The sequence below is a fragment of the Nocardioides sp. Soil774 genome, from assembly GCF_001428125.1.
GTDB lineage: Bacteria > Actinomycetota > Actinomycetes > Propionibacteriales > Nocardioidaceae > Nocardioides.
This window is the reverse complement of sequence record NZ_LMSM01000010.1, coordinates 1-57,108: the sequence shown is the minus strand read 5'-3', so window position 1 is coordinate 57,108 and position 57,108 is coordinate 1. Positions and strand designations below refer to the sequence as shown.

Below are 57,108 nucleotides of genomic sequence, written 5' to 3'. Positions count from 1 at the left end.
CCCCGGACCCTCGATCTCCTGGCGGATGAGCGTCTCGCCCCAGGCGTCGGCACCGAAGAGCTCCTGCTCGAGCGCGGCGAGGGCCGGGAGGTCGGCCAGGACAGCGGGACGGATCACGAGACAGGCTTTCTGGGAGCGCCGGCGACCGCGTCGGGACGACGCAGGTAGAGGGGTTCGGGGTCGAGCAATCCTACGAGCTCCGCGCTCACGCCCGCGGCCAGCCAGGCCGCGCTCGGCCGCTCGGGCGCGACCGCGTGCGGGAAGTGCTCGGGGTAGAGCAGCGGACCCGCGCCGGCGACCGGGGCGTCGGTGGCGACCTCGGCCGGCTTGGTGACCACCGGGCCCTCGAGGCGGCGCCCGTCGGCGTCGTAGGAGGCGAGGTAGACCTCCTTGCGCCGGGCGTCGGTGGCGACGAGGAAGCCGCCGTCGACCGCGCCGGTGCCGACGACCTCGAGCGCGACGGCGTCGAGCGAGCACACGCCGTAGACGGGGAGCTCGAGCACCATGCCGAGGGTGCGCGCGGTGACGACGCCGACGCGCAGGCCGGTGAAGGGGCCCGGACCCACCCCCACCGCGATGGCGGTGAGGTCCTGCCGCACGATGCCGGCGTCCTTCAGGCACCGCGCGATCAGCGGGGCGAGGTGCTCGCCGTGCTTCATCGGCGCGTCGGAGGAGTGCTCGACCACCACCCGGTCACCGTCGTGGAGGGCGACGGTCACCAGCGGGGTGGCGGTGTCGAAGGCGAGGAGCACGGCGTCGAGGTTACTGTCCGACGACCCAGCGCAGGCAAACGCGGCGAGGATCGAGCTCGTCGTCGGCCGGGGCGTCGCCCACGGCCCGCTCGATGACCACCTCGAGCCGTGAGTCGGCGAGCGACTCAGCGAGTCCCGCGCCCCACTCGACGACGGTGACGGCGTCGTCCAGGGACGCGTCGAGGTCGAGGTCGTCGAGCTCGTCGAGACCCCCGAGCCGGTAGGCGTCGACGTGCACGAGGTCGGGCCCGCCGGTTAGGGAGGGGTGGACCCGGGCGATGACGAACGTCGGCGACGTGACGCCGCCGCGCACCTGCAGGCCGGTGCCGAGGCCCTGGGTGAAGGTGGTCTTGCCGGCGCCCAGCTCGCCGGTGAGGACGACGAGGTCGCCCGCGGCCAGGCTGCGCCCGACCCGCTCCCCCAGCGCGCGCATCGTCTCGGCGTCGGGGGCCTCGAAGTCGGTGTCGAGGGCGAGGGACAGCTCGACGTAGGGCGTGGAGCGTCCGGTCTCGACGAAGCCGTGGCGCTCCCAGAAGGCCACCGTCTCCGGCAGCTCCTCGCGGGCGACGACGACGAGCGCGGCACGACCGACGGCTGCCTGCTTCGCGGCGCCGACCAGGGCGGTGGCCACGCCCCGCCCCTGCGCCGACGGCACCACGCCGAAGCGGCGGAGCACCAGGCCGGCAGGCACCACGTCGAGGACCGCGCAGCCCACCGGGGCGTCGTCGATCGTCGCCAGCAGGCCGCCGCGCACGGCCAGCAGCCGGGCGATCGAGTCGACGTCCTCCCCCAGCGCGTCGGCCGGCGGGTCGAGGGGCGGGCGCGCACCGAAGGCCTCGCGCACCACGGCCAGGACGTCGGGGGCCGCCTCGGGACCGACACGGCGTACGACGACGCTCATGGCTGCTCCTCCCCGTGGGCCTGCGCGAGCGAGATGAGGTCGTCGAGCTCGGCGGTGACCTCCTTGTGGCGCTCGAGCAGCACCATGTGCCCGGCGCCCTCGACCTCGAGGAGGCTGGAGCCGGGGATCTTGCTGTGCAGCTTGCGGCTGTGGCCGACCGAGGTGATCTTGTCCTCGGTGCCGCAGATGATCGAGGTGGGCACTCGGCTGAGCGGCTCGAGGTGGTCGAAGTGGTCGAGGGTCGCGAAGGCGGGGTAGAAGTCGGCCACCACCGCGAAGGGGGTGGCGTTGAGCATCGAGTAGACGAACTCGACGTGGGAGGCCGGCACGTCGTCGCCGAAGGCGTAGCGGTCGGTCACCACGTCGGCGACCGCGTGGCCCCAGACCCGGGCCAGGTCGACGACCTTGTGCCCCCGGTCGAGGGTGCGCACCGCGCGGCCCACGAAGCGTCCGCCGAGCCCGAGCGGCAGCATCGGGAACAGGATGCGGCCCGGGTCGAGCCCGCCCGCCGTCGTCGAGATCAGTGCGGCACCCACCACGGTGTCGCCGAAGAGGTCGGGGTGCTGCTGGGCCAGGGAGATCACGCTCATGCCCCCCATCGAGTGGCCCACGACGACGCAACGCCCCGGCACCGTGTGCTCGATGACCCGGCGCAGGTCGTGGCCGAGCTGCTCGATCGTGCAGTGCTCCTCGCCGGAGCGCGCGGACCTGCCGTGGCTGCGCTGGTCGTAGAACACGGTGCGCACCTGGCCGCGGTAGGCCGCGCGCTGGAAGTGCCAGCTGTCGAGGTTGAGGGAGTAGCCGTGGACGAAGACCACGGTGAGGTCGTCGTCGGTGGCGGGTGCTCCTCCGAATTCCTCCGGCTCGTCGATCTCGACGTGCAGGTCGACCGCGTCGTCCGTGACGACGACGCGGCGCGCGCTGTGCAGAGCGCCGAACTCGACCTGCTCGCCGGCCGCGCGGTTGCCGATGACGCGGTTCTGCCGGGCGATCCCGACGGCACCCGCGGCGGCGGCGAGTCCCGCCGCGCCGACGACGGTGCCGAAGATGCGTCCCTTGATGCTCACCGGTCTCCTCCTGCGGTCTCGTCGGCGTCGACGAAGCGCCGCGACAGGCGTCCGCCCACGCGCGTCACGATCTCGTAGCTGATGGTGCCGACGGCGTCGGCCCAGTCCTGGGCGGTGGGCTCCCCGAGGTCACCGGGGCCGAAGAGCACCACCTCGGTGCCCGGGGGCGGCAGCTCGCCGTCGAGGTCGACGACGAGCTGGTCCATGCAGACCCGGCCGCGGATCGGGCGACGCGAGTCGCCGACCCACACCGAGGCGGTGTTGCCCGCCGCGCGCGGGATCCCCTCGCCGTAGCCGGCGGGCACGACGCCGACGGTGGTGTCCTCCGGGGCGTGCCAGGTGTGGCCGTAGGAGACGCCCTCGCCGGCGGCGACCTCCTTGCTCATCAGCAGGCGGGCACGCACGGTCATCGCCGGGCGCAGGCCCAGGCGCGGGCTGACCCCGGGCGCGGGGTCGAGACCGTAGGTCGCGATGCCGCACCGCACCAGGTCGAAGTGGGCCGAGGGCCGCAGGATCGCGGCCGCCGAGTTGGCGAGGTGGGCGACGTCGGGGTCGAGGCCGGCCGACGCGGCGAGCGACAGGGCGTCGCGGAAGGCCGCCTCCTGCGCGTCGTTGGCCGGGTGGGCGGGCTCGTCGCTCGCGGCGAGGTGCGACCAGATGCCGCTGACGGTGATCCGGCCCTCGCGCTCGAGGTCTCCGGCCACCGCGAAGAAGTCGTGCCACGCGGCGCGCGGCGCACCGCCCCGCGACAGCCCGGTGTCGACCTTGAGCTGCACGCGCGCCGGGCCGACGGCGGCGATCTCCTCGAGCTCCTCGACGGAGTACGCCGTCACCTCCACCCCGGCGGCGACCGCGGCGGCGAAGTCGTCGCCGGGAGCGCTCAGCCAGCACAGCAGCGGCCCCCGGTCACCCGCGGCGCGCAGCGCCAACGCCTCGTCGATGGTGGCGACGCCCAGCCAGTCGGCCCCGGCGTCGCGCGCGGCAGCGGCCACCTCGACCATGCCGTGGCCGTAGCCGTCGGCCTTCACCACGGCCATCAGCGCGACCGGGCCGTCGACGGAGACGAGGTCCTTGAGGATCCGCACGTTGTGGCGCACGGCAGCGAGGTCCACCACGATCTCGGCGCGCGCAGGCACGGGATCGCTCATGCCATCGATCATCCCAAACCTGCGAGCGTCTCGCGGACGACCTGCGGGATGTGGACCGCGACCCGGCCGGCCGTCAGCGGCCCGCCGGCGGACGCCCGCGTGGCCGCGGCACCATGCACCCACGAGCCCACCGACGCGGCGTCGTAGGGCTCCAGGCCGGCCGCGAGCAGCGCGCCCACCAGCCCCGCGAGCACGTCCCCGGCTCCGGCCGTGGCCAGCCACGGCACACCGGTGGTCGTCGCGCGCACCCGGCCGGCCGGGTCGGCGACGAGCGTGTGGTGGCCCTTGAGCAGCACCACGCAGTCCCAGCGGGCCGCGGCGTCACGGGCGAAGCCGAGCGGTGCGGCCTCGACCTCGGTGCGCTCGACGCCGAGCATCGCAGCGAGCTCGCCGGCGTGCGGGGTGAGCACGCTGCCGGGCAACGGGCCGTCGACGTGCTGCAGCGCGTCGGCGTCCACCACGAGCGGCACACCGTCGGCGCGGGCCTCGGCGAGCATCGTCGCCGCGTCGTCACCGCCGCCCGGACCGACGACCCACGCCTGCACCCGACCGGCGCCGACGACCTCGGGGTGGGCGCTGCGCACGGTGTGCGCGATCGCGTCGGGCCCGACGTAGCGGACCATGCCGACCAGGCCGGTGTCGGCACCGGCGACCGCGAGCAGCGCGGCGCCGGGATAGGTGCCCGAGCCGGCGCGCACGCCGACCACGCCGCGGGAGTACTTCTGGGCGAACGGGCCCGGTCGCGGCAGCAGACGTCGTACGTCGTCGGGCTGGAGCGCCGCCACCACGGCCTCACCGAGCGCCTCGTCGTCGAGGCCGAGGTCGACCAGGTGGAGCGCTCCGCACGCCGCGGAGGCGGGGTCGACGAGGTGGGCGACCTTGTGGGTGCCGAAGGTGACCGTGAGGTCGGCCCGGACGTGGGGCCCGTCGAGCCGGCCGGTGTCGACGTCGACGCCCGACGGCACGTCGACCGAGACCACGGGCACCCCGGCGAAGCGCTCCAGCGCCGCGACCGAGGCGGGGTCGAGCCCCGGGCGACCGCCGATGCCGACGATGCCGTCCACCACCACGTCGAGGGCGGGGTCCAGGGCGTCGAGGTCCCGGGTGGCGCGGCCGCCGGCGGAGCGCAGGGCTCGCAGCCCCGCCTCGTGGGCCCGCTCGGAGAGCAGGAGTGCCTCGACCCGCGCGCCCCGTCCCGCGAGCCTGGCCCCGGCCCAGAGCGCGTCACCGCCGTTGTCACCCGGTCCCACGAGCAGCAGGACGCGGCGCCCGTAGGCCCCGCCGAGCAGGTCGAGCACCGCGGCGGCCAGGCCGGCGGCGGCCCGCTGCATCAGGGCGCCGTCGGCCAGCGCGTCCATGGCGGCGCGCTCGGCACGGCGTACGTCGTCGACGGCATGCGCCCGGAGCACGGCCTAGCCCTCCAGCACGACGACCGCGGAGGCGATGCCGGCGTCGTGCGAGAGCGAGACGTGGACGTGCGCGACCCCCAGCGCATCGGCCTGCGCCGCGACGGTGCCGCGGATCTCGAGGCGAGGCCGACCGGTCTCCTCCGAGACGATCTCCGCGTCGTGCCAGGCCATGCCGACCGGTGCACCGAGCGCCTTGGCCATGGCCTCCTTGGCGGCGAACCTCGCCGCCAGCGAGGCGGGCGGACGCGTCGCCTCGGCGTCGGTGAAGAGCCGACCGCGCAGGGCCGGCGTGCGCTCGAGCGACTGCACGAACCGGTCGATGTCGACCACGTCGATGCCCACGCCGATGACGGGCACCGTCACTCCACCGTGACGGACTTGGCGAGGTTGCGCGGCTGGTCGACGTCGTGGCCGAGCTGGGTGGCCAGCTCGCACGCGAACAGCTGCAGCGGCACCACCGCGACGAGCGGCTGGAGCAGCACCGGCACCTGCGGCAGCGTGATCAGCACGTCGGCGTAGGGCGTGATCGTGGTGTCGCCCTCCTCGGCCAGGCACAGGGTGCGGGCGCCGCGCGCACGCACCTCCTGGATGCCGCTGAGCATCTTGTCGTGGAGCTGGTCGCGGCCGCGGGGCGGCACGACGCACAGGATCGGCAGGCCCTCCTCGACCAGCGCGATCGGACCGTGCTTGAGCTCGCCGGCGGCGAAGCCCTCGGCGTGGAGGTAGGCGATCTCCTTGAGCTTGAGCGCACCCTCGAGGGCCACGGGGTAGCCGGCGTGGCGGCCGAGGAAGAGCACCGAGCGGCTCCCGACGTGGTCCCGGGCGAGGGAGTAGACCTCCTCGGACTTCGCCAGCACCGTCTCGATGTGGGCCGGCATCTGCTCGAGCTGGTCCATCACCTGCGAGATCTCGTCGCCGTAGCGGGTGCCCTTGACCTGCGCGAGGTAGAGCGCGAGCAGGTAGCAGGCGACGAGCTGGGTGAGGAAGCCCTTGGTCGAGGCGACGCCGATCTCCGGGCCGGCGTGGGTGTAGATGACGCCGTCGGACTCGCGCGGGATCGTCGACCCGTTGGTGTTGCAGATCGAGAGCACCTTCGAGCGCTGCTCGCGCGCGTGGCGGATCGCCTGGAGCGTGTCGGCGGTCTCGCCCGACTGGCTGATCGCGACGACGAGGGTGTCGCTGGTGAGGATCGGGTCGCGGTAGCGGAACTCGCTGGCGAGCTCGACCTCGACCGGGATGCGGCACCAGTGCTCGATGGCGTACTTGGCCACCATGCCGGCGTAGAACGACGTGCCGGCCGCGATGATGATGATCTTGTCGACGTCGCGCAGGTCCTGGTCGGACAGGCGCATCTCGTCGAGCTGCAGCAGCCCGTCGGCGCCTCGGCGCCCGAGCAGCGAGTCGGCCACGGCGCGCGGCTGCTCGAAGATCTCCTTGCGCATGAACCAGTCGTGGCCGTCCTTCTCCGCAGCCGAGAGGTCCCAGTCGACGTGGTAGCGCCGGCCCTCGGCCGGGGTGCCGTCGAAGCCCGAGACGCTGACGCCGTCGCGGGTGATGGTCACGACCTGGTCCTGGTCGAGCTCCATGGCCTCGCGGGTGTGCTCGATGAAGGCCGCGACGTCGGAGCCGAGGAAGTTCTCCCCCTCCCCGATGCCGACGACCAGCGGCGAGTTGCGCCGGGCGGCGACGACGCGGTCGGGGTCGTGGGCGTCGACGGCGACGAGGGTGAAGGCACCGCGCAGCCCGCGGCACACCTGCTGCATGGCGACGGTGAGGTCGACGCCGGTCTCCAGCTGCTCCTCGAGCAGGTGGGCGGCGACCTCGGTGTCGGTGTCGGACGCCATCTCGACGCCCTCGGACTCGAGGCGGCCCCGCAGCTCGGCGAAGTTCTCGATGATCCCGTTGTGCACCAGCGCCACGCGACGCGCGCGCCCGAGGTGGGGGTGGGCGTTGCGATCGGTCGGCGGTCCGTGGGTGGCCCAGCGGGTGTGGCCGATGCCGGTGGTGACCTGCGGGAGCGGCGACTCGGCGATGGCCTTCTCGAGGTTGGCCAGCTTGCCGGCGCGCTTGTCGGAGACGATCGCCCCGTCCTGCACCAGGGCGATCCCGGCGGAGTCGTAGCCCCTGTACTCCAGGCGCCTGAGGCCCTCGATCACCACGGCCTCGGCCGGCTTGTCACCCACATATCCGACGATTCCGCACATGGCCGGGGAGTCTATCGGCAGGCCGCTGCACGCCTGCGGCCCGTCGCGGTGCCACAATCGCACCCATGTCCGAGGTCGCGTCGCCCTCCAACGGCGGGTCCAACGGCAATGAGGCCTCCCCCTACGTCGAGCTCGAGCGAGCCGCGTGGGCCCAGCTCGCCGGCACGGCCGAGACCGCGCTGACGCCCGAGGAGGTCGTGCGCCTGCGCGGGCTCGGCGACCAGCTCGACCTCCGCGAGATCGAGCAGGTCTACCTGCCGCTCTCGCGCCTGCTCAGCCTCTACGTCGCGGCCAACTCGCGCCTGCACCGCGAGCAGGAGGAGTTCCTGCACCGCGTCACCCCGCCGCGTACGCCGTTCGTCATCGGCCTCGCCGGGTCGGTGGCGGTCGGCAAGTCGACCACCGCGCGCGTGCTGCAGCAGATGCTCGCCCACTGGCCCGAGCACCCCAACGTCGCGCTGGTCACCACCGACGGCTTCCTGCTGCCCAACGCCGAGCTCGAGCGCCGCGGCCTGCTGCACCGCAAGGGCTTCCCGGAGTCCTACGACCGCCGGGCGCTGCTGAAGTTCGTCATCGACATCAAGTCCGGCCGCGACGAGGTCGAGGCACCGATCTACTCCCACCTCGTCTACGACGTCGTGCCCGAGGAGAAGGTCGTGGTGAAGCGGCCCGACATCGTGATCGTCGAGGGGCTCAACGTGCTGCAGCCCGCCCGGGTGCGCGAGGACGGCCGCACGGGGCTGGCGGTCAGCGACTTCTTCGACTTCTCCGTCTACGTCGACGCCGCCCTGGCCGACATCAAGCGGTGGTACGTCGACCGCTTCCTGCGGCTGCGCGAGACGGCCTTCCGCGACCCGGCGTCGTACTTCCGCAAGTACGCCGCACTGTCGCACGACGAGGCCGTCGACCAGGCCACCCGCATCTGGGACTCGATCAACGAGCCCAACCTCGTGCAGAACGTCGCCCCGACCCGCTCGCGCGCCAACCTCGTGCTGCGCAAGGACACCGACCACTCGGTGCGCTACGTGCGGCTGCGCAAGCTCTGAGTCGTAGGCACCTCTGCGCACGGGTCAGGAACCGGGCTCCCGGCCGAGCCCGGCCCGCCGCGCGCGGGCGATCGCCTCCGCACGGTCGGCGACCCCCAGCTTGCCGAGGAGCAGCGAGACCTGGTTGCGCACGGTCTTGTCGGACAGGTGGAGCTCGCGCGCGATGCGGCGGTTGTCGAGCCCGCGGGCGACGAGGTCGAGCACCTCCCGCTCGCGGTCGCTGAGCTGGGGGAACAGCTCGCGGCCAGGCTGGGCGGCCAGGCCGTCGAAGAACGAACCCAGCCGCGCCGCCACCGCGGGGCTGAAGACCGCCCCGCCGCCGGCGACCGTCGTGACCGCCTGCACGAGGTCGGCGCGTCCTGACCCCTTGACGACGTAGCCGCGCGCACCGGCCCGCATCGCCGCCACGATGGCGTCGTCGTCGGCCGACATGGTGATCACGAGCACGCGGGTCGTCGGCGCGGCGGCGAGGATCGCCCGGGTGGCGTCGATGCCCGAGCCGTCGGGGAGGTTGAGGTCCATCAGGACGACGTCGGGCCTGAGCGTCGCGACGGCGTCGAGCGCCTGCGCCACGTCGTGGGCCTCTCCCACCACCTCGAGGCCCGGCGTGCCGGACAACGCGGCCCGGACTCCGTCGATGAAGAGCGGGTGGTCGTCGACGATGAGCACCGACGTGGACGGGTCGCCCATCACAGGTCTCCTACGGAGTGGGGAAGCACGGCAGTCACGGTGGTGCCGCGCTCGGAGGAGAGGGCCTGGAATGAGCCGCCCACCTCCTCGGCACGGCGCTGCATGGAGGCCAGGCCCAGGCCTGAGCTGGAGGTGTCGGTTCGCGCGTCGAGCCCGATCCCGTCGTCGGACACCTCGAGCGTGATGCCGTGGGCGTCACTCACGCGGAGCACGACGTGCCGGGCACCGGAGTGCCGGGCGGCGTTGGCGAGCGCCTCGCCCGCGATCCGGTGCAGCGCGACCTCGACGGCGGGATCCGCCCGGACGTGCGGGGCGACGTCGACACGGACCTCGAGCCCCGGCACCCAGATGCGATCGGCGAGCGCGGCGAGCGCCCGCGGCAGGCCGAGCTCGTCGATGCCCGCCGGACGTAGGCCGTCGGTGACGGCGCGGACCTCGGCGACGGCCCCCGCCACACCGGCGCCGGCCGACTCGAGCAACCGGGACACGTCCTGGTCGTTCGTGAGGTCGGACGCGGTCTCCACCTGCAGCCGCAGGCCGGCGAGGGTCGCGCCCAGCCCGTCGTGGAGCTCGCGGCGCAACCGGAGTCGCTCGTCCTCGCGGGCCGCGACCAGCGCCTCACGACTGCGTTGGAGCTGCCGGTGCAGCTGGAGCGCCGCGATCGCGGGCGAGACCTGGTCCGCGATGCCGCGGACCACCGCGTCGTCGCGCTCGTCGAGGGTCCGCTCACCCGTGCGGCGCCACACCTCGAGCCGTCCCACGACCTCGCCGCGGTGGCGCAGCTCGAAGCCGGAGGCGGCATCGGCTGGCCCCGGGTCTCCCGCCACGGCCACGACCGGGGTGCTCCCCTCCATCACCAGCCGCACCTGCGCGGCGGGGAGTCGCAGCGACTCCACGACGGTGTCGCACACGACCTGCGGCACGACCGCCACGTCGAGACCGGTGCGGGTCAGCCGCGCCGCGAGCTCGGCCGTCACCGCGAAGGGATCTGCGCGGTCCCCGTAGAACAGGCGGTCGACGCCGGAGGTGAGGCGGCGGCCGAGCGGCTGGAGCACCACACCGGTGAGTCCGGCGGCGAGGGCGGCACTGAGTGCTGAGCGGTGCTGCGGAAGTGCCTGCAGCACAGTGAAGAGCGTGAGGTATGCCCCTGCCAGGCAGACCGCCAGGCTGGCCGCCACCAGGGCACGCGCCACGGCGGTGTCGAGGTCGTACAGACCGTGCCGGGTGACGGCGACGCCGATCGCCACCGCGACGAGGCCTGCGGCGACCGCCTGCGCCACCACGTCGAGTGGCGTGGGCAGCACGCCCTGGGCGGCCGTGACCGCGGCCAGCACGGCGGCGGCGACCAGCAGCACCACGACCTGCCGGCGACGCAGCCCTCGCGCCCGCACCAGCCGCACCACGGGCGAGGCGAGGGCGAGGACCCCGGCCGGGAGCAGGACCACCGCGCCGACGACGGTGAGGAGGCGAGAGGCGGGCAGGTGGACGACGGGCTTGGGCAGTGGCACCTGGCCCGGGAACGTCTCGGGGTAGAGGCCGATCCCGACGGTCAGCGCCAGCGTCCCGATCACCGAGGCCGCGGCTGCCCACCGCCAGGCCCGGCCGGGGAGCAGGCCGTCGGGGTAGAGCAGCGGCACGAGCGTCAGCAGGGGGACGAAGCCCGGTACCCAGATGGCGCCCTGAACCTGCACGGCGACCTGCACGACGAGATCGTCTGCGTGCGCGCGCGAACCGCTGGCGAGGCAGACAGCGGTGGTCAGGGCTGCGACGCCGGAGCAGGCGCCCGCCACGAGCAGCACCCGGGCCAGTGCGCGGGCGCCGCGTCCGAGGTTCGACGCGGTCAGCATGACCACTGCCATCACCGGGAACGCGATGCCCACCGTCGCGTCGACCGGCACCTGGGCGGCGGGCACCAGGCCCCACGACCCCGAGGCCGACACGAGGAGCAGCGCCGCGAACGCACCCACGACCCCCAGGGCAGCGACCGCGAGGGAGGGAACCGAGCCGCGCAGCGGGCGATCGGGACGCGCCCCGAGGACGGTGTCTTCGGGGCGCGGCGCGGTCAGCACGTTGCGGAGTGTAGGTCGGGTCGGCACCGGGCCGGGTCAGTTCCGCGACAGCGAACGGCGCCCGGCCAGGTCGGCGAGTCCGGTCACCGCGCCGAGGACGAGCAGACCGCCGTGGACCGGGGCGCCCTCGCCCAGCGCGAGTCCGGCACCGCCGAGGACGACCAGCGCCAGGGCGACCCAGCGCACCGAGCGCCGGGCCGCGGGCAGCAGCGCGGCCAGCAGGCCCATGGCAGCGAGCGTGAGCGCGATCCACGCCTGGTCGAAGAAGTGCGGGTTGGAGGAGTGGAACCCGGTCGTCGCCGCGTCCTGCAACGCCAGCTGGTCGATGGCGTACGCCACCAGCAGGGCACTGCCGACCAGGGCGAGCGGGGCGAGCAGCGGGTCGATCCGCAGCGGCAGCCGCAGCCGGGGGCGCGCGGGCAGGGCCGCCCAGAGCAGGGCGCCGGTGACCGTGACCACCGCGACGAGGAACGGGGCGCCGCCGCCGGGGGCGAGCGTGGCTGCGACGACTCCGGTCCCGATGAGCACGAGGTGGTGCAGACCGGTAGCGGCAGCGGGCCGACGACCGCGCCAGCCGGCGCGGAGCATCAGCACGATGGGGACCAGCCAGAGGGCGAAGAGGATCTCCCCCTGCCCGGTGAGCTGGTGGTAGCGGTGCTCGGACAGCTCGCCGGTGAGGAGCATCCGGGTGATGTTGAGGGTGAACACGGTGGGCAGCGCGCAGTTGAGCAGACCGACGAGCACGAGGACGGCTCGGCGGCTGCGGCTCGGGACCGGGAGGGCGGTGGTGGCGGACGGCGTGTGGGTGTCGATGAGTGTCATGCCCAGGAGCGTGCTGCTCCCGTCGTCCCGGGCGCAGCGGACCGATGTCCCGACCCTGTCCCGGGATGACGGGAGCCGTGGGCTCAGGCGGTGGCGGCGGAGAAGCGCTGGCGCCGGTGCTGCGGCTGCTCGATCTCGTCGACGAGCACGACCGCGTAGTCCTCGGCGCTGATGAAGTCACCGGCGGGGGTGTCGAGCGAGGTGGCGTAGGAGCCGGTGCGCTCGCCGGGCGCGATGACCGGCGCCGGGCTGACGAAGGTCCAGTCGAGGGAGTCGGGCGCGGCGCGGAAGAGGTCGAGGGCGGCGGCGCCCGAGGTGGCCTCGGCCTTGTACTCCTCGGGGAAGTCGTCGGTGTCGAGCAGCCGGGTGCCGTCCGGGGTGAGCAGCGAGCCCGCGCCTCCGACGAAGAGCACGCGTGCGTCGCCGGCGTTCGCGATCAGGGTGGCGACGGCGTCGAGCCACTCCTGGTGGGGCGCACCGGTGCGGCTGGGGCCCGTCGCGGAGACGATGACGTCGTGCGAGGCGGCCGCGTCGCGCACGGCAGCGGGGTCGGCGAGGTCGCCGCCGGTGGAGCGGCTGAGCCCGGTCACCTCGTGGCCGCGGGCCGTGGCCTCGGCGGCGAAGCGGGTGCCGACCATGCCGGTGGCGCCGAACAGTGCGATCTTCATGGGAGGTCCTTCATGGGTCGATGGGGGGAACGACTGCCACGGTAACCATTGGTAACCAAGCACTTCAACGTGCTATAAGTACCTCGTGGTAACCATAGAGCCCCAGGCGACCCGCGGCGACGCGTTCGACCCCGAGTGCCCCACCCGCGTCGTGCTCGACCGCATCGGCGACAAGTGGACCGTCCTGGTGATCGCCTCGCTCGAGGGGGGGAGCCTGCGCTTCAGCGAGCTGCGCGCCCGCATCGGCGGCGTCGCGCCGAAGGTGCTCACCCAGACGCTGCGCGCGATGGAGCGCGACGGGCTGCTGACCCGCACCGTGCACGCCCAGGTCCCGCCGCGCGTGGACTACGAGCTCACCCCGCTCGGGGCCTCGCTCACCGGACCGATCGCCACCCTCACCGACTGGGCGGAGACGCACCTCGCCGTGATCCTCGCCTCCCGCGAGGACTACGACACCGCGTTCGACGCGCGCTGACTCACAGCTTCTTCTGCAGCTCCAGCAGCGTCTCGATCGTGCGATAGCCCAGCGCCTCGTTGACGGCGTTCATGTGCGTGTTGACCTCGGCGTTGGACGTGTCGACGCGCTCCAGCGTGGGGTACGCCGCCAGCACCAGGTCGTGCGTGGCGAGCTTGAGCGCCAGCCCGAGCCGGCGCCCGCGGTGGGCGGGGTCGACGATCGTGATGCCGACCTGCGCGTGCTCGTGGTCGGTGTCGTCGACGCGTACGTCGGAGACACCCGCCACCGCGCCGTCCGCGGCGATCGCGAGCGCGGTGTGCACGTGGCGGCCGGTGGCGACCTGTCGCTGCTCGGCGGCCCGGATGCGCTCGGGCGTCCACTCCGAGGTCGTCAGGTCGAGCTCGCCCAGCGGCACCTCCGACATGAGCATCCCGAGCAGCCGTCCGAAGGAGTCGAGGTGCTCCTCGGGGCACACGGTGTCGAAGGTGACGACCCGGTAGCCGTCGGCGCGCACCGCGGCCGCGAGCGCGTCGCGACGGGCGAGGTAGTCCCCCGTGGCCAGCTCCTTGATCGACTCCCGGCTGGCGACGTCGTAGCCCATCGCCCGCGCGAACGCCTCGGGCACGCCCGCGCCGCCCGGTGGGAGGTAGGCCTCGCTCTGCAGCGTCGTACGCCCGTCGCCGGCCGCCACGACCTCGAGCTCGTCGGCGAGGCGGCGACCGGTGCCCTCGCGGGTGCGGTCGGGCCGCACGAACGCGAACGCCATCGCGGCGTGCAGGTTCTCGCGCAGCGTGCGGGTCAGCAGGCCCGCGCCCACCATCTCGCGGCCGTCGATCGCGCCGAGCAGCGTGATGCCCCGCTCGGGGTTGTCGGCGGGCAGGGCCACGCGGCTCTGCTCCCACAGCGGCCACGGCTTCCCGGGGCGGTACGCCGTGGCCGCGTGCCCGACCTCCCACCACGCCCGCAGGGCCGCCTCGTTGCGCGGGTTGATCTGCTCGATGTCGACCACGGCGGCGACCCTAGTGCGGCAGGTCGTGGACCGTCATGGGGATTGCGGGTGCGGACCCGCAGTCCTCATGACACAGAGGGCGGGGCAGCGACCTCAGAGCGCGAGCTGCTGCTTCACCACGTCGGCGAGGCGCGAGGCGACGCCCTGCGCCTCGTCATGGGTGGGTGCCTCGACCATCACGCGCACGATCGGCTCGGTGCCCGAGGGGCGCAGCAGGATCCGGCCCCGCTCCCCCAGCGCGGCCTCCTCCTCGGCGACCGCCGCGGCGAGCACCGCGTCCTCGTCGGCGCGCGACTTGTCGACGCCGGAGACGTTGAGCAGCACCTGCGGCAGGCGCGTCATCACCGAGGCCAGGTCGGCCAGCGAGCGGCCGGTCGTGGCCATCCGCTCCATCACGTGGAGCGTGGTGAGGATGCCGTCGCCGGTGGTGGCGTGGTCACTGAGGATGACGTGGCCCGACTGCTCGCCGCCGAGGGAGTAGCCGGAGACCTTCATCGCCTCGAGGACGTAGCGGTCGCCCACCTTCGTCTGGCGTACGCCGACGTCGTTGGCGCGCAGCGCCTGCACGAAGCCCAGGTTGCTCATCACCGTCGCGACGACGGTGTCCTTGGCCAGGCGTCCCTGGTCGCGCAGCGAGAGCGCGAGGATGGCGAGGATCTGGTCGCCGTCGACGACGTTGCCCTCGTGGTCGACCGCCAGGCACCGGTCGGCGTCGCCGTCGAGCGCGAAGCCGGCATCGGCGCCGTGCTCGAGCACCGCGGCCTGCAGCGACTCCACGTGGGTCGAGCCGCAGCTGTCGTTGATGTTGAGCCCGTCGGGGTCGGCGTGGATCGCGACGACCGTCGCGCCGGCGTCCTCGAGCGCCCGCGGGCCGGCGGCGTGCGCGGCACCCTCGGCGCAGTCGAGCACGACCTTGAGCCCCACCAGCGGGTGGGTGATCGTGCCTTCGAGGTGGGCGGCGTACTCCTCGACGGCCGTGTCGTAGACCGTCACGCGGCCCACGTCGCCACCGGTGGGCCGCTCCCACGGCTCGCCCATGCGTCGCTCGATCGCGATCTCGATCGCGTCGTCGAGCTTGTGCCCGCCGCGGGCGAGGAACTTGATGCCGTTGTCGGGCATCGGGTTGTGCGAGGCCGACAGCATCACGCCGAGGTCGGCGCCGAGGCGCTCGGTCATGTAGGCCACGCCCGGGGTCGGCAGCACCCCCAGGAGCAGTACGTCGACGCCCGCGGACGCCAGGCCCGCGACGACCGCGGCCTCGAGGAACTGCCCGGAGATGCGCGTGTCACGCCCGACCACGGCGACGGGGCGGTGGCCCTCGAACTCGCCCCGGTCGGCCAGGACGTGCGCGGCGCAGACCGACAGGTCCAGGGCCAGCTCGGCGGTCAACGTGTCGTTGGCCAGGCCCCGGACGCCGTCCGTGCCGAAGAGTCGCGTCATGGCCCGGGAGCCTACGTGGCCCCCGGGCCATGACGCTTCCCCCATCCCCCGTCTACTTGAGCGCGAAGTCCGCCGAGGTCGACGACCCGTCGGCGGTCGTCAGGGTGACGCGGTAGCACGAGGCCTTGCCGCTCGACGGAGTCGCCCAGTTCTGCACCCACTGCGCGCCCGAGGCGTCGTAGCGGAGGCTGGTGCTGCCGGTGGTGCCGAACTCGTCGACCGCGGCAGCGAGGTCCGAGCCGTCACAGCCCACCTTCTTCGCCACGAAGGTCGCGCCGATCCCCGACGTCATCGCCGTGGTGCCCTTGAAGACGTTGAACTTCAGCGGCACGGTCGAGCCGGCCTTGACGGTGTTGACCACCGTCGCCCCCATCGTCACCGGCTTGTAGAAGCCGTCGGAGCGCCACGCGGCGACCGTGTAGCTCCGTGTGTCGGTGGCGACGTTGCCGGCCTTGTCGGTGGCAGTGGCGACCTGGGCGCCGGAACCGACGGCGGTGGGGCCGGCGGTGACGGCGCAGGGGCCGACCAGGCCCGACGTGGGATCGCTCGCCACGCAGGTGGCCGCCGCCGGCACGTCGCCGAAGTTGTAGGTCGCCTGGTGGACCGGGCCGCCCGTCAGCGTCAGCACCGGCGGCGTCGCGTCGCGCTTCACCGTGGTGCTCACGCTGTCGGTGTTGCCGGCATCGTCCGTGGCCGAGCAGGTGTACGTCGTCCCGGTGCTGTCCTCGCCCAGGGTGACCTTGTCGCAACCGGCGCTGCTCGTGACCCCGGAGGTCGGGTCCACGACGGCCCACGTGACGTCGACGTCGCCGGTGAACCACGCGGTTCCCTTGGTCCGGCCCGTTGCGGTCGGCGTGATGCTCGGTGCGGTGGCGTCAAGGTCGACGAGCGCCGAGGCCTGCGCCACGTTGCCTGCCGCGTCCGTCGCGGTGCAGGGGAAGGTGTGGCGCCCGTCGGCCGTGACCGTGCGGTCCGCGCACCCCACGACGGTTCCCAGCCCCGAGAAGCCGTCGGAGACCGTCCAGTCCAGCACCACCGGGCCCCGGTACCAGCCGTTGTCACCCTCGAGGCCGGCGCGCGTGAAGGAGACGTCGGGCGCAGAGGCGTCGCGCTTCAGGTCCACCGTCTCACTGGTGCCGTTGCCCGCGCGGTCGGTCGCCGTGCAGGTGTACGTCGTCCCCGCGCTGTCCTCGTCGAGCGTGGTGGCACCGCAACCGGTGGTGCTCGCGAGGTCCGAGGTCGCGTCCGAGACGGTCCAGGTGACCTCGACGTCGCTGGTGTACCAGCCGCCGCCGCCGAGCGTGCCGCCCACGTGGGAGACGACGAGCGGGTCGGTGGCGTCGCGCTTGACCGTGGCCGACGCCGTGGCGGTGTTGCCGGCGAGGTCCTTGACGGTGCAGCTGAACGTGCGTGAGGCAACGTCCTCGGTGAGGGTGGATGCGCCACAGACGGTGGCGAGGTCGACGCCCGAGGTGTCGTCGCCCGCCTTCCAGGAGACGGTGACGGCACCGGTGTACCACCCGTTCTGTCCCAGGTCACCGACGACGACCGGCTCGAGCGTGGGCGGGGTCGCGTCACGCTTCACGGTGACACTCACCGGGCCGGCAGTGCCGCCGGTGCTCGTGGCGGAGCACGAGGAGGTCAACGAGCCGTCGGTGGTCAACGCTGTGTCGGCGCAGCCCTGCGCGGTGAACGCGGACTCGGGGTCCGACACGGTCCAGTCGATCCCCACGTCGGTGCGGTACCACCCGTTGGCGCCGTCGGGCTGCGCAGGGGTGAGGACCTTGGTGATCACCGGCGCCGTGGTGTCGGCGGGGGTGCAGTCGACGACGTTCCAGCTGAAGGTCACCGATGCGTCGTTCGAGGTGGTCGTCACCGACGCGCCCTGTCCGCTCGCGGTGTAGGTGACGCCGACCGTCCGCACTCCTGTCGCGGCGTTGGCCGGGACCGTGAGCGAGACCGACGCGTCCCCGGCGTCGATGAGCGTGGCCGGGTTCAGCGTGGTCCAGTTGAACGGTGTCGTCACGGACGTGCTGCCCAGCGTCATGCCTGAAGGTTGGGAGGTCGGGGTGACCGTGACGTTGGCCGTATTGCCCCAGACCTGGCCGTTCGTGGCGCTGCCGGTGCGCTTCAACGCGAAGCCGACCGATCCGGTGGCCGTCGCGCCGCGGCAGACGTTGCCGAGCGAGGCGACACCACTGACGAGGGTGTCAGCCGCGACGGTGTCGGCGTGCGCGGCCGGCGCCAGGCCGGCGGCCACGAGGGCGGCGAAGGCGAGGCCGGCGGCCCCCCGGTGTAGAAGTGTCATGAAGATCCCCCTGGGTGCGTGGTGCACCCCCACGGCGCACGTTCGCGACGCTAGGCAGGAACCGAGAGGCGTGTGACCGGCTTCACACCACCTTGACGAGACCTGTGGTGATGCTGGCGGTTTGACGGTTGGACCTCACCCCCAGGGGTGGGCCCCGGGACGGCACAGGGCCCGCACCGCCTGACGGCAGTGCGGGCCCTGGGGGCAGGTCGCCATGCGACCCGGTGGATCAGCGCTTGCTGAACTGCGAGGCCTTGCGGGCCTTCTTGAGACCGGCCTTCTTGCGCTCCACGACGCGGGCGTCGCGGGTCAGCAGACCGGCCTTCTTCAGCGCCGGGCGGTTGGCCTCGACGTCGATGGCGTTGAGCGAGCGGGCCACGCCGAGGCGCAGGGCGCCGGCCTGGCCGGCGATGCCGCCGCCGTGGATGCGGGCGATCACGTCGAAGCGACCCTCGAGCTGCAGCTCGACGAACGGCTCGTTCGCGATCTGCTGGTGCAGCTTGTTGGGGAAGTAGCTGTCGAGCGTGCGGCCGTTGATGGTCCACTCGCCGGTGCCCGGGACGATGCGCACGCGGGCGACGGCCTCCTTGCGACGGCCGGTGGCCGCGCCGGGGGCGATGGTCGCCGGGCGGGCCGGGGTGTCCGCGGAGGCGTCGCTCTCGGACGTGTAGGCGACGCCCTCGGCGTCGGTCTCGAAGGTCTCCTCGACCTCGGTGGTGTTCTCAGTCATCTGTGAGTCCTCAGTCGTCACTGGGAGATCTGGGAGATCTCGAAGGGAGTGGCCTGCTGGGCCAGGTGCGGGTGGTCGGGGCCGGCGTAGACCTTGAGCTTCTTCAGCATCTGGCGACCGAGCTTGTTCTTCGGGAGCATGCCCCACACAGCCTTCTCGATGGCCTTGCGGGCGTCCTTCTCGAGGAGCTCACCGAACGGGGTGGCCGAGAGGCCGCCCGGGTAGCCGGAGTGGCGGTAGGCCATCTTGGTGGTCTTCTTGGTCCCCGACAGCGACACCTTGGAGGCGTTCACGATGATGACGAAGTCGCCCATGTCCATGTGAGGAGCAAAGGTCGGCTTGTGCTTGCCGCGGAGGAGGTTCGCGGTCTGGACGGCGAGGCGGCCCAGGACCACGTCGGTGGCGTCGATGACGAGCCACTCACGCTGGATGTCAGCGGGCTTGGGGCTGTACGTGCGCACGGCGGTATCCCGTTCTGGTTCGTTGGTCCCGGCCCTCGGACGAGGGCCGATCGTGGTGCAGCGGCTTCTGACGAACACGGCCCGGATCGCTCCCCCCTCAGGAAGGATGACGTCCGGATCTGCACCCGCACCCAGAAGGAGCGGACGCGGCAGGAGTCGCGACCAGCAAGGTTACGGCGCGCCGAGCGTGGGGGTCAAAACGGCGGGGCAGCACAATGACCGCGTGCGCAACGGTGGCGTCTCCTTCTGGTGGCAACAGGTCGGGCTGCCCGTCCCGACGGACCGGCTGGACGGCGACGCGCGCTGCGACGTGGCGATCGTCGGCGGCGGGCTCACGGGCCTCTGGACGGCCTTCTACCTGCACGAGGCCGACCCCACCCTCGACATCCGCGTCGTCGAGGCCGAGTTCGCGGGCTTCGGCGCCTCGGGGCGCAACGGCGGCTGGCTCTCGAGCGAGCTGGCCGGCAGCGCGACGACGTACGCCGCCGTGGCGGGCGAGGACGGCGTCGCGCGGCTGCGCGCGGCGCTGCGCGGCACCGTCGACGAGGTCATCGACGTCGCGGCGCGCGAGGGCGTCGAGGCCGACATCGTGCGCAGCGGCGTCCTCTACGTCGCGCGGTCGCGCGCGCAGGCCCAGCGCCTGGGTGGCGAGCTCGACGCGGAACAGGTGGCGCAGCGGATCCGGGTCGCCGGCGCGGTCTCGGGGCGGTTCGACCCCGACTGCGCACGGGTGCAGCCGGCCAGGCTGGTGTCGGGCGTGGCGCGGGTCGTGCGGGAGCGGGGCGTGCGCATCCACGAGGACACCCGGGCCGTACGCGTCGAGCCGGGGGTGGTCGTCACCGAGCGCGGCACGCTGCGCGCCCCGGTCGTGCTGCGCTGCCTGGAGGGCTTCACCGCCGGGCTGGCCGGCCACCGCCGCGACTGGCTGCCGATGAACTCCGCGATCGTGGTCACCGAGCCCCTCACGCCCGGCCAGTGGGACGCGATCGGCTGGGCCGGCGAGGAGCTTCTCGGCGACGAGGCGCACGCCTACTGCTACGCCCAGCGCACCGCCGACGGCCGCATCGCGCTGGGCGGGCGCGGCGTGCCCTACCGCTTCGGCTCGCGCACCGACATCCAGGGGCGCACGCAGGACTGGACGGTCGAGTCGCTGCGCTCGACGCTGACCACCCTCTTCCCGTCGCTGCGCGGCATCGCCCTCGACCACGCCTGGTGCGGCGTGCTCGGGGTGCCGCGCGACTGGAGCGCCAGCGTGGCGTACGACCCCGCGACCGGGCTGGGGCACGCCGGTGGCTACGTCGGGTCGGGGCTCACCGCGACCAACCTGGCCGGGCGCACCCTGCGCGACCTCGTGCTCGGCCACGACACCGACCTCACCCGGCTGCCGTGGACCGGCCACCGGGTGCGCCGCTGGGAGCCGGAGCCGCTGCGGTGGCTGGGCGTGCACGCCCTCTACCGCCTCTACCGCGCCGCCGACCGCCGCGAGGACGCCGGCCTGGCGCGCACGAGCCGCGTCGCGCGGGTGGCCGACCGGGTGGCCGGGCGCTGAGGTGGCGCAGCCCACAGGGGGCGGGACGGGCATGGACACCGGTTCGCGCTCGCGCGCGTACCGCGGCTAGGTTGGACGGACCCAAGACGTACAAAGACGTATGAACAGGAGCCCTCGTGACCGACGTAGCGGCCAAGGATTCACTGACTGTCACCGACAACAGGACCGGTCAGCAGTACGACATCGCGATCACCGACAACACGATCGCCGCCAAGGACCTCGGGCAGATCCGTCTCACCGACGACGAGCCCGGCCTGGCCACCTATGACCCCGGCTTCGTGAACACCGCCTCGTGCCGCTCGGCCGTGACGTTCATCGATGGCGACAAGGGCATCCTGGAGTACCGCGGCTACCCGATCGAGCAGCTGGCGGAGAAGTCCAACTTCCTCGAGGTGGCCTACCTCCTCATCCACGGCGAGCTGCCCACCAAGGAGCAGTACGACGCCTGGGTGCACGAGATCACCTACCACACGTTCGTGCACGAGAACGTGAAGTCGTTCATGCACGGCTTCCGCTACGACGCGCACCCGATGGGCATGCTGATGGCCTCCGTCGGCGCGCTGTCGACGTTCTACCCCGACGCCCGCAACATCAGCGACGCCGACAACCGCCACATGCAGATCGTGCGCATGATCGCGAAGATGCCGACCCTCGGCGCCTGGTCGTTCCGCCACGCGCAGGGCAAGCCGTTCGTCTACCCCGACAACGACCTCGGCTACACCGCCAACTTCCTCTCGATGCTGTTCAAGATGAGCGAGCAGAAGTTCGAGGCCGACCCGCGCCTGGTCAAGGCCCTCGACGTGCTGTTCATCCTGCACGCCGACCACGAGCAGAACTGCTCGACCAACGCGGTGCGCTCCGTCGGCTCCTCGCAGGTCGACCCCTACTCGGCCGTCGCGGCCGGTGTCGGCGCGCTCTACGGCCCGCTGCACGGCGGCGCCAACGAGGCGGTCCTGCGGATGCTCAAGCGCATCGGGTCGAAGGAGAACATCCCCGCCTTCATCGAGGGCGTGAAGAACGGCAACGAGCGCCTGATGGGCTTCGGCCACCGGGTCTACAAGAACTTCGACCCGCGCGCCACGATCATCAAGAAGGCCTGCGACGACGTCTTCGAGGTCACCGGGGTCAACCCGCTCCTCGAGATCGCCAAGGAGCTGGAGAAGATCGCGCTCGAGGACGAGTACTTCGTCAAGCGCAAGCTCTACCCCAACGTGGACTTCTACTCCGGCCTGATCTACGAGGCCTTCCAGTTCCCGCCGGAGATGTTCACCGTGCTCTTCGCCATCGGCCGTACGCCGGGCTGGCTGGCGCAGTGGGCCGAGCTGGTGCAGGACAAGGACCAGAAGATCGCGCGCCCCAAGCAGATCTACACCGGTGACCGCGAGCTCACCTTCGTCCCCGCCTCGGAGCGCTGGGCGTAGTCACGCACGCACGACGAACGCCCCCGGCCACAGCGGCCGGGGGCGTTCGTGCGTGCGGGGGTCAGCGCTGGAAGACCGCCGTCGTGCGTGCCGGCACCGTGACCGCGTCGGCGGCGACGGTGCTGCCCCTGACGACCGGGTCGGTGCCGGATGCCTGCACGTCGTGCAGCGTCCAGCCGGCTCCCGTGCCGGTGACGGTCTGCGCCTGCGGCGAGGCGTTGAAGACCACCAGCACGCCATCACGGTCGGGGTCGGCGTCGGCGCCGACGGTGTCGTCGACGAGCATCGCGATCACGCCGGGCTCGGCGTCGAGGAAGGACACCTTGGCCTGCACCTGCTCGAGGCTGCCGAGGCGGAACAGTCGCGACGACGTACGGATCCGCAGCAGGTCCTGGGCCCGCGCGTGGGCGGCGTCCATCGCCTCGGGGCCGGGGTCGAGCGCCGGGTCGGCCAGCAGCGGGCGCATGAAGCCCCACTTGGCCTCGTTGTCGGCGCGCAGCGGCAGGCCCGAGCCGAAGGTGTTGTCGCGGCGCTGCCAGTCGACCCGGTTGAACCAGTCGCCGGAGTCGTAGGAGTTGCGGTCCAGGCTCTTGGAGCGGAGCAGGTCGGTGCCGGCGTGCCAGAACACCACGCCCTGCGAGAGCGCGACCGTCGACAGCGAGAGCGTGTTCATCCGCACCCGGTCGGCCATCGACGTACCAGCGGGGAGCTTGAGCGCCAGCGAGTCGTAGAGCGTCTCGTTGTCGTGGGCGTCGACGTAGGTGACCGTCTCGGCCGGGTCCGCGGCATAACCGGCCGGCTGCCCGTTGTAGTCGACCTCCGAGCCCGCGACCTCCTCGCCGGTCTCGGAGGACCGGAAGCGGAAGTCGGCCAGGTTGCCGGCGAGCCCGAGCTTGACGAGGTCCTCGAGGTGGAGGAGGTCCTCGCGCTGCTCGTCGGCGGTGCCGTTGACGGCCGCGCCGTTGGGGTCGGTGAACAGCCCGGAGCCGAAGCCCTGCACGCGCGGGTCCTCGTCGAACGGCCCTCCCCCGCGCACGGCGTCACGCAGCCGGTCGCTGAAGGAGCCGATGCCCGAGCCCGCGAGGTTGCGCTGGGTGGCCTGGGTGAAGCGGGCGTCGTCGGCGACCTCGCCGAAGTTCCAGCCCTCGCCGTAGAGGTAGATCGCCTTGCCGTCGACGCCGTCCCGCTCGACCGTGAGGTCGTCGAGCGCGGCGCGCAGGTGGGTCATGTTCGCCAGCGAGTGGTGGCCCATGAGGTCGAAGCGGAAGCCGTTGACGTGGTAGTCCCGGGCCCAGGTGAGCACCGAGTCGATCATCAGCTTCTCCATCATCCGGTGCTCGGTGGCGGTGTTGGAGCAGCAGGTGGAGGTCTCCACGGCGCCCTTGGCGTCGAGGCGGTGGTAGTAGCCAGGGACGATCCGGTCGAGGACGGACTTCGGGTCCTGGCCGCTCGCGGCGGTGTGGTTGTAGACCACGTCCATCACGACCTGGAGGCCGGCGCCGTTGAGGCCCTGCACCATCCGGCGGAACTCGACGGTGCGGCGGGGGCCCTCCGGGTCAGTGCTGTAGGAGCCCTCCGGCGTCGTGTAGTGCAGCGGGTCGTAGCCCCAGTTGAATCCGTCGGTCGGGCGCACCGCCTCGACGCACTCCTGCTGCCGCTCGGAGTCGCGCGGCAGCGAGGCCAGGTCGCAGGAGGGCACGGCCTGCTCGCCGCGACGCTCCTCGATCGTGGCGATGTCGAAGACGGGCAGCAGGTGCACGGTGTTGAGGCCGGCGTCGGCGAGCCGGCGCAGGTGACGCATGCCGGCGGTGTCGTCGTGGGTGAAGGCGAGGTAGGTGCCGCGCTCGGCGGCGGGCACGGTCTCGTCGCCGATGGAGAAGTCGCGCACGTGCAGCTCGTAGACGTTGCGGTCCTCCGGCTGTGCGATGACCGGCGCCTTCGTGCGCGCCCACCCGGCCGGGGCCAGCGCCGGGTCGGCGAGGTCGACGAGCACGGACTCCTGCGAGTTGGTGGTCAGCGCCAGCGAGTAGGGGTCGGTCACCCGGTTGGTGACCACCGCCTGCACGGACGGCGACCACACCTTCACCTCGAAGGTGTAGCGCGCGCCCTTCCACGACGCGGGGCCCGAGACCGTCCAGGTGCCGTCACGCCGGCGCTCCATGGGCACCCGACGTCCGGCCACCACGGCCGCCACGTCCTGCGCGGTCGGCGCCCACAGCGCGAGGGTGGGCCGGCGCCCCGACCACGTGGGCCCGAGGTCGGCGTCGGCGGCGTCGGCGTACACGTCGTCGAGCACGCCGGGCACCTGCACGCCGGTGGCGTCGTGCAGCGCGCCGCCCTGGTCGTACGACGCCACCGCCAGCTGGCCGGTGAGCATCTCCGGCACCTGCTTGAGCGCGCTGCGGTCGAGGCGGAACGCCTCGTAGCCGGCCAGGTGCGGGAAGTCCGCGAGGACGTCGGCGGGCAGGCCGGCCGGGTCGTAGGTCAGCGGCACGCTCGAGCCGCCGGTGACGGCCTCGGCGTCGACCGCGAGGTCGCCGGCGCCCGACCAGTGCAGCCGGTAGCGGCGCGACGCGGGGTCCGACACGTCCCAGGCGAGGAGGTCGCGGCGCAGCCACTGGGCGCGCGCCTTGCCCAGGTCGGGGGTCGACCCGGCGGAGCGGGTCGAGACCTGCAGCCGGTGCGTGGCCACGTCATAGCTGAACACCACCTGGACTCCTCCCGAGCCGACGTCGAAACCGATGTTGGCGCCGTCACGCACCCCGTCGGCACCGTAGTTCTCCGCCCACGACAGGCCGTGGGCGACCTTGGTCTCGTAGCTGCCGGCGGGCAGGGTCGCGGCGAGCGTGTAGGTGCCGTCGCCGTCGAGGTCCTTGAGCCAGCCGCGCATGCAGGCCGGGTCCCAGTCGCCGGGGCAGCCGAGCTCGGACTGCATGCTGCCGGCCAGGGTCAGGATGGGGCCGTTGGCGTCGCTGGTGACCCAGTGCGAGGCGTGGTCGTAGTAGAAGCTCACCGCGCGCGTCGCGTCGACCCGCACCGGGATGTCGGCGCCGCCGGGGACACCGCCGGCGCCGTAGTTCTCCGTCCAGGCGCCGTCGATGGCGGCCTTGTAGGCGTAGTCACCGGCCGGCAGCGTGACCGTCCGCTTCCACACCAGGTCGGCGGGGTCGAGCGACATCTGCGCCTCGGCGCAGTCGGGCTGCCAGTCGCCCGGGCAGCCCATCTCCGAGTTCAGGCTGCCCGGCACCGACACCGCACCGGGCTGGGTGACGGGGCCGCCCTCACCGCCGCCGTCGGGCGTCGGCTCGGCCTCGGGGTCGCCGACCGTGGCCCACGACGAGGCGACCGACAGGTTGCCGCTGCTGTCGCGCAGGACCGCGCGGTACTCCAGCAGCGAGCCCTTCGGCATCGCGGTGACGTCGTGGAAGACGCGGTAGGGAGCGTTGTCGTCGGTGCCGAGCGCGGTCCAGCCGTCGGCGCCGGCGGGACGCCACGCGACCGTGACCTCGTTGAAGCCGCCATCGGGGACACCGACGGTGATCGGCGCCCGGCCGCCGACGACGCCGCCGGCCGACGGCTTCTCGAGGTGGATCGCCGGCGCGGCCTCGCGCTCGGGCAGGGTGCCCGCGGCGCGCCACACCACCGCCGACAGCGGCGGCACCGTGATCGACGTACGCCCCTCGGCGTCGGTGCGCAGCGACTGCTTCGTGGCCGGCCAGACCTGCTTGAAGGTGCCGCGCCGCATCTCGGTGCCGATGGTCACCGTCTTGGCGGTGGTGGCGTTGTTGAGCGCGACGACGAACTCACGCTTCTCGTCGGCGTCGATGCGGCTGAAGGCGTAGACGCCCGCGCCGTTGGAGGCGTAGCGGTGCAGCTGTGCGCCGTCGGCGAGCGCGGGATAGGTCCGGCGCAGCCGCGCCAGGTCGCGGATCGTGGTGTAGAGCGGGTGGCTGGTGTCGTAGTTGTCGACCACCGTCGTGGCGTCGGTGCCGATGAGGTCGTTGTCGTTGTAGGAGTCGACACGGCTGGCGAACATGTCCTCGCGGGCGTCCTTGTCGCCGCCGTCGCCGACGAAGCCCTGCTCGTCGCCGTAGTAGACGACCGGCTGGCCGCGGGTGAGGAACATCAGCGAGTGGGCCAGGCGGTCGCGCTGGAGCACGTCGCCGCTGTCCTTGAGGAACGTGCCGATCCGGCCCATGTCGTGGTTGCCCAGGAAGGTCGGCGAGGCGTACGCGTTGGAGTCGGTGTCGGTGTAGAGGTCGTCGGCGGCGTAGAAGTCGCGCAGCCGCGTCGTGGCAGCGCCCTTGGCGAAGCCGGTGCCGACGTCCTGGAAGCCGAAGTCGAGGGTGGCGTCGAGCCGGCCGGTGGTGCTGAAGCGCGAGAGCTGGGCCGGGTCGGCGTCGTAGACCTCGCCGAAGGCGAAGAAGTCGTCGTTGCCGATCGCTGCGGCGTGGTCGCGGATCGCGGGGGCGAACTGCTGCCAGAACTCCATGTTGACGTGCTTGGCGGTGTCGATGCGGAAGCCGTCGATGCCGAGGTCGACCCACGCCTCGTAGACGTCGGTCATCCCGTCGACGACGTCGGGCTGCTCGGTGAACAGGTCGTCGAGGCCGACGAAGTCGCCGTACGTCGACGACTCGCCGGCGAAGGTCGAGTCACCGCGGTTGTGGTAGTTCGTCGGGTCGTTGAGCCAGGCCGGCGCCTTCACCGTGCGGTCGGCCTCGGAGCGGAACACGGGCGTGTAGGGGAACGACGTCTCTGCGTCGAGCTCGGGGAAGTCGTCGCCGCCGGCGTAGTCGCGGTCGTCGAAGGGGTTGCCGGCCGCGTCGCGGTAGGGCTCGGCGTCCTTGCCGACGTAGCCGTAGCGCTGCTCGGAGTAGTCGATGACGTCGGCCGTGTGGTTGGTGATGATGTCGAAGAAGACCTTGATGCCGCGCTGGTGCGCCTGGTCGATGAAGGCCTCGAGCTCGGCGTTGGTGCCGAAGTGCGGGTCGATGCGGGTGAAGTCGGTGACCCAGTAGCCGTGGTAGCCCGCGCTCGCCTGGTCACCGGTGCCCTGCACCGGCCGGTTCTTGAAGCTCGGGGTGAGCCAGATCGCGGTCGTGCCGAGGCCGGAGATGTAGTCGAGCCGGTCCGACAGCCCCGCGATGTCGCCGCCGTGGAAGAAGCCCTTGTCGGTCGGGTCGAGCCCGGTGCTCATCCGGTCGCCGGACAGACCGCCCGCGTCGTTGGTCGGGTCGCCGTTGGCGAACCGGTCGGCCATCACGAAGTAGAAGTTCTCCCGGGTCAGCGGGCTGCGCAGCGAGGTGCCGGCGAGCTGCCGGTCGGCGTCGGTGGGGGTGGCCGAGGGTCGCTCGGCGGGCGCGAACGCGATGCGGTGGCTGGCGTCGTCGTAGGTGAACTGCAGGCGGGCGGTGTGCTCGAGCACGAGCGGGAGGTTGGCCCCTCCCGCCTCGCCGCCGGCGCCGTAGTTCTCCTCCCACGACCCGTTGATCGCGACCTTGAGCTCGTAGGACCCGGCCGGGACGTCGGCGGTGAGCGCCCAGGTGCCGTCGTCGGTCAGCGAGAGCCCCGACGCGGCGCAGCCGGGCGCCCAGTCCTGCTCGCAGCCGAGCTCGTCCTGCAGGCTGCCCACGAGGGTGACGGTCGTGGGCGGCTCGGCGCGGTGGTCGGCCTGCGCGGGGGCGGGCAGCGCCACCAGCGAGGCGAGCACGGTGGCGAGGCCCGCCAGGGCAGCAGGGACGGAGGATCGACGCACAGGGACTCCCGAGAGGTGGTGGCCGCCCCGGGCGGCCGAGCAGCGTGGCGGCCGTCACACTAGGCGGAACCTGGCAGGTCTTGCAACGCCTGCAAGATCTTTCATCGGCGCCCCGCGTGCGGAGGCCCCGATCTTGCAGCCGCGTCGGCGCTGCCTCGCGGCGCCACGAGGTTTCTGGACTTCCCAGCACGTTCTCAGCGCATCCACAGGGTCGCGACGCATCGTCGAAGACATGAGCGACGGACCCTTCCACCAGCACCAGCCCGCAGGGCCGGACCCCCGGCCCGAGTCCCCCTTCCAGCAGCCGCACCAGTGGTCGAGCGGACCGGGGGGACCGGGTGGGCCGGGTGGGCCGCTCGCCCCCCAGCCCGAGCCCCGGCGCCGGCGCTCGGGCCTGGCCGCCGCGGTCGTCGCGACCTCCCTCCTCGTGGGCGGCGGCGCCGGCCTCGGCGGCGCGGCGGTGTGGGACGCCACCCACGACGAGCCGGTGAGCGCGGCGGGTGCCGCCGCGACCACGACCTCGACCGTGTCGAGCCGGACGCAGGCGCCGGCCGCCGACGGGTCGGTGGAGTCGGTGGCGCAGAAGGTGCTGCCCAGCGTGGTCAAGATCGACGTCAGCGGCCAGCAGGGCGAGGCGTCGGGCTCCGGCATCATCCTGACCTCCGACGGCACCATCCTCACCAACAACCACGTCGTGGAGATGGCCCAGGGCGGGGGCTCGCTGAAGGTGTCCTTCGACGACGGCAGCAGCGCGGACGCCGAGATCCTCGGCACCGACCCGCTCACCGACACCGCCGTCATCAAGGCCACCGACGTCTCCGGCCTCACCGCCGCCACCATCGGCAAGTCGGCCAACCTCGGCGTGGGCGAGGGGGTCGTGGCGATCGGCTCCCCCTTCGGCCTCGACGCCACCGTCACCAGCGGCATCGTCAGCGCCCTCGACCGCCCGGTCAACGTCGGCTCCGACGACCAGGGCAACTCCACGACCTACCCCGCCATCCAGACCGACGCCGCGATCAACCCCGGCAACTCCGGTGGCCCGCTCGCCGACATGACGGGCGCCGTGGTGGGCATCAACTCCTCCATCCGCACCGCCGCGTCGCAGTCGCCGTACGGCTCGTCGGGTCAGTCGGGCTCCATCGGCCTCGGCTTCGCGATCCCGATCGACGAGGTGATGCCGATCGTCGACCAGATGGCCAAGGGCGAGACGCCTACGCACGCACGCCTCGGCATCCGGATCACCGACGACGCCGCGGGCGCCAAGATCGCCGAGGTCACCGCCGGCTCCACGGCCGCCGAGGCCGGCGACGTGATCACCTCCGTCGACGACCACCGGATCACGGGCGCGGACTCGCTCGTCGCGACGATCCGCTCCTACCGCCCGGGCGACCAGGTCACCGTCACTTGGAACCGGGACGGCAAGACGCAGGACGCCACCGTGACCCTCGACAGCGACGCCACCGCGAGCTGACGCCTCGCCTCGTCAGGCCGGCCGCGCCATGATGGTGCGGCCGGCCTCGTCGTACGTCGGACCGGTCATCGGACAAGCCCCGGAACAAGGGAGTCGCATGCAGCTCGAGCTCAGCCCCGCCGACGCGGAGTTCCGCACCCGGATGCGGGACTTCTTCACCACGAAGGTGCCGCAGGAGATCCGCGACGCCGTGCTCGAGGGTCGTCACCTGACCCGCGACCAGATCGTGGAGAGCCAGCGCGCCCTCAACGCCGAGGGGCTCGCGGTGCCGCACTGGCCCACCGAGTGGGGCGGCCAGGACTGGACCGACCTCCAGCGCCACCTGTGGCACGAGGAGATGCAGCGCGCCGGGGTGCCGATCCCCCTGGCCTTCAACGCCTCGATGATCGGGCCGGTGCTCGCGCAGTTCGGCAGCCAGGAGCAGAAGGAGCGCTTCCTGCCGGCGACAGCCAACCTCGACATCTGGTGGTCGCAGGGCTTCTCCGAGCCCGACGCCGGCTCCGACCTGGCCAGCCTGCGCACCACCGCGGTGCGCGACGGCGACGACTGGGTCGTCAACGGGCAGAAGACCTGGACCACGCTGGGCCAGCACGGCGACTGGATCTTCACCCTCGTGCGCACCGACCCGGAGGTGAAGAAGCAGGCCGGCATCTCGATGCTGCTCATCGACATGACCAGCCCCGGCGTCGAGGTGCGACCGATCGAGCTCATCGACGGCGGCCACGAGGTCAACGAGGTCTGGTTCTCCGACGTGCGCGTGCCGGGCGACCTGCTGGTCGGCGAGCCCGGCCAGGGCTGGACGATCGCGAAGTTCCTGCTCGGCAACGAGCGCGTCGGCGTCGCCCCGGTGGGCGCCACCAAGCGGGCGCTGGCCACCCTGAAGAAGACGGCCGCCGCCCAGATGGACGACCCGCTCGTGCGCGCCCGCGTGGCCGAGCTGGAGAACGAGCTGCTGGCCCTCGAGCTCACCGCCCTGCGCGTGGTGGCCCACTCCGCCGGCGGGGAGCCGCACCCCGCCTCGTCGGTCCTCAAGCTCAAGGGCACCGAGCTGCAGCAGGCCGTGAGCGAGCTCGCGCTCGACCTCGCGGGGCCCGCGTCGCTCGCCGCGCGTGCCGACGACGACTCGCCGCAGGAGGGCTGGGCCCGCCGCTCCGCCCCGACCTACCTCAACCTCCGCAAGGCCTCGATCTACGGCGGGTCCAACGAGATCCAGCGCCAGATCATCAGCCGCACGATCCTGGGACTCTGAGGGGCCCGGAGAGGACTGACATGGACTTCACCTACGACGACGAGCAGCAGGCGCTGCGCGAGTCCGTGCGCGGCCTGCTCGCGACGGCGTACGCCGACCACGACGCGCGGCGCCGCGCGGTGGCCGAGGACCCCGGCTTCGACCGCACCCTGTGGGGCCGGCTGGCCGAGATGGGCGTGCTGGGCCTGCCCTTCAGCGAGGACCACGGCGGTGTCGGCGCCGGCCCGGTCGAGATCGGCATCGTGTGCCGCGAGCTCGGCCGCGTGCTCGCGCCGGAGCCCTACCTCGCGAGCGTGGTCCACGCCGGCGGCCTGGTCGCGGCGGTCGGCACGCCGGAGCAGAAGGCCGACCTGCTGGGTCGCCTGAGCGCCGGCGAGATCGTGCTCGCCGCGGCCGACACGTCACCGGGTGGTCGCTGGGCCGCGCAGGCGGACGGCGTACGGGCGAGCGAGTCGGGCGACGGGTGGACGCTGTCGGGCGTGGCCGACCCCGTCGTCGGCGGCGCCTTCGCCGACCACCTCGTCGTGACCGCCGCGCTGCCGGACGGCGGCACCGGCGCCTTCGTGGTCGACGCCTCCGCCGCGACGGTCACCGGCTACGCCGCGGCCGACCTGACCCGCGCGGCGAGCGTGCGCTTCGACGACAGCGCCGCGACGCCGCTGGGCCAGCCGGGACGCGACCTGACCGCGAGCATCGCCACCATCAGCGACCTGACCCGGATCCTGGGCGCCAACCAGGCGCTGGGCGTGATGGAGAGCCAGGTCCGCGCCACCACCGACTACCTCAAGACCCGCAAGCAGTTCGGGGTCACGCTCAACACCTTCCAGGCCCTCACCTTCCGCGCCGCGGACATGTACGTCTCGCTCGAGCTGGCCACCAGCGTCGTCGACTGGGCGACCATGACGATCGCGGGCGGCGACCGCGACGCGGTGGCCGACGCCGCCGACCGCGTCGGCCTGCAGGTGAGCCGGGCCGGGCGCCACATCGGGCAGGAGGCCATCCAGCTCCACGGCGGCATCGGCATGACCGCGGAGTACGCCGTCGGCGTCGGCACCGCGCACCTCGAGGTGCTCGACCAGTGGCTGGGCAACGGTCCCCACCACCTCCGGCGGCTCTCCGAACGGGTCACCGACCACGACCTCGTGGAAGCACTGTCGTGAAGGGGCTGGGCTGATGGACCTCTCACTCTCCGAGGAGCAGCAGGCCTTCCGCGACCTCGCACGCGACTTCCTCGAGCGCGAGGCGGTGCCGCACCGGATGCGGTGGGACCACGACGAGTCGGTCGACCTCGCGATCGTGCCGAAGATGGCCGAGCTCGGCTTCTTCGGCCTCACCATCCCGGAGGAGTACGGCGGCGTCGGCGGCGACTACATGACTTACTCCCTCGCGATGGAGGAGCTCGGCCGCGCCGACTCCGCACTGCGCGGCATCGTGTCGGTGAGCAGCGGCCTGGTCGGCAAGTCGATCCTGTTCCACGGCAGCGAGGAGCAGAAGCAGGAGTGGCTCCCCCAGCTCGCGGCCGCGACGAAGCTCGGCTGCTTCGGCCTCACCGAGCCCGGCACCGGCTCGGACGCCGGCAACCTCACCTCGCGTGCCACCCGCGACGGCTCGGACTGGGTGATCGACGGCCAGAAGCTCTTCATCACCAACGGCACCTGGGCCGACGTGGCGCTGGTCTTCGCCCGCACCAGCGACGACGGCCCGCGCGGCGTGACGGCGTTCCTCGTGCCGACCGACTCCCCGGGTTTCACCGCACGCACGATCACCGGCAAGCTCGGGCTGCGCGGCCAGGCCACGGCCGAGCTGTTCCTCGACGGCGTACGGGTGCCGGACGCGGCGCGCCTCGGCGAGGTCGGACAGGGCTTCAAGATCGCGATGGGCACGCTCGACAAGGGCCGCCTCGCCGTCGCGTCGGGGTGCGTCGGCATCGTGCAGGGCTGCCTGGAGGCCTCGGTGGCCTACGCCACCCAGCGCACGCAGTTCGGGAAGCCGATCGGCTCCTTCCAGCTCGTGCAGGACCTCATCGCCGACATCTCCCTCGACGCCGATGCGGCGCGGCTGCTCGCCTGGCGGTGCGCCGACCTCATCGACCGCGGTGAGCCCTACGGCGTGGCCGCGTCCAAGGCCAAGCTCTATGCCTCCGAGGCCGCGGTGCGGGCCGCCAACAACGCCGTGCAGGTGCACGGCGGGGCCGGCTACGTCGACGACTTCCCGGTCGCGAAGTACCTCCGCGACGCCCGCGTGATGACGCTCTACGAGGGCACCTCGCAGATCCAGAAGCTCATCATCGGGCGGGCCGAGACGGGGATCAGCGCCTTCGGCTGACCGGCGCCGCGGCTCAGTGGTCGCGCCAGCGGTAGCGCCGCTCGGGGCGGCCCGACCCGCCGTAGCGGTGCTCGACCACCGCGGCCCCGGTCTCGACCAGGTGCTCGAGGTAGCGCCGGGCGCTGACGCGGGCGAGTCCGACCCGCTCACCGCACTCGGTGGCACTGATGCTGCCACCGCGCGGACCGGACGCCTCGCGGAGCGCGCCCACCACCAGTCGCAGGGTCGGACCGGCCAGGCCCTTGGGGAGCGGCTGCTCGCGCGTCGGGCCACCGGATCGGCCGAACAGCTCGTCGACCGCGACCTGGGCGACCGTGCCGTCGGCTCGCACGGCGCCGTCGAGCGACTCGCGCCGACGCCGGTAGTCGGCAAGCCGGGCGACGAGGTCGTCGCGGCCGAACGGCTTGATGAGGTACTGCACGGCGCCGCCCTGGAACGCGGCGCGCACGGTCGAGAGGTCGTTGGCGGCACTCAGCACCATGACGTCGCAGCCCAGCCCGGGGGCGAGCATGGCGTCGAGGAGGTCCTCGACCGTGCTGTCGGGCAGGTAGAGGTCGAGCAGCACCAGGTCTGGCGCGAGGTCGGCGACCGCCTGCACGGCCTGGGCGGCCGTGGCGGCCACGCCGACGACGGTGAAGCCCGGCGCCGAGCTGACGTAGCCGCGGTGCACCTTGGCCACCATGAAGTCGTCGTCGACGACCAGCACCCGGATCTCGTCGGTCACGCCGTCGTCCTCCCTTCCTTCGCGCCCGTGGGCAGGAGCGCCACGAACCTCGTCCGTCCGTGCTCCGTCCGCACCCGGATGGTGCCGCCGCGCTGCTCGCAGGCCATCCTGCACAGCGCGAGGCCCCAGCCCCGCGCCCGCTCGGCCTCGCCCTTGGTGCTGAAGCCCGTGTCGAAGATCCGGGCCGCTGCACCGGGCGCCAGACCGGGGCCGTCGTCCTCGACCTCGACGCGGACGCGACCGGCCTCCTCGACCACCAGCAGCCGCACCAGTCCCTCCGGGGGCTCGACGGCGTCGAAGGCGTTGTCGAGCAGGTTGCCGACCACGGTCAGCAGGTCCTCGGTGAGGTCTGCGGCCAGGGTGCCGGCGCGACTGTCGTGCTCGAGCTCGAGGCGTACGCCCTTCTCCGCGGCCTGGCTCCCCTTGGCCACCAGGAGCGCCGCGAGGGGCCGGTCGTCGATGCAGCGGAGCACGCGGTCGGTCCAACCCTGCCGGGCCGCGCGCTGGCTGGTCAGGAAGCCGGCGAGGTCGTCGTACTCTCCGAGCTCCACCAGCCCGGCGACGGTGTGCATCCGGTTGCTGAACTCGTGGGCCTGCGCGCGCAGGACGTCCGTGGTGTCGCGCCAGGCGGCGACCTGGCGGACGAGCTCGACCTGCTCGCTGCGGTCCCGCACGGTGGTGACCCAGCCGAGCTGCTCGCCGGCATGGACGGCCGGCATCTGGTTGAGCACCAGCATGCGACCCGACCGGGCGACGGGCAGGTCCCCCGCCGGGTGCTCGCCGCGCAGCACCTGGCCGACCAGCGGGTCGAGGTCGAGGTCGTCGGTCGAGCGGCCGACGGCGTCGTCGGGCAGGGAGAGCAGGCGGGAGGCCTCGTCGTTGACGACGGTGATGCGGCCGTGCATGTCGACGCCCACCACTCCCTCGCGCAGTCCGTGGAGCATCGCCTCGCGCTGCTCCACCAGGCCGCGGATCTCGCGAGGCTCGAGCCCGAAGGTGACCTGCTTGATGCGCCGTGAGATCAGCAGGCTGCCGACGAGGCCGACGGCCGCGCCGACGAGGACGTAGGTGAGCAGCGCTGGTGCGGTCGCACCCAGGCGCCGCCACCACGGCGGGTAGGGGCGGGCGATCGTGATGGTGCCGACGCGGTCGCCGATCGCGATGCCGTCCGACGCGGTGGCGGCCAGCACAGGCACCGAGGCCGTGATCAGTCGCGGGCCGTCCTCGTCGACACCGGTCACGGTGCCCTCGCCCTGCGGGCCGGGGAGGGTGCGCGCGGGGTCGGAGGCATACCTCACGCGACCGGCGGCGTCGCGCACCACCACCGCTGCGGCGCCCGACACGCTGCGGATCCGCTCGGCCTCACCCGCGATCCCGGCGTCGGCCCCACGCGCGAGGGAGAGCTGGAGCACCGAGGTGCCGGCGACGGTCTCGGCCGTGCTGAGCGCCCGCCTGGTCTCGACCTCGCGATAGGCCGCGTCGTCGTAGACCGCGAGGACGGGGGTCACCCCGAGCACGGCCAGGAGCACGGCGGCGGCCTGGAGGGCCAGCATCTGGCCGGCCACGCTCGCGCTGCGCCGCATCACCGCTCCTCACCAGCCCGGGACGTCGCCCGCGCGACCGTCGCGTCCCGATCCCTCGACGACCGGGCGCGGTACTAGATTGTCATGGTGCTGACCCGCCGGACCCTGCTCGGCACCGGGCTCGCCCTGCCACTCGCCGCCGCGGGGCTCTCGGGATGCTCCCGCAGCACCCCCGACCCGCTCCGGCTGATGGTGCCCAACGCCCCCGGTGGCGGCTACGACACGACGGCCCGGGTGCTGGCCGGCGCCATCAACCAGGGGCGCGAGGACGCCGCGGCCGAGGTCTTCAACCTGGCCGGCGGCGGTGGTCTCGTCGGGCTCTCGCGCCTGGAGACCGAGCGGGGCAACCCCGACCTCATGATGATGATGGGCCTCGGGGTGGTCGGCGCGGCGCTGGCCGCGACGCCCCGCCGCACGCTGTCCCGGACCACGCCGCTGGCGCGCCTGATCGGCGAGTCCGAGATCCTGCTGGTGCGCAGCGAGTCGCCGTACGACACCTTCGGCGAGCTCGCGGCCGCCTGGACGCAGCACCCGGCGCGCGTGCGGGTCGGCGGCGGGTCGCTGCCCGGCGGGCCCGACCACCTCGCGACGTACGCGCTCGCCGCGGCCATCGACGTGCCGGCGAGCCGGGTGCGCTACAGCAGCCACGACGGCGGCGGTCCGCTGCTGACCGCGCTGCTGCGCCGTGACGTCGACCTCGCCGTCACCGGCGTGCTGGAGACGATCGACCAGCTGCGCAGCGGCTCGGTGCGAGCGCTCGCGGTGACGAGCTCGCGGCGGGTGATCGACGGCGTGCCGACGCTGATGGAGCAGGGCGTCGACGTGGAGTTCGAGAACTGGCGCGGCGTGCTCGCGGCGCCGGGCCTGGACGCGGGGGCCGCCGACCGGCTGGTCGACCTGCTCCGCGCGGGCGTCCGGTCCCAGGCATGGGAGGCGGCGGCGCGGCGCAACGGCTGGACCTCGCGCTGGCTGGCCGGGGAGGAGTTCGGCGACTTCCTGGTCGAGGAGGAGCGGCGGACCGCCGTCCTCCTCGCCGGGGCCGGCCGGGAGGACGCGACCGGCTGAACCGTGGTCGTGTCCTCCCACGCCGACTCAGTCCTCGTCACCGAAGGCCAGGCGCTTCCCGGGGCGTCGACCCCGCGCGAGCGCGACGATGCGCGGCAGCTGGGGCAGCGCGAACGCAGCCAGCGCGAGCAGCAGGATCACCAGGGTGACCGGACGGGTCCAGAACACCGAGAGGTCGCCGTGCGAGCTCACCATCGCGCGCCGGAACTGCCGCTCCATCTCCGTGGCGAGGATGGCACCGAGGATGGTCGGTGCGATCGGGAAGTCGAGCTTGCGCATGACGAACCCGAGCACGCCGATGGCGATCGCGATCGTCACCTGGGTGGAGTTGCCCGAGGAGGCGTAGATGCCGAGCGAGGCGAACACCAGGATGCCGCTGTAGAGCACCGGGGTCGGCACGCTGAGGACCTTCACCCACAGGTTGATCAGGGGCAGGTTGAGCACCAGGAGCAGCACGTTGCCGACGAACAGGCTGGCGATCAGCGCCCACACCAGGTCGCCGGAGGTGGCGAACAGCTGCGGTCCGGGCTGGATGTTGAACTGCTTGAACGCGGCGATCATCACCGCTGCCGTCGCCGACGTCGGGATGCCGAGGGTCAGCAGCGGCACGAGGACACCGGTGAACGAGGCGTTGTTGGCCGCCTCCGGCCCGGCGACGCCCTCGATGGCGCCCTCGCCGAACTCCGCGCGCCCCTTGGACCGGTTCTTCTCCCAGGAGTACGACAAGAACGTCGGCAGCTCGGCGCCACCCGACGGCATCGCGCCGAAGGGGAAGCCGAAGGCAGCGCCGCGAAGCCACGGTCCCCACGAGCGTCGCCACTGGGCGGGCGTCAGCCACAGGAAGCCCTTGGGCCGGTCACCGAGGCCGATGACCGCGTCGTGGCCGTCGCGCGGACGGTTGCTCAGGACGTACAGCACCTCGCCGACGGCGAAGAGGCCGATGACGATGAGCACGTCCTCGATCCCGCCGAAGAGCTCGGAGGACCCGAAGGTGAACCGGGTCTGGCCGGACTGCGGGTCGAGCCCGACCAGCGCGAACATCATGCCGAGCATCAGCGAGACCAGGCCCCGCACGACCGAGTGGCCGACGAGCGCGGTCACGGTGGCCAGCGACAGGATCATGATCGCGACGTAGGACGTGGCCTGGATCGACACGGCGGCATCCGCGGCCGGCTTGGCGACCAGGGCCAGCAGCACCGTGGAGATGATCGCGGCCACGAACGACCCGATCGCGGACGTCGCCAGCGCGGCACGTGCCTCGCCGCGCCTGGCCATCAGGTTGCCCTCGATGGCCGTGGCCACCGAGGCCGACTCCCCCGGCGTGTTGAGCAGGATCGAGGTCGTCGACCCGCCGTACATCGCGCCGTAGTAGATGCCGGCGAACATGATGAACGCCGGGATCGGGTCGTCGAACTGGGTCGCGACCGGCAGCAGCAGCGCGATCGTCACGGCCGGCCCGATGCCGGGCATGACCCCGACGAGCGTGCCGAGCGTGACGCCGACGGCCGCGAACAGCAGCGCTGACGGCGACAGGACGGTCGCGAAGCCGTCCATCAGGGCGCCGATGTCACCCAAGGGGGATCACCCCCTGCGGGAGGCGCACGGCGAGCAGCTGCGTGAAGAGCACGAAGATGCCGAGCGAGAGCCCGACGCCGACGACGAGGTCGCGCTTCCAGGCCCGCGAGCCCAGGAGCCACGACCCGACGACGAACAGCACGAACGTGGACAGGATGTAGCCCACTGGCTCGAGCACGAAGCCGTACGCCAGGAGCAGCCCGATCATGCCCGCGACCCGGGGCAGGTCGCCGAACGCCTCGCCGTCGCGGACCCGACCGCCGAGCAGGTGCCCGACCTGCTGGGCGAGGTAGACCGCCGCGAGCGCGGTGAACGTGATCGTGATGACGGCGGGGAACAGCCGTGGACCGCGGACCAGGTCGCGCCCGACCTCCACCGTGAACGCCTCGCGCACCATCACCAGGCCCAGGACCACGAGGAGGACCCCGGCCACGACCGGCGCGACGGCGCCGCGGTGCGGCTCCTCCGCGGTCAGGTCGGGCGCCGCGGCGGGGTCGCCGGTGGTGCCACCGGCGACCCCGTGCGTGGCGCGAGGCTCGTGGGTCACAGCCCGAGCTCGTCGTAGATGCCGGCGACCCGGTCGGACTCGGACTCGAAGTAGGAGGTCGCCTCGTCGCCGGTCTTGTAGAAGTCGGCCCAGCCGTTCTCCTCCAGCGCGTCCTTCCACGCCTGCGAGTCGTGCATCTCGTCGAGCAGGTCGGTGATCGCCTGGGCGTCCTCGTCGCTCACGTCGGGCGCCGCGACGACACCACGCCAGTTGGCGAAGTCCACGTCGTAGCCGGCGTCCTGGAGCGTGGGCGCCTCCTCGCCGGCGACGTCCTGGGTCTGGGCGGTGCTGATCGCCAGCAGGCGCAGGTCACCCGAGGCGATCTGCTCCTCGAACTCGCTGACGCCGGAGACGCCGACCTCGACGTCGCCGTTGAGCAGGCCGGCGATGGCCTCGCCGCCGCCGTCGTAGGGCACGTAGCTCATCGCACCGGCGTCGCCGCCGGCCTTCGACATCAGCTCGCCGACGACCATCTGGTCAGAGCCACCGGCGGAGCCGCCACCGAACGTCACCGAGTCAGGGTCACCGGTGTAGGCCTCGACGACGTCCTGGATCGACTGGTAGTCGGAGTCGGCGGGGACCACGAACGCCTCGGCCTCGCTGGTGAGGGTGGCGATCGGGGTGCTGTCCTCGAGGGTCACGTCGGAGCTGGCCTGCTCGAGAGCGCCGTACATGACCAGGCCGGTCATCATCCAGGAGTACGGGTCGCCCTTGTCGCCCTGGAGCTTCGCGAGGCCGGTGGCACCGCCGCCGCCCTCGACGTTGGAGACCTGCACGGAGTCGTCGACGAGCTCGTCGCCCTCGAGCACCTTGGCCATCGTGCGGGCGGTGGTGTCCCAGCCGCCACCGGCGCCGGAGGGGACCATGAACTGGATGCTCTCGCTGGGGAAGCCTGCTGAGCCACCGCCGTCGGAGCTGCTGCAGCCGGCGCTGGCGAGCACCAGCACGGCGACGGACGAGAGCGCCGCGAGGCGGCCGGCGGGACGGGTGGGAAGGGACACGGTTCCTCCTGAAGGGATGTGGTGTGACGGGCGTCACCGTAGGAACGCCGTCCTCCCCGTGTCTGCGTTGCGGTCACCGAGGGCGTTGTGGTCTTTGCGGTCACGCTCCCGTGCGCGTCGACAGCAGCTCGGCCAGCGACGTCGAGATCCCGTCGGCGAGCACCTGGAGGTCAGGCGCGGTGTCGTAGTCGCCGGTGATCCCGAAGGTCAGGGTGTCGCGGTAGGAGAACATCGCCACCCCGATCCGCACCCGGTCGGCGATCGGCACGTAGGGCAGCATCGCGACCGCCTCGCGGCCCAGGGCGTACAACGTGGTGCGCGGCCCGGGGACGTTGGTGGTGACCGTGGCGACGTGCCGCTGTGGCAGCCGCAGCCCGAGCCGGATCCCCCACGAGACCGGTGCGAACGGCGCCAGCCCCGCGGCCGCGGTCATGCTGCCACCCGCCTCCGGCTCGTGGCCCGCGCGCAGCTCGCGGATGCGGTCGCGGACCGCCAGCAGCCGCTCCACCGGGTCGGCGACCTCGACCGGGAGCCAGGGCAGCATCAGCGAGACGCGGTTGTCGACGATCGACTCCGCGCCGGGCGCGCGCGTCGAGACCGGGACCAGCGAGCGCAGCGCGTGGGCGACCGGCTCCTCCCCGCGCGACATCAGCAGCTGCCGGAAGCCGCCGCTCACCGCGGCCAGGGCGACGTCGTTCACCGTGACGCCGTGGCGCTGCCGAACCGTGCGCACGTCGTCGAGCGAGACGTCGGTCCAGGCGTAGCGCCGGCTGCCTTCCAACGGGCCCATCAAGGAGGTGCGGTCGACCGGGCGCAGCGCCGGGAGCATCGTCAGCAGGCCGCGGGCGGTGTCGCGGGAGGTGCGCGCGAGCCGACGGGGGTGGGCGAGCGAGCCGAGCGCGGCGCGGGCGATCGTCAACGGCGCGGTCGTGAGGCGCCACGCCGCACCGGCCGCCGCGGACGACGTCGACGGCGGGCCTGCGGGTGCCCAGTCGTCCGCGACGGGCGGACGCGGCGTCGGGGTGGGGTCGAGCACCAGCTGGTAGAGGTCGGTGCCGGAGACGCCGTCGGCGACGCTGTGGTGCAGCTTGGAGAGCAGGCCCCAGCGCCCGTCGGCGAGGCCCTCGCAGAACCAGTACTCCCACAGCGGCCGGTCGCGGTCCATGCGCCGCGACATCACCCGGCTCATCAGTCGGCCGATCTCGTCAGGCCCACCAGGTGCCGGCAGCGCGGTGTTGCGCACGTGCCACCGCAGGTCGAAGCCCGGGTCGTCCACCCACGCCGGCGCAGCGAGGCCGAGGGGCGCGGTCGCGAGCTTCTGGCGGTAGCGCGGGATCAGCGGGAGCCGTCCGGCGATGTGGTCGACGAACTCGTCGAAGGACGGCGCCGGGCCCTCGAAGACGGCCATCGACCCGATCGCCAGCGAGGCACGGGGGTCGACGTCCTCCGCGTCGAGGAAGGCGGTCGCCAGCGGGGTCAGGCGTTCCATCGCAGACCTCCTCGCGTGCCGGCTCCGCTCCCCAGTCTCGGGGCGCGCGGGTGTGCCCACCAGCGCCCTTCGGCCCGCCCGGCCGGGGCCGATGGACCTGAGGCCGGGCATCCGGATCAGGGACCGCCGGCGATGGTGCGGCGTACGTCGTCGAGGTCGAGGTCGAAGGGCCCGATGCGGGTGAGCACCCACGACGCGCCCCGGTCGACCCAGGGGGCGGGGTCCTGGTCGGGCTGCAGGTCCACCACCACGTCGAAGCCGGGCGCGGGCTCGTGCGCGGCGAGCAACTCGCTCACGGTGTCGAGGTCACCGGGCCCGTCGAGGCCGATCACGAAGAACCCGTCGTAGGCCGCCGCGCGTCGCAGCGGCGCCCGGTTGCCGAAGCGTCCCGCGAGCCAGATGGGCACGCGGGGCGCGGGGCGGAAGCGCACGTCGCGCGCGACGTGGTGCTCCCCGTCGTGGTCGACGGCCTCGCCGGACAGGAGGCCGGTGAGCACCGCCAGCCCGTCGTCGAGCATCCGTCCGCGCACCTTGGGGTCGGCCTCGTCGCCGAACGCGCTGAACTCCCCCACCCAGTCGTCGCCCAGCCCGAGGCCAAGCACGAACCGCTCGCCCGACAGCACCGCGAGGCTGGACGCCTGCCGGGCCAGGACCTGCGGCCGGCGCCGCGGCAACGGGGTCACCATCGGCCCGAAGACCATCCGCTCGGTGCGCATCGCGATCGCCGCGCAGCAGGTCCACGGGTCGGCGATGTCGGTGACGCGCTCGCCGTAGAGCAGGTGGTCCCAGACGAAGAAGCCGTCCCAGCCCGCCGCCTCCGCCTCGGCAGCCAGGTCGCCGATCAGGCGCGGGTCGGCGAGGGCGTCGAACGGGGCGACGAAGAGGCCGCGGCGGGTGGTCACGGGGTCATTGCAGCACGTCTCAGCCCAGACGCTTCTGGAAGTCGCCCAGCCACGCCACCGGGCGGAAGCCGAGCGCCTCGTTGACGCCGATCATGTGGGTGTTGACCTCGGCGTTGTAGGTGGTCAGCCGCACGATGTCGGGCCGCTCGCGCTGGAGCAGGCGCAGGTTGGCGACCTTCACGGCGACGCCGAGCCGGTGGCCGCGGTCGGCGCGGCGCACCAGCGTGCCCCATTGGTAGGCGCGTCCGGGCTCGTGGACGGTCGTGGCGAGGTCGGTGTAGGCGACCACCTCGCCCGACTCCGACAGCGCGACGGTGTTGTACTTCGCGCGCCCCTGCCGCGCGATGCCTGCCTCGCGCTCGCGCACGACGTCGACGCTGACCACCTCCGGCTCGAGGTCGAGCTCACCGGTCGGCGCCTCGGTCGCGAGGCTGGAGGTGAGCTCGGCCCAGCCCTCGACCAGGTCGTCGGGCACCGGGCCTGACCAGGAGTGCAGGGTGTACGTCGGGTGCGCGCGCGCCGCGTCGTCGGCGAGGGACGCCAGCACCTCGTCGTCGACCGGCAGCCGCAGCTCGCGCTGCACGTCGGTGAGCGCCAGGTCGTAGCCGTGCGCCCGCGCGAAGGAGGGACCCGATGCGCCCTCGCCGGTGGGACCCACGGTCGAGGGCCACCCGACCAGCCCGGTGGTGGTCCGGCGCCCACGCCGGCGCGCGGCCGCCTCCACGACCTCGAGCATGGCCGATCCCAGCCCGCGACGGCGGTGGCCGGGCAGGACGTGCACGGCGAGCTCGGCCAGCTGGGTGTTGTCGAGCAGGGGCGTGCGCATCCACCCCGCGGCGACCACCTCTCCGTCGAGCCGCCCCGTCCAGCCGCCCGACCAGGCGTGGGAAGCGGTGCGCTGGACCATCACGCGCAGCTCCTCGACCTGCCACACGGACGCCGCCGCGTCGAGGTCGTGCCGCTCGGCGGTGGCGTAGACGTGGTGCCACGCCTCGAACGTGTCGTCGTCGAAGGGGTCGAGCTCCTCGACCACCAGGGCCTCGGTCGTGCTCATCGCGCGCGGGCCACCCGTCCCTCGTGCCACACCGGCCCGTCGGACTCGTAGACCTCGCCGTCGGCGCCGTAGACCAGGAACCGGTCGAAGCCGCGGGCGAACCACCGGTCGTGGGTCACCGCCAGCACGGTGCCCTCGAAGGCCTCGAGCCCGGCCTCGAGCGCCTCAGCCGACTGCACGTCGAGGTTGTCGGTGGGCTCGTCTAGCAGGAGCAGCGTCGCCCCGGACAGCTCGAGCAGCAGGATCTGGAAGCGCGCCTGCTGGCCGCCGCTGAGCGACTCGAACCGCTGCTCGCCGGCGTGGGCGAGCTCGTAGCGGTCGAGCACCCGGCTGGCGGCCTCGCGGCCCATGCCCGCGCGGCCGTCGGGCGTGCCGTCGCCGCGGTGCAGGATCTCCAGCAGCGTGCGCCCGAGCAGCTCGGGGTGCTCGTGGGTCTGCACGAACCAGCCCGGGCGCACGCGGGCGCCGAGCCGGGCCGAGCCCGTGTGCGGCACGGGCGCCGGAGGGTCCCCGACGGGACGGTGCTCGACGTCGGGGTCGCTGCCCCCCGCGGCGAGGAGCCGGAGGAAGTGCGACTTGCCCGACCCGTTGGAGCCGAGGACGGCCACGCGCTCGCCGTACCAGACCTCGAGGTCGAAGGGTCGCATGAGGCCGGTGAGCTCGAGGTCGGTGCAGACCACGGCCCGCTTGCCCGTGCGGCCGCCCTTGAGGCGCATCGTCACCTGCTGCTCACGCGGCTGCTCGACCGGCGGACCGACCTCCTCGAACTTCTTGAGCCGCGTCTGCGCCGCGCGGTACTGGCTCGACATGCCGTCGTTGTACTCCGACTTGATCTTCAGCCGCAGCACCAGCGCCTTGATCTTGGCGTGCTCCTCGTCCCAGCGCCGGCGCATCTCCTCGAAGCGCTCGAAGCGGTCGCTGCGCGCCGCGTGATAGCTCGCGAAGCCGCCCGGGTGCGTCCACACCAGGTTGCCGGCGCTGCCGAGCTCGACGGTGACGATGCGGGTCGCGGTGTTGTCGAGCAGCTCGCGGTCGTGGCTGATGAAGAGGATGGTCTTGGCCGACTCGCGGATGCGGCCCTCGAGCCAGATCTTGCCGGGCACGTCGAGGTAGTTGTCGGGCTCGTCGAGCAGCAGCACCTGGTCGGGCCCGCGCAGGAGGTACTCCAGCACGAGCCGCTTCTGCTCCCCTCCCGACAGCGTGCTGAGCAGCCGGTGCCGCGCGCGGTCGAACGGCATCCCCATCGAGGCGGTCGTGCACACGTCCCACGTCACCTCGACGTCGTAGCCGCCGGCGTCGGCGTAGTCGGAGAGCGCCGTGGCGTAGGCCATCTGGGTCTGCTCGTCGTCGGTGTCCATCAGCGCGAGCTCGGCCGCGTCGACCGCCGCAGCAGCCGTACGCACCCGCTCCGGCGCGACCGACAGGAGCAGGTCGTGGACGGTCTCGTCGCCACCGCCGTGCCCGACGAACTGCCGCATCACCCCGAGCCCGCCGGAGCGCGTGACGACGCCGGCATGGGGCGTGAGGTCGCCGGTCACGATCCGCAGCAGCGTCGTCTTGCCCGCTCCGTTGGCACCGACGAGCGCGACCTTCTGCCCGTCGCCGACACGGAAGCTGACGTCGTCGAGCAGCACCCGCCCGTCCGGCAGCTCGTAACGCACTCCAGCGACATCCACGTGACCCACGAGGAGTGATTGTCCCCTGTCGTACGTCGCTGCGTCTCCGGGTTATCCGCGCGAGCGAAGCGAGCCTCGAAACCACGCGCTCGTCTGGATGGGCCTTGACCGAACCTCCGGCCTCCCTGCGGTCCTCACCAGGGCGACTGTCGGTGGGACCAACTAGAATCAAACGCATGATCGACGCGCTGGCAGGACCCGGAAAGGCTGAGGCAGACGCCCTCGGCCCGGCCGGCCTGCTCGCGTTGATCCGTTCCCGAAAGGACGATGAGGACCGTGCGGCGGCTGACCAGCTCGACCTCGCCGCCCGGTGGGCCGACCTGCACCCGCCGGAGTCCATCCACTCCGCGGCCGCGTTCACCGTGGCTGGGTCGGAGCACGAGGAGCCCATCGCCGGCGACGGCTGCCCCCTCGTCGCGGAGTTCTGCATCGCCGAGCTCGGCACCGTCCTCGGCATCTCGACCACCGCGGCGAAGAAGCTCATCGGCCACGCCCTCGAGCTCCGCCACCGACTCCCGCGGTTGTGGGCGCAGGTCCAGGCAGGGCGCGTGCCGGCCTGGCGGGCACGGCTCGTCGCCGAGACCACGATCCACTCGTCCCCCGCCCTGACCTCCGACGCGGCCCGCTTCGTCGACGTCCAGGTCGCCGCGGTCGCCGGGAAGATCGGCACCGCGCAGCTCGACCGCCTCGTCGCGGAGACCATCAAGCGGTTCGACCTCGCCGCCGCAGACCCCGTCTCCGACCCGGAGGACGGCTACCTCCACGTCGACCCCCGCCACGTGACGATCCACGACGAGGACGTGCACTTCGCCGGCACCGTCCGCGTCGAGGCCGAGATCGCGCTCGCCGATGCCCTCGACCTCGAGAACGCCGTCGCCCACGGCGCCGCCGCCCAGAAGGCCCTCGGGTCCACCGAGTCCCTCGACGCCCGACGGGCTGCCGCCCTCGGGGACCTCGCCAGGACGCAGACCGCGTTCGACCTGTTCTCCGAAGGACCCACGGGCGCCACGGCAGAGGACGGCCTTCCCGCGGCTCGCGAGGTCGTGCTCCACGCCCACTTCGACGCCAGCGTCCGGGACGGGCAGACCGTCTTCGGTCCCACCGGTCGTCTCGAGGAGCGCCAACGCCTTCTCCTCCTCGACCAGCTGCAGTCGTGGTGCGCCGACTCCCGCACGAAGATCACCGTGAAGCCGGTCATCGACCTCGCCACGGACCTCTCGACGCCGGCGTACGCGGTTCCCGACCGGATCCGTGAGCAAGTGGTCCTCCGGGACCGCACGTGCGTGTTCCCCTGGTGCGGGCGCAACGCGCGGGCCTGCGACGTCGATCACGTCGTCGAGTTCGACCACCAGGCCGACGCGGAAGGACGCGAACAGCCCGGCCCGACGACGACCTCGAACCTCGCCGCGCTCTGCCGATCCCACCACCGCCTCAAGACCCACTCGGCCTGGCACTACGAGGCGACAGCACCAGGCATCTTCGAGTGGACCTCACCCCACGGCCACCGCTACCGCCGCGACCGCACCGGCACCACCGCACTCGACCCACCCGACCCCGGTCCGCCGCGGATCCCGCAGCAGCGCCGACCATGACCCCGCCCCGCACCCCGCCAGCCGCGAGCTGACGGGGCCGCAGGCGCGATGTCGACCACACCCTGCGCAGCGGTTCCGGATGTCGGGAATGCGTCCTTGGGCCACGGCCATCCCAGCAGGCAAGAGGGAGGGACGGGGTTCCGCCGGAGGGTGGAAGAAGCGCTCGGAAGAACACCCCTCCTCCTCGATCACATCCATCCACTCGAACGTGCTCGTCGCGGCAGGTCCGGATGATCTCGGTTCGTCGGTCGGGCACGGCCGGTGCAGTGGACCTAGGTTGTCGCACATGAAGCGACTTGCGGTGGGCGCCGCGCTGGTGGTCGTGGCGGCCGCCTGTCTGGGCGCGCGGGTCATGTGGGTGCACGACACGTTCGGCGAGTGGGGAGTGAGCCCCGCATCGCCGCCCCTCCGCATCTCGACGCTCGGTCGAGATTACGAACGCAGCGAGCTCAGTCCGCTCACCGAGGCGCCACCGGGGTTCCGTCAGGTCGACACGACCGACCGCGGCACCGTGTTCTCACCGATCGAGGCACCCAAGCCGTCGCCTGTCGTCGTCTATCTCCAGGACGATGAAGGGCGCGTGTGGTCCTACGCCTTGGTGGGCGGCCCCTAGCCGCCACGCACACATCCGGCCTGCTGAGCGTGCAGGCTCGTTAGCGTGACGCCATGCGCATCGTGCTCTTGGGGGACAGCCATCTCGCGAGGATCCGCCGAGACCTCGCGATGATCGGCCCGCACGAGCGCAATGCGGCAGAGGGAGGGGCCTGCGCGCTCGACCTGGTCGCGCAGGCGCGGACGGCGGCGGTCGAGCAGCACGACGTGGTCGTCGTGTCGGTCGGCACCAACGACGCCGCGCCACGCCGCCAGGTCCCGACGGCGGCGTACGTGCGAGCGCTGCTCGACTGCACCCGCTCCGTGCCTGCCCGTGGGTGGATCTACCACGCGCCACCGGGTGTCGACGAGTCCCGCCTGGGAGGAGCGTGCGGCCGGACCAACGCGACCATCGACGCGTACCGCGACGCAGCGGTCACCGCCTGCGACGAGGCAGGCGTCCGAGTCGTCCGCACCGAGCGCGTCATCGAGCCGCTCGGAGCGCGCGCCTTCGTCAGCGACGGCCTGCACCTGGGCGGAGCGGCGTACGGGCTGGTCCTCCCCGCGATCGCCGAGGCCGTCCGGGCCGTCGCCTGACGTCAGGGCAGGCGGTCGAGGTCCAGCACCCGCAGCGCCTCCGGGGTCAGCTCGCGCTCGGTCCCGCTCACGAACAGCCCGTTCCAGCCGTCGCAGTCGGCACCCGTCACGGCCGTGGCGACGTACGCCCCCTGCCTGAGCAGGGCGATGCGCGAGAGGTCGAGCTCCGTCGGGCAGTCGACCTCCACGGTCTTGCGTGGCGAGGAGAAGATCGCTGTGTCCGCAGCCTCCAGGTCCGGGCCAACCACCCGTCGGCTCGCCGTGAGCTGGTCGTCCGGGCCGTAGCGGCACAGGGAGAGGGCGTCGACGCCTCCGGTCCCCTTCATCGCCTCCGCCTCGCCGAGCATCGCCGGGCAGCCGTTGGGGTCGGCGCCGTCGAAGCGGTGCACCGAGTCGACGACGCGTCGCGTGGTCTCCCGGTCGGGGGTGACCACCGTGACCACCAGGTCGGCGCCGTACCAGACGCCCAGCCAGGCGCCGTCGGGATACATCGCCTGGTCGACGCCGTCGGTGTCGTACTGCCACACCGCGCCGCTCTCGACGACCGGGTCATAGGTCGCCGAGGACCCGATCGTGACGCCGTAGCCCTGCGCGGGTGTGCACGCGATGGCGATGGCGAGCGTGTCGGGCCGCACCACTCCGGACCGGTCGGCCGGCGCTCCCGAACCCATGCACCAGTCGGTGACGCCCCCGTAGCCCCAGTCCGCCGGCACCTCGAGGGTGAGGTCGTGCCACGACTCGGCGCGGTAGCCGTCCCCCGCGCCGACCGCTCGCGACGCAGTCCCCCCGTCGGCCACCCCGCCGGACCCGTCCGTGCCGGGCCCCAGCGCGGTGAGGCCGACGGGCACGGCCGCGGCGAGGACGGCAGCAGCAGCCACCGCCCAGGTCGTACGCCGTCGACGCAGGCGCCGCCGCGCACCGTCGGCGAGCCCCACCGCGGGCGCCGGCGCCCCGGCCCGCTCGAGGAGCGTGTCGCGCAGCCGCGACTCGAAGTCAGTCATCGTGCTCTCCCATCTCGAGCCGCAGCGCGGCGATGCCGCGGGAGACCCGCGAGCGCACGCTGCCCTCGCGCACCCCGGTCAGGTCGGCGATCTCGGCGTAGTCCAGGTCCTCGTAGAAGCGCAGCACGATCGCGGTGCGCTGGTCGGCGGGCAGCCCCTGGCAGGCGCGCCACATCCGGTCGCGCTCCTCGACGCTGCAGCCGTCGGTGACCGCGTGGTCACGGACGGCCTCGACCGGCACCTCGCGCCGGCGGAACTTCCGCCACCGCGACACGTGCGCGTTGACGACCATGCGCCGCACGTAGGCGTCGGGGTCCTCGACGCCGGAGATGCGCGACCACCTCGGAAGCGCCCGCGACAGCACGTCCTGCACCACGTCCTCGGCGTCGGCGCGGTTGCCCGTGAGCACGGTGGCGAGGCGCACCAGCGCCGGCCCGCGGGCGGCGACCCATTCGTCGAAGTCCACCACGACCGCGCGGCCCCCTCCGACGTCGTACGTCACTGTCATGCCCTGTCAACGCTGCCCGAGCCGGGTCTGTTGCGAGCAGTCTCACGCACCCGTCGGGTGGCGCACCCACACGTTGGGCTCGACGTAGACCGCGGTGCCGTGCTCGGCGTCGCACAGCACCGGCGCGAGCGCGCCCGGGACGACGACCGGGCCGGTGCGGTCGAAGGGCAGGCCCGTCCACTCGCGCCACTCCTCCACCGTGCCCGGGATGACCATCGAGCGCGGCGCGACGCGGTCGATGCGACCGCCGGCGCGCACGTGCACGCGCAGCCACGGATCGACGGGCAGGCCGTCCTCGCGGGTGCGCACGGCGTACGCCGTCATCGGCTCGTGGACGTCGTCCTTGCCGTTGGGCCGCACCGGGGCGAGCAGCTCGGGGAAGCCGAGCCGGCCCGCGTTGTCGCGCAGCGCCGCCAGCATCACGTTCGAGAGACCGGCGCGCTGCAGGGCCGGTTCGACGGCGATCTCCGCGGCGGTGATGGCGTTGGGCGTGTCACCCCAGATCCGCGTGAGCAGCGCACTGCGGAGCGCGAAGTCCCAGCCCGCGTCGGGCAGGTCGCCGTCGGGGAGCGTGAAGGGCGCGCTGAACGCCTTGGCCACGATGCGCCCGGTTGCGTCGAGGCCGACGAGGACGCACTCGAGGAAGTACTCCCCGAGGCAGGAGTAGTACGAGTTGCCGATCGGGTCGTGCTTCATGAACTCAGGCCACGACGTCTCCATGTCCCAGAAGACGTCCATCAGGTCCGGACGCGATGCGAGCGTCACGATCTCGAGGTCCATGCCGACCATGGTCCTCGCGCCCGCAACCGCTTTCAGAGCCGCTCGGCGACCCGCCGCGCGGCCACCTGGAGCACCTCCCAGGCGGTGGAGAAGGGCGGGGCGTAGGCCAGGTCCATCCATGCCAGGTCGTCGACACTGCCGCCGGCCCAGAGCACGGCGGCTGCGGCGTCGATGCGCTTGCCGGCACCGTGCCCGCCCACGACCTGCACGCCGAGGAGGCGGCGGCTGGCCCGGTCGGCCATCACCCACAGGGTGATCGGCTCGGCCTCCGGCATGTAGCCGCTGGCGGTGGTGCCCTCGGTGACCACGACCACCGGGTCGAGCCCGGCCGCCTCGGCGTCGGCGCGCGAGAGCCCGGTCCGGGCGACCTCGAGGTGCACCTCGTCGAGGGAGAACCGGGTGATCGAGGTGTCGACCATGCCGTCGAAGGACAGCGTGCCGCCCGCCAGCGTGTCCCCCAATGCGCGCCCGTGCTTGGTGGCGTACGTCCCCAGCGGCCGGAACACCCAGCGGTCGTCGAGGCGGCGGCGCACCTCGCAGCAGTCACCGGCCGCCCACACGTGCTCGCCCACCCGGCCGTGCGGATCGGGACGCAGCGCGCCGTTGTCGGCCATCTCCAGGCCCGAGCCCTCGAGGAAGCCGGTCGCGGGCCGCACGCCGATCGCGACCACGACGAGGTCGGCCTCCCGACTGCCGCCGTCCCACCGCACCCCGGTCACCCGGTCGCCATCGGTGTCGAGCCCGGTGACCTCGACACCCAGCACCACCTCGGCGCCCGCCTCGCACAGCGCCAGGTTGACCCGGTCGGCCATCTCGTCCTCGAGCATCGACATGCCGCGCCCGCGCGTCAGCACGGTCACCCCGAAGCCGTGGCGCAGGGCGGCCTCGGCCACCTCCACCCCGACGTAGCCCGCACCGACGACCACTACGTGCGCGCCGTCGCCGGCCTCGGCGAAGCGCTCCAGCCACGCCGCCCCGTCGTCGAGGGTCTTCACCGGCCCCACCCCGGCGAACGCCGTCCCGTCGGGGCGCAGCGCCCAGTCGGGCACGACCGCCGGCGCGCCCGTGGCCACGACGAGCTCGTCGTAGCCGATCTCCTCGCCGTCCGCCGTCGTGACGGTGCGGCCGTCGAGGTCGGCGCCCACGACCTCGACACCGAGGCGCAGGTCGATGCCCGCCTCGCGGTGCGCCTCGGCCGTCCGGGCGACGAGGTCGTCGCCCGAGTCGACGTCGCCGGCCATCCAGTAGGGGATCCCGCAGGCGCTGTACGACGTGTGGGACCCGCGGTCCAGCACCGTGACCGCCAGCTCGCGGCCGGTGCGCCGTGCGGTGCGCAGCGCCTGGTGGGCCGCGGACATGCCGGCTGCGTCCGCGCCGACCACGACCACGCGCCTCGGGGCGCTCACTCCTCGCTCTGCTTCGCCCAGAGGTTGATGCCCGACTCGACCGCGTGGCGGTCGATCTCGGCGAGCTCGTCGGAGGTCAGCGGCGGGCCGGAGAGCGCGTCGAGGTTGGTGTCGAGCTGCTCCACGCTCGAGGCGCCGATGACCGCGCTGGTCACCCGCTCGTCGCGCAGCACCCACTGCAGGGCCAGCTGGGCGAGCTTCTGCCCGCGGCGTTCGGCGATGCCGTTGAGGGCTCGCACCCGGTCCAGGACCGCCTCGTCGAGCCCGGTCACGGTGGAGTCCTCGCGTGCGGCGCGCGAGTCGGGTGGCACGCCGTCGAGGTAGCGGTCGGTGAGCAGGCCCTGCGCGAGCGCGGAGAAGGCGATGCAGCCCATCCCCTGCTGCTCGAGCTCGTCGAGCAGCCCGCCCTCGACCCAGCGGTTGAGCATGGAGTAGGACGGCTGGTGGATCAGCAGCGGCGTGCCGAGCTCGCGCGCGATCGTCGCGGCCTCGCGGGTCTTCTCCGGCGAGTAGGACGAGATCCCGACGTAGAGGGCGCGACCGGAGCGCACCGCCGTGTCGAGCGCCGTCATCGTCTCCTCCAGCGGGGTGTCGGCGTCGAAGCGGTGGCTGTAGAAGATGTCGACGTGGTCGAGCCCGAGGCGGCCGAGCGACTGGTCGAGCGAGGCCAGGACGTATTTCCGCGACCCGCCACCCTGGCCGTAGGGACCGGGCCACATGTCGTAGCCCGCCTTGGTCGAGATCACCAGCTCGTCGCGGTAGTGCGCGAAGTCGTCCCTGAGGTAGCGCCCCAGGTTCTCCTCGGCGCGGCCGTAGGGAGGGCCGTAGTTGTTGGCCAGGTCGAAGTGCGTGACCCCCCGGTCGAAGGCTCGGCGCAGGATGGCGCGCTGGGTCTCCTCGGGACGGTCCGTGCCGAAGTTCTGCCACAGCCCGAGCGAGAGCGCAGGCAGCCTGAGCCCGCTCCGCCCGCTGGGGCGGTAGTGCATCCCGGAGCCGGCGTCGTACCTGTCGGGGGCAGCTTCGTAGGCCATGACCCCATCCTGCCCCGTGCGCGGTCGGGACGGTGCCGGGGTGCAGTCGGGACGATTCCCCATGGCGGGCCGTGGCGCGGGGGCGTTCACTGGGGGCATGGCCACCTCGTTGCGCGGCACCGCCCTCCGTCTGGTGCTGACGTCCGCGCGTCGCGTGCCGTCGGGCATCCGGTTCCCTCTCGAGCGCGACGGGGTGGACCCGGTCCCCCGGCTCGCCGCGAGCCGGGGTCGCGACGGCGTGGTCCCGCTGGCACGCCTCCTCGGCACGCGCGTGTGGCTGGTGACGGGGTACGACGCCGCGCGCTCGGTGCTCGCCGACTCGGGGTCCTTCGCCAACGACGTACGCCACCTGATCGGGCGCCAGGACCGCGCGCCCGCCGAGCGCATCGGCGGCCTGGGCATGACCGACGACCCCGACCACGCCCGCCTGCGCCACGTCCTGGCCCCCTCCTTCACCCGCCGCCGGGTCGCCGACCTCCAGGACGACGTGGACCGGGTGGTCGCCGCAGCCCTCGACGACATGGCCGCCCACGGGCCTGAGGTCGACCTGGTGGAGCGCTTCGGGTTCGCGGTGCCGTTCGGCGTCATCTGCGACCTGCTCGGCATGCCGACCGTCGACCGCGACGGCTTCCGGCGGCAGGGCGCGGCCCGCTTCGACCTGCGCGACGCAGGCTCGGGCATCTTCGACACCGCGGCCGGCACCCGCCGGTTCCTCATCGACCTCGTCGCGTCCGAGCGGCGCGCCCCGCACCTGCCCGACGGGCTGGTCGCCCGGATGGTCACCGAGCACGGCGACGCCCTCGACGACGTCGAGCTCGGCGGCCTCGCCGACGGCGTCTTCCTCGGCGGCTACGAGACCAGCGCGAGCATGCTGTCCCTCGGCACGTGGGTGCTGCTGCAGCACCCGGCGGCGTGGGCGACCCTTCGACGCGGCGACCCGCGCGAGGTCGACGGCGTGGTGGAGGAGCTGCTCCGGTTCGTCTGCCCGGTGCAGGTCGCGTTCCCGCGCATCGCGCGCCGCGACGTACGCCTCGGCGAGCACCTCGTGCGGCGCGGCGACGTGGTCGTGGTGTCGCTGACCGGGGCCGGGCGAGACCCGTCGCGCCACGCCCTGCCCGAGCGCTTCGACCCGCTGTCGCCGTCCGCCGGCACCCTCGCCTTCGGCCACGGCCTGCACCGCTGCGTGGGCGCCGAGCTCGCGCGGCTGGAGCTGCGCACGGCGCTGGTCGCGCTCGCCCAGCGCTTCCCCGACCTGTCGCTGGCCTGCGACCCGGCCGACCTCCGGTTCACCGAGCTCGCCATCGTCCACGCCGTGGAGGCGCTCCCCGTACGCCTGGGCTGAGCCGGTCCCCTCAGCCGCGGCGGGTCTCGAGGACCCGGAACCCCTTGCTGCTCGCCAGCCGCTGCGTCGGCCACCCCTGGTCGGTGAGCCAGCGCTGGAGCGAGTCGCCGCCGAGGTTCTTGCCCACGACCATCACCATCCGCCCCGCGGGCGAGAGCCGGGGAAGCCAGGTGAGCAGCAGCTCGTGCAGGGCCTCCTTGCCGATGCGGATCGGCGGGTTCGACCAGATCTCGTCGAAGACCTGGTCGCTCGGCACCTGCTCGGGCAGGCACGCCACGAAGCGCGAGCCCAGCCCCGCGGCGCGGGCGTTGTCGTTGGCCAGCAGCAGCGCGCGCTCGTTGACGTCGACGCCGATCACCGACGCCAGGGGCACCGCTCGGGCGATCGCCAGGCCGATGACGCCGTAGCCGCAGCCGAGGTCGAGGAACTGCCCCTGCACGGGCGGCTCGAGCTCGCGGAACAGCACCGCCGTCGCGTGGTCGAGGTGGCCGCGGCTGAAGACCCCCGACCCGGTGTCGAAGCGCATCTCGCTGCCCCACAGCTCGGCGGTGAAGCTCTCCCGCTCGAAGGGCACGGCAGGGTCGGCGGAGAAGTAGTGCTCAGGCATCGATCGCCTCTCGTCGGGCTCGGGCTCGGGCGGCCTGGGCGGCCAGCTCGGCATCGTCGGGGTAGCCGACCTCCTCCAGCACGAGGCCGTGCGGGTGGATCACCCTCACGCCGGCGTCGCGCCGGCGGCCCGCCATCACCTCGGCCGGCCACGTCGCGGGCCGGCGCCCCTCCCCGACCTCGATCAGGCTGCCGACGAGCGCACGGACCATGTTGTGGCAGAAGGCGTCGGCGCGCACGGAGCCGACGGCGATGCCGGACGCGTCGCGCGCCCAGTGGAGGTCGAGCAGCGTGCGCACGGTGGTGGCGCCCTCGCGGCGCTTGCAGAAGGCGGCGAAGTCCTGGAGGCCGAGCAGCGGGGCGCAGGCGTCGTTCATCGCCTCGAGGTCGAGCGGACGGGGCCAGGCGAGCACGTGGCTGCGCACCAGCGGATCGGCCAGCCCGGGCGCGTCGGCGATGCGGTAGGCGTAGCGGCGCCAAGTCGCGGAGAAGCGGGCGTCGAAGCCCTCGGGCGCCTCGCTCACCCGCCGCACGCGCAGGTCGGGCGGCGCGATGCCGTCGACGCGGCGTGCCAGGGCATCGAGAGGCGTGTCGCTCGACCGGCCGGCGGAGGCCTCCACCACGTCACGGTCGACGTCGAGGTGCGCCACCTGGCCGCGCGCGTGCACGCCGGCGTCGGTCCGCCCGGCGACCGTGACGCGCACCTCCGGCAGCCGCAGCGCGGTGGCCAGTGCCTGCTCGAGCTCGCCCTGGACCGTACGACGACCGGGCTGGGCGGCCCAGCCGGAGAAGTCCGTGCCGTCGTAGGCACAGTCGATCCGCAGGCGCACGGGGCGATCTTAGGCGTTCGCCCCGAGCGCCCGGTTAGTCTGGTGCATGGTCTCGCTGCGTGGCACCGCCCGGCTCGCCGTCCTCCTCCTCGTCCTCCCGCTGTCGCTGGGGGCGACCGGGGCAGCCGAGGCTGCGTGGTCGGCGTACGCCGACGGCGCCCCGGGCGCGCACGCCCGCGCGGCCGACACCGACACCGACGGCGACGGCGTGCCCGACGCCGGTGACGGGTGCCCGACGGTCGCGGCCGCCACCCCCACCGGCTGCCCGACGGTCTCCCGCTCGGCGTCACTGCGGTGGCTCGCCGGCAAGCACCGGCTGCAGCTGCGGGTGACCTCGGAGGTGTCCGCGTGCTCCTCCCGCGCCCGGTTCGTGCTGTGGCGGGTGCGGCCGCACGCCGACTTCAAGCAGCTCGGCGGCAACGTGTCCTACGCCGGTCGCGCGCGGCTGAAGGTCCCCCGCGGGGCGCGCTACTACGTCACGGTCGCTCCGTCCTACAGCCCGGGGGTCGCCGAGTGCGGGAAGGCCACGACCCGCACCGTCCGCGTCCCCTGACCTTGTTCAACCAGATGGTTGACAATCGCCTTCCCTCGGCCTAGCCTTGTTCAACCAGTCAGTTGAACAAGGAGGTCGTCGTGGCCGACCAGCTCTCCCGCGTCTTCGCCGCCCTCGCCGACCCCACCCGCAGGGACATGGTGGCGCGCCTCACCGGGGCCGACCACACCGTCGGGGAGCTCGCCGAGCCCTACGACGTCAGCCTCCAGGCGGTGTCGAAGCACCTCAAGGTGCTCGAGGACGCCGGCCTGGTCAGCCGCACCCGTGACGCGCAGCGCCGCCCGGTGCACCTCGAGGCGGAGGTGCTCGACCTCATGACCGCGTGGATCGAGCGCTACCGCCGCCGGGCCGAGGAGCGCTTCGCCCGACTCGACTCGGTGCTCGCCGCCATGCAGGACGACGCGGAGGGCCCCACCCAGCAGGAAGGAACCGCATCATGACCACCACGCAGTCCACCCCGACCCACCGCTACCCCGAAGCCGCCATCGAGCCCGACGCCACGGTGCCGGCCATCCACATCCGCCGCGACTTCACGGCCACCCCCGCGCAGCTGTTCCGCGCCCACACCGACCCCGCCCTGTTCGCCCAGTGGGTCGGACCCACCGACATCGGCGCCGACATCACCCACTGGGACGCGCGCGACGGCGGCAGCTGGAGCTACACCGCGCGGGGCACGGGCGGGCGAGAGGAGTTCGAGACGTCGTTCCACGGCTGCTTCCACACCGTGCGCGAGGACCGCATCGTGCAGACGTTCACCTGGGACGGCATGCCCGACGGCGTCGCGCTCGAGACGCTGACCTTCGAGGACCTCGGTGACGGCCGCACCCGGCTCCACGCGATGAGCCTGTGCGACTCCTTCGAGGACCGCGACGCCTGGCTGCGCAGCGGCATGGAGACCGGTGTGAACGACGGCTACGCCGCGCTCGACCGCATCCTGGCCGAGGGCTCCGTCTGATGGCGCTGCCCGACTCCCCCGCCGAGCGCCACGCCGTGGTCGCAGCAGAGCTCTCCCGGCTGGTCGACGCCACCACCGACTGGGCCGCGCCGGCGCCCGTCGCGGGCTGGACCGCCCGCGACGTCGTGGACCACCTCGTCACCTGGCTGCCCGGGTTCCTCTCCGCGGGCGGGGTGACCCTCCCCGCCGGTCCGGCCGCCGCCGACGACCCCGCGGCGGCCTGGCACCACCACGCCGACGCCGTACAGGCACTCCTCGCCACACGCGGCGACGAGTCGTTCACCCACCCCTACGTCGGCACCCACCCGCTGGCCCGCGCGATCGACCAGTTCTACGTCTCCGACGTCTTCATGCACTCCTGGGACCTCGCCCGCGCGAGCGGCCAGGAGCCCCGCCTCGACGACGACTTCGCGGCCCAGCTGCTCGAGGGACTGCGCTCGATGGAGCAGGTGCTGCGCGACTCCGGGCAGTACGGTCCCGCCGTGCCGGTCCCCGACGACGCCCCCGTCGTCGACCGGCTGATGGGGTTCATCGGCCGCGACCCCGCCCGGCCCGCGGCCTGACGCTCGTCCCGGGCGCCACACTGCAGCACCTGGGGTCCTCGCCTGCCCTGACTCATCTCAGCGGTGCTCCAGCCACACTTCGCGACCGGCGGATTCAAGCGGTGGATGCAACACCGGTTGGTTTTGGTGGGTTTGACAGTAGTTCGTCGAGTGCTTGTGCTGGTGTCCTCCAGCCGAGGGTCT

At 73.0% G+C, this 57,108-nt stretch carries 51 protein-coding genes (1 of these 51 only partly in view); 17 read left to right on the top strand and 34 right to left on the bottom strand.

All coding sequences use genetic code 11. The annotated features are described in order from the left end of the window. The 8 genes in view from ASG76_RS19305 to glmS are tightly spaced (at most 10 nt apart) and all read right to left on the bottom strand, a layout consistent with a single transcriptional unit that may run on beyond the window. On the bottom strand, positions 1–117 hold the start of the coding sequence (locus ASG76_RS19305) for a GNAT family N-acetyltransferase (RefSeq protein WP_056605487.1). The gene continues 339 nt to the left of window position 1, outside the view; the window shows 117 of its 456 coding nt (coding positions 1–117); the start codon lies at positions 115–117; its stop codon lies off the left edge, out of view. Further along, the gene (tsaB, locus tag ASG76_RS15765; protein ID WP_056605484.1) at positions 114–752 is read right to left on the bottom strand and encodes a tRNA (adenosine(37)-N6)-threonylcarbamoyltransferase complex dimerization subunit type 1 TsaB; all 639 of its coding nucleotides are present in this window, start codon (positions 750–752) and stop codon (positions 114–116) included. The genes ASG76_RS19305 and tsaB overlap by 4 nt, the downstream gene beginning before the upstream one ends. Positions 753–762: 10 nt before the next feature. After that, positions 763–1,653: a tRNA (adenosine(37)-N6)-threonylcarbamoyltransferase complex ATPase subunit type 1 TsaE gene (tsaE, locus tag ASG76_RS18865; RefSeq protein WP_082587596.1), complete on the bottom strand. Its 891-nt coding sequence runs from the start codon at positions 1,651–1,653 to the stop codon at positions 763–765. Beyond that, positions 1,650–2,720 (bottom strand): alpha/beta fold hydrolase, encoded by a 1,071-nt coding sequence (locus tag ASG76_RS15755; RefSeq protein ID WP_056605481.1) that lies wholly within the window; start codon positions 2,718–2,720, stop codon positions 1,650–1,652. The genes tsaE and ASG76_RS15755 overlap by 4 nt, the downstream gene beginning before the upstream one ends. After that, positions 2,717–3,868 carry an alanine racemase gene (alr, locus tag ASG76_RS15750; protein WP_056605478.1) on the bottom strand — a complete coding sequence of 384 codons (1,152 nt, stop codon included), beginning with the start codon at positions 3,866–3,868 and terminating at the stop codon, positions 2,717–2,719. The genes ASG76_RS15755 and alr overlap by 4 nt, the downstream gene beginning before the upstream one ends. Positions 3,869–3,876: 8 nt before the next feature. After that, positions 3,877–5,277 carry an NAD(P)H-hydrate epimerase gene (locus ASG76_RS15745; RefSeq protein ID WP_157559155.1) on the bottom strand — a complete coding sequence of 467 codons (1,401 nt, stop codon included), beginning with the start codon at positions 5,275–5,277 and terminating at the stop codon, positions 3,877–3,879. Between the two features lie 3 nt (positions 5,278–5,280). Beyond that, positions 5,281–5,634 (bottom strand): holo-ACP synthase, encoded by a 354-nt coding sequence (locus tag ASG76_RS15740; RefSeq protein WP_056605474.1) that lies wholly within the window; start codon positions 5,632–5,634, stop codon positions 5,281–5,283. A 2-nt stretch (positions 5,635–5,636) separates the two neighbouring features. After that, positions 5,637–7,481 (bottom strand): glutamine--fructose-6-phosphate transaminase (isomerizing), encoded by a 1,845-nt coding sequence (gene glmS, locus ASG76_RS15735; RefSeq protein WP_056605471.1) that lies wholly within the window; start codon positions 7,479–7,481, stop codon positions 5,637–5,639. A 65-nt stretch (positions 7,482–7,546) separates the two neighbouring features. Between glmS and coaA the strand changes: the two genes are divergently transcribed. Then, on the top strand, positions 7,547–8,527 hold the full coding sequence (gene coaA, locus ASG76_RS15730) for a type I pantothenate kinase (RefSeq protein WP_056605468.1): 981 nt from the start codon (positions 7,547–7,549) through the stop codon (positions 8,525–8,527). Between the two features lie 24 nt (positions 8,528–8,551). Here coaA and ASG76_RS15725 read toward each other — a convergent pair whose 3' ends face one another. The 4 genes from ASG76_RS15725 to ASG76_RS15710 all read right to left on the bottom strand — a co-directional run bounded on the left by ASG76_RS15725 (position 8,552) and on the right by ASG76_RS15710 (position 12,776). Further along, positions 8,552–9,217, bottom strand: a complete 666-nt coding sequence (locus ASG76_RS15725) for a response regulator (protein ID WP_056605465.1) — start codon at positions 9,215–9,217, stop codon at positions 8,552–8,554. Next, positions 9,217–11,286 (bottom strand): ATP-binding protein, encoded by a 2,070-nt coding sequence (locus tag ASG76_RS15720; protein WP_056605462.1) that lies wholly within the window; start codon positions 11,284–11,286, stop codon positions 9,217–9,219. The genes ASG76_RS15725 and ASG76_RS15720 overlap by 1 nt, the downstream gene beginning before the upstream one ends. 36 nt (positions 11,287–11,322) lie before the next feature. Then, positions 11,323–12,108 carry a hypothetical protein gene (locus ASG76_RS15715; protein ID WP_056605459.1) on the bottom strand — a complete coding sequence of 262 codons (786 nt, stop codon included), beginning with the start codon at positions 12,106–12,108 and terminating at the stop codon, positions 11,323–11,325. Between the two features lie 83 nt (positions 12,109–12,191). After that, positions 12,192–12,776 (bottom strand): NAD(P)-dependent oxidoreductase, encoded by a 585-nt coding sequence (locus ASG76_RS15710; protein WP_056605455.1) that lies wholly within the window; start codon positions 12,774–12,776, stop codon positions 12,192–12,194. A gap of 85 nt (positions 12,777–12,861) precedes the next feature. Between ASG76_RS15710 and ASG76_RS15705 the strand changes: the two genes are divergently transcribed. Continuing rightward, positions 12,862–13,251, top strand: coding sequence for a winged helix-turn-helix transcriptional regulator (locus ASG76_RS15705; RefSeq protein ID WP_056605452.1), 390 nt, complete (start codon positions 12,862–12,864; stop codon positions 13,249–13,251). A 1-nt stretch (position 13,252) separates the two neighbouring features. Here ASG76_RS15705 and ASG76_RS15700 read toward each other — a convergent pair whose 3' ends face one another. The 5 genes from ASG76_RS15700 to rplM all read right to left on the bottom strand — a co-directional run bounded on the left by ASG76_RS15700 (position 13,253) and on the right by rplM (position 19,181). Beyond that, entirely contained in the window at positions 13,253–14,242 is a 990-nt protein-coding gene (locus ASG76_RS15700) for a hypothetical protein (RefSeq protein ID WP_056605449.1), read from the bottom strand. Positions 14,243–14,335: 93 nt separating this feature from the next. Then, positions 14,336–15,682: a phosphoglucosamine mutase gene (gene glmM, locus ASG76_RS15695; protein WP_056605446.1), complete on the bottom strand. Its 1,347-nt coding sequence runs from the start codon at positions 15,680–15,682 to the stop codon at positions 14,336–14,338. Between the two features lie 52 nt (positions 15,683–15,734). Continuing rightward, positions 15,735–17,990, bottom strand: coding sequence for a PxKF domain-containing protein (locus ASG76_RS15690; protein ID WP_157559154.1), 2,256 nt, complete (start codon positions 17,988–17,990; stop codon positions 15,735–15,737). A gap of 229 nt (positions 17,991–18,219) precedes the next feature. Continuing rightward, on the bottom strand, positions 18,220–18,741 hold the full coding sequence (gene rpsI, locus ASG76_RS15685) for a 30S ribosomal protein S9 (protein ID WP_200948216.1): 522 nt from the start codon (positions 18,739–18,741) through the stop codon (positions 18,220–18,222). Then, positions 18,738–19,181 (bottom strand): 50S ribosomal protein L13, encoded by a 444-nt coding sequence (gene rplM, locus ASG76_RS15680; RefSeq protein ID WP_056605437.1) that lies wholly within the window; start codon positions 19,179–19,181, stop codon positions 18,738–18,740. Before rplM ends, rpsI begins: the two co-directional genes overlap by 4 nt. A gap of 223 nt (positions 19,182–19,404) precedes the next feature. Between rplM and ASG76_RS15675 the strand changes: the two genes are divergently transcribed. Next, the gene (locus ASG76_RS15675) at positions 19,405–20,730 is read left to right on the top strand and encodes an NAD(P)/FAD-dependent oxidoreductase (RefSeq protein ID WP_235529669.1); all 1,326 of its coding nucleotides are present in this window, start codon (positions 19,405–19,407) and stop codon (positions 20,728–20,730) included. A 116-nt stretch (positions 20,731–20,846) separates the two neighbouring features. After that, on the top strand, positions 20,847–22,151 hold the full coding sequence (locus ASG76_RS15670; RefSeq protein WP_056605430.1) for a citrate synthase: 1,305 nt from the start codon (positions 20,847–20,849) through the stop codon (positions 22,149–22,151). A 61-nt stretch (positions 22,152–22,212) separates the two neighbouring features. On the opposite strand, the gene pulA is transcribed toward ASG76_RS15670, so the two are convergent. Continuing rightward, positions 22,213–27,909, bottom strand: a complete 5,697-nt coding sequence (pulA, locus tag ASG76_RS15665) for a pullulanase-type alpha-1,6-glucosidase (RefSeq protein WP_056605427.1) — start codon at positions 27,907–27,909, stop codon at positions 22,213–22,215. A 232-nt stretch (positions 27,910–28,141) separates the two neighbouring features. Between pulA and ASG76_RS15660 the strand changes: the two genes are divergently transcribed. From ASG76_RS15660 to ASG76_RS15645, 4 genes are all read left to right on the top strand, one after another. Further along, a complete protein-coding gene (locus tag ASG76_RS15660; protein ID WP_157559153.1) occupies positions 28,142–29,380 on the top strand; it encodes a S1C family serine protease in 1,239 nt (412 codons plus the stop codon). A gap of 97 nt (positions 29,381–29,477) precedes the next feature. Further along, positions 29,478–30,629 carry an acyl-CoA dehydrogenase family protein gene (locus ASG76_RS15655; protein ID WP_056605424.1) on the top strand — a complete coding sequence of 384 codons (1,152 nt, stop codon included), beginning with the start codon at positions 29,478–29,480 and terminating at the stop codon, positions 30,627–30,629. Positions 30,630–30,649: 20 nt separating this feature from the next. Continuing rightward, positions 30,650–31,789, top strand: coding sequence for an acyl-CoA dehydrogenase family protein (locus ASG76_RS15650; RefSeq protein ID WP_056605421.1), 1,140 nt, complete (start codon positions 30,650–30,652; stop codon positions 31,787–31,789). Between the two features lie 13 nt (positions 31,790–31,802). Then, a complete protein-coding gene (locus ASG76_RS15645; protein WP_056605419.1) occupies positions 31,803–32,954 on the top strand; it encodes an acyl-CoA dehydrogenase family protein in 1,152 nt (383 codons plus the stop codon). Positions 32,955–32,967: 13 nt separating this feature from the next. Here the strand turns inward: ASG76_RS15645 and ASG76_RS15640 are convergent, their stop codons facing one another. Together ASG76_RS15640 and ASG76_RS15635 are read right to left on the bottom strand one after the other, a co-directional pair. Next, positions 32,968–33,678 carry a response regulator gene (locus tag ASG76_RS15640; RefSeq protein WP_235529667.1) on the bottom strand — a complete coding sequence of 237 codons (711 nt, stop codon included), beginning with the start codon at positions 33,676–33,678 and terminating at the stop codon, positions 32,968–32,970. Then, positions 33,675–35,261, bottom strand: a complete 1,587-nt coding sequence (locus ASG76_RS15635) for an ATP-binding protein (RefSeq protein ID WP_056605416.1) — start codon at positions 35,259–35,261, stop codon at positions 33,675–33,677. The genes ASG76_RS15640 and ASG76_RS15635 overlap by 4 nt, the downstream gene beginning before the upstream one ends. Positions 35,262–35,348: 87 nt before the next feature. Between ASG76_RS15635 and ASG76_RS15630 the strand changes: the two genes are divergently transcribed. After that, on the top strand, positions 35,349–36,326 hold the full coding sequence (locus ASG76_RS15630) for a Bug family tripartite tricarboxylate transporter substrate binding protein (RefSeq protein WP_162254126.1): 978 nt from the start codon (positions 35,349–35,351) through the stop codon (positions 36,324–36,326). A 27-nt stretch (positions 36,327–36,353) separates the two neighbouring features. Here ASG76_RS15630 and ASG76_RS15625 read toward each other — a convergent pair whose 3' ends face one another. From ASG76_RS15625 to ASG76_RS15595, 7 genes are all read right to left on the bottom strand, one after another. Continuing rightward, positions 36,354–37,901: a tripartite tricarboxylate transporter permease gene (locus ASG76_RS15625; RefSeq protein WP_162254125.1), complete on the bottom strand. Its 1,548-nt coding sequence runs from the start codon at positions 37,899–37,901 to the stop codon at positions 36,354–36,356. Beyond that, positions 37,894–38,448 carry a tripartite tricarboxylate transporter TctB family protein gene (locus ASG76_RS15620; RefSeq protein WP_056605410.1) on the bottom strand — a complete coding sequence of 185 codons (555 nt, stop codon included), beginning with the start codon at positions 38,446–38,448 and terminating at the stop codon, positions 37,894–37,896. Before ASG76_RS15620 ends, ASG76_RS15625 begins: the two co-directional genes overlap by 8 nt. Next, a complete protein-coding gene (locus ASG76_RS15615; RefSeq protein WP_056605406.1) occupies positions 38,445–39,449 on the bottom strand; it encodes a Bug family tripartite tricarboxylate transporter substrate binding protein in 1,005 nt (334 codons plus the stop codon). The genes ASG76_RS15620 and ASG76_RS15615 overlap by 4 nt, the downstream gene beginning before the upstream one ends. A gap of 100 nt (positions 39,450–39,549) precedes the next feature. After that, positions 39,550–40,938: a WS/DGAT/MGAT family O-acyltransferase gene (locus tag ASG76_RS15610; protein ID WP_056605403.1), complete on the bottom strand. Its 1,389-nt coding sequence runs from the start codon at positions 40,936–40,938 to the stop codon at positions 39,550–39,552. 116 nt (positions 40,939–41,054) lie between these two features. Then, positions 41,055–41,840, bottom strand: coding sequence for an LLM class flavin-dependent oxidoreductase (locus ASG76_RS15605; RefSeq protein ID WP_056605400.1), 786 nt, complete (start codon positions 41,838–41,840; stop codon positions 41,055–41,057). A 19-nt stretch (positions 41,841–41,859) separates the two neighbouring features. Beyond that, positions 41,860–42,894 carry a GNAT family N-acetyltransferase gene (locus tag ASG76_RS15600; protein ID WP_056605397.1) on the bottom strand — a complete coding sequence of 345 codons (1,035 nt, stop codon included), beginning with the start codon at positions 42,892–42,894 and terminating at the stop codon, positions 41,860–41,862. Next, positions 42,891–44,579: an ABC-F family ATP-binding cassette domain-containing protein gene (locus ASG76_RS15595; protein ID WP_056605394.1), complete on the bottom strand. Its 1,689-nt coding sequence runs from the start codon at positions 44,577–44,579 to the stop codon at positions 42,891–42,893. Before ASG76_RS15595 ends, ASG76_RS15600 begins: the two co-directional genes overlap by 4 nt. A 167-nt stretch (positions 44,580–44,746) precedes the next feature. On the opposite strand from ASG76_RS15595, the gene ASG76_RS15590 reads away from it, so the two are divergent. From ASG76_RS15590 to ASG76_RS15580, 3 genes are all read left to right on the top strand, one after another. Then, positions 44,747–46,162: an HNH endonuclease signature motif containing protein gene (locus ASG76_RS15590; RefSeq protein WP_056605391.1), complete on the top strand. Its 1,416-nt coding sequence runs from the start codon at positions 44,747–44,749 to the stop codon at positions 46,160–46,162. Positions 46,163–46,448: 286 nt separating this feature from the next. Then, a complete protein-coding gene (locus ASG76_RS15585; RefSeq protein WP_157559152.1) occupies positions 46,449–46,775 on the top strand; it encodes a hypothetical protein in 327 nt (108 codons plus the stop codon). A gap of 53 nt (positions 46,776–46,828) precedes the next feature. Then, the gene (locus ASG76_RS15580; protein WP_082587594.1) at positions 46,829–47,350 is read left to right on the top strand and encodes an SGNH/GDSL hydrolase family protein; all 522 of its coding nucleotides are present in this window, start codon (positions 46,829–46,831) and stop codon (positions 47,348–47,350) included. Positions 47,351–47,352: 2 nt separating this feature from the next. Here the strand turns inward: ASG76_RS15580 and ASG76_RS15575 are convergent, their stop codons facing one another. Genes ASG76_RS15575 through mgrA form a run of 5 tightly spaced genes read right to left on the bottom strand, consistent with a single transcriptional unit; the run spans position 47,353 to position 52,076 of the window. Next, the gene (locus ASG76_RS15575; protein WP_056605383.1) at positions 47,353–48,351 is read right to left on the bottom strand and encodes a hypothetical protein; all 999 of its coding nucleotides are present in this window, start codon (positions 48,349–48,351) and stop codon (positions 47,353–47,355) included. Continuing rightward, positions 48,344–48,859: a SigE family RNA polymerase sigma factor gene (locus tag ASG76_RS15570; RefSeq protein ID WP_056605379.1), complete on the bottom strand. Its 516-nt coding sequence runs from the start codon at positions 48,857–48,859 to the stop codon at positions 48,344–48,346. The genes ASG76_RS15575 and ASG76_RS15570 overlap by 8 nt, the downstream gene beginning before the upstream one ends. Positions 48,860–48,901: 42 nt before the next feature. Continuing rightward, positions 48,902–49,639, bottom strand: coding sequence for a hypothetical protein (locus ASG76_RS15565; RefSeq protein ID WP_056606118.1), 738 nt, complete (start codon positions 49,637–49,639; stop codon positions 48,902–48,904). A 32-nt stretch (positions 49,640–49,671) separates the two neighbouring features. Further along, positions 49,672–51,045: an FAD-dependent oxidoreductase gene (locus tag ASG76_RS15560; RefSeq protein WP_056605375.1), complete on the bottom strand. Its 1,374-nt coding sequence runs from the start codon at positions 51,043–51,045 to the stop codon at positions 49,672–49,674. Then, on the bottom strand, positions 51,042–52,076 hold the full coding sequence (gene mgrA / locus ASG76_RS15555) for an L-glyceraldehyde 3-phosphate reductase (RefSeq protein WP_056605372.1): 1,035 nt from the start codon (positions 52,074–52,076) through the stop codon (positions 51,042–51,044). Before mgrA ends, ASG76_RS15560 begins: the two co-directional genes overlap by 4 nt. A gap of 97 nt (positions 52,077–52,173) precedes the next feature. Here mgrA and ASG76_RS15550 point away from each other — a divergent pair, with 97 nt between their 5' ends. Further along, positions 52,174–53,418: a cytochrome P450 gene (locus tag ASG76_RS15550; protein ID WP_056605369.1), complete on the top strand. Its 1,245-nt coding sequence runs from the start codon at positions 52,174–52,176 to the stop codon at positions 53,416–53,418. A 10-nt stretch (positions 53,419–53,428) separates the two neighbouring features. Here ASG76_RS15550 and ASG76_RS15545 read toward each other — a convergent pair whose 3' ends face one another. Then, positions 53,429–54,025, bottom strand: coding sequence for a class I SAM-dependent methyltransferase (locus ASG76_RS15545; protein ID WP_056605366.1), 597 nt, complete (start codon positions 54,023–54,025; stop codon positions 53,429–53,431). Beyond that, positions 54,018–54,854 (bottom strand): tRNA pseudouridine(38-40) synthase TruA, encoded by an 837-nt coding sequence (gene truA, locus ASG76_RS15540; RefSeq protein WP_056605363.1) that lies wholly within the window; start codon positions 54,852–54,854, stop codon positions 54,018–54,020. Before truA ends, ASG76_RS15545 begins: the two co-directional genes overlap by 8 nt. Positions 54,855–54,900: 46 nt before the next feature. Between truA and ASG76_RS15535 the strand changes: the two genes are divergently transcribed. From ASG76_RS15535 to ASG76_RS15520, 4 genes are all read left to right on the top strand, one after another. Next, positions 54,901–55,407, top strand: a complete 507-nt coding sequence (locus tag ASG76_RS15535; protein ID WP_056605361.1) for a thrombospondin type 3 repeat-containing protein — start codon at positions 54,901–54,903, stop codon at positions 55,405–55,407. An 80-nt stretch (positions 55,408–55,487) separates the two neighbouring features. Then, positions 55,488–55,847 carry an ArsR/SmtB family transcription factor gene (locus ASG76_RS15530; protein ID WP_056605358.1) on the top strand — a complete coding sequence of 120 codons (360 nt, stop codon included), beginning with the start codon at positions 55,488–55,490 and terminating at the stop codon, positions 55,845–55,847. After that, positions 55,844–56,362, top strand: coding sequence for an SRPBCC domain-containing protein (locus ASG76_RS15525; RefSeq protein WP_056605355.1), 519 nt, complete (start codon positions 55,844–55,846; stop codon positions 56,360–56,362). Before ASG76_RS15530 ends, ASG76_RS15525 begins: the two co-directional genes overlap by 4 nt. Then, on the top strand, positions 56,362–56,925 hold the full coding sequence (locus ASG76_RS15520) for a TIGR03086 family metal-binding protein (protein ID WP_056605352.1): 564 nt from the start codon (positions 56,362–56,364) through the stop codon (positions 56,923–56,925). The genes ASG76_RS15525 and ASG76_RS15520 overlap by 1 nt, the downstream gene beginning before the upstream one ends. The last annotated feature ends 183 nt before the right edge of the window (positions 56,926–57,108 follow it).

Excerpts from the sequence above, each read along its gene's own strand:
- tsaE (WP_082587596.1), bottom strand. The coding sequence starts at position 1,653 with ATGAGCGTCGTCGTACGCCGTGTCGGTCCCGAGGCGGCCCCCGACGTC.
- alr (WP_056605478.1), bottom strand. The coding sequence starts at position 3,868 with ATGAGCGATCCCGTGCCTGCGCGCGCCGAGATCGTGGTGGACCTCGCT.
- glmS (WP_056605471.1), bottom strand. The coding sequence starts at position 7,481 with ATGTGCGGAATCGTCGGATATGTGGGTGACAAGCCGGCCGAGGCCGTG.
- coaA (WP_056605468.1), top strand. The coding sequence starts at position 7,547 with ATGTCCGAGGTCGCGTCGCCCTCCAACGGCGGGTCCAACGGCAATGAG.
- ASG76_RS15725 (WP_056605465.1), bottom strand. The coding sequence starts at position 9,217 with ATGGGCGACCCGTCCACGTCGGTGCTCATCGTCGACGACCACCCGCTC.
- ASG76_RS15715 (WP_056605459.1), bottom strand. The coding sequence starts at position 12,108 with ATGACACTCATCGACACCCACACGCCGTCCGCCACCACCGCCCTCCCG.
- ASG76_RS15710 (WP_056605455.1), bottom strand. The coding sequence starts at position 12,776 with ATGAAGATCGCACTGTTCGGCGCCACCGGCATGGTCGGCACCCGCTTC.
- glmM (WP_056605446.1), bottom strand. The coding sequence starts at position 15,682 with ATGACGCGACTCTTCGGCACGGACGGCGTCCGGGGCCTGGCCAACGAC.
- ASG76_RS15690 (WP_157559154.1), bottom strand. The coding sequence starts at position 17,990 with ATGACACTTCTACACCGGGGGGCCGCCGGCCTCGCCTTCGCCGCCCTC.
- ASG76_RS15660 (WP_157559153.1), top strand. The coding sequence starts at position 28,142 with ATGAGCGACGGACCCTTCCACCAGCACCAGCCCGCAGGGCCGGACCCC.
- ASG76_RS15655 (WP_056605424.1), top strand. The coding sequence starts at position 29,478 with ATGCAGCTCGAGCTCAGCCCCGCCGACGCGGAGTTCCGCACCCGGATG.
- ASG76_RS15650 (WP_056605421.1), top strand. The coding sequence starts at position 30,650 with ATGGACTTCACCTACGACGACGAGCAGCAGGCGCTGCGCGAGTCCGTG.
- ASG76_RS15645 (WP_056605419.1), top strand. The coding sequence starts at position 31,803 with ATGGACCTCTCACTCTCCGAGGAGCAGCAGGCCTTCCGCGACCTCGCA.
- ASG76_RS15635 (WP_056605416.1), bottom strand. The coding sequence starts at position 35,261 with ATGCGGCGCAGCGCGAGCGTGGCCGGCCAGATGCTGGCCCTCCAGGCC.
- ASG76_RS15610 (WP_056605403.1), bottom strand. The coding sequence starts at position 40,938 with ATGGAACGCCTGACCCCGCTGGCGACCGCCTTCCTCGACGCGGAGGAC.
- ASG76_RS15600 (WP_056605397.1), bottom strand. The coding sequence starts at position 42,894 with ATGAGCACGACCGAGGCCCTGGTGGTCGAGGAGCTCGACCCCTTCGAC.
- ASG76_RS15590 (WP_056605391.1), top strand. The coding sequence starts at position 44,747 with ATGATCGACGCGCTGGCAGGACCCGGAAAGGCTGAGGCAGACGCCCTC.
- ASG76_RS15585 (WP_157559152.1), top strand. The coding sequence starts at position 46,449 with ATGAAGCGACTTGCGGTGGGCGCCGCGCTGGTGGTCGTGGCGGCCGCC.
- ASG76_RS15580 (WP_082587594.1), top strand. The coding sequence starts at position 46,829 with ATGCGCATCGTGCTCTTGGGGGACAGCCATCTCGCGAGGATCCGCCGA.
- ASG76_RS15575 (WP_056605383.1), bottom strand. The coding sequence starts at position 48,351 with ATGACTGACTTCGAGTCGCGGCTGCGCGACACGCTCCTCGAGCGGGCC.
- ASG76_RS15570 (WP_056605379.1), bottom strand. The coding sequence starts at position 48,859 with ATGACAGTGACGTACGACGTCGGAGGGGGCCGCGCGGTCGTGGTGGAC.
- ASG76_RS15565 (WP_056606118.1), bottom strand. The coding sequence starts at position 49,639 with ATGGACCTCGAGATCGTGACGCTCGCATCGCGTCCGGACCTGATGGAC.
- mgrA (WP_056605372.1), bottom strand. The coding sequence starts at position 52,076 with ATGGCCTACGAAGCTGCCCCCGACAGGTACGACGCCGGCTCCGGGATG.
- ASG76_RS15550 (WP_056605369.1), top strand. The coding sequence starts at position 52,174 with ATGGCCACCTCGTTGCGCGGCACCGCCCTCCGTCTGGTGCTGACGTCC.
- ASG76_RS15545 (WP_056605366.1), bottom strand. The coding sequence starts at position 54,025 with ATGCCTGAGCACTACTTCTCCGCCGACCCTGCCGTGCCCTTCGAGCGG.
- ASG76_RS15535 (WP_056605361.1), top strand. The coding sequence starts at position 54,901 with ATGGTCTCGCTGCGTGGCACCGCCCGGCTCGCCGTCCTCCTCCTCGTC.
- ASG76_RS15525 (WP_056605355.1), top strand. The coding sequence starts at position 55,844 with ATGACCACCACGCAGTCCACCCCGACCCACCGCTACCCCGAAGCCGCC.
- ASG76_RS15520 (WP_056605352.1), top strand. The coding sequence starts at position 56,362 with ATGGCGCTGCCCGACTCCCCCGCCGAGCGCCACGCCGTGGTCGCAGCA.